This window comes from Pseudomonas sp. 10(2024) (genome assembly GCF_045164175.1).
GTDB lineage: Bacteria > Pseudomonadota > Gammaproteobacteria > Pseudomonadales > Pseudomonadaceae > Aquipseudomonas > Aquipseudomonas alloputida.
The window spans coordinates 4084836-4142506 of the sequence record NZ_CP174006.1; the positions used below are offsets into that span (position 1 = coordinate 4084836).

46 protein-coding genes (2 of these 46 cut by a window edge) are annotated in these 57671 nt (G+C 64.7%); 26 read left to right on the plus strand and 20 right to left on the minus strand.

Annotated elements, in window-relative coordinates; all coding sequences use genetic code 11:
* The 7 genes from ACI7M0_RS18520 to ACI7M0_RS18550 form a co-directional block, all read left to right on the plus strand.
* On the plus strand, positions 1-769 hold the 3' portion of the coding sequence (locus tag ACI7M0_RS18520) for an AraC family transcriptional regulator (protein ID WP_129933853.1). 56 nt of this gene lie to the left of the window's left edge; only the last 769 of its 825 coding nucleotides appear in the window; its start codon lies off the left edge, out of view; the stop codon is at positions 767-769.
* A gap of 108 nt (positions 770-877) precedes the next feature.
* Positions 878-1264, plus strand: coding sequence for a cupin domain-containing protein (locus ACI7M0_RS18525; RefSeq protein WP_010953073.1), 387 nt, complete (start codon positions 878-880; stop codon positions 1262-1264).
* Between the two features lie 169 nt (positions 1265-1433).
* Positions 1434-2144 (plus strand): helix-turn-helix transcriptional regulator, encoded by a 711-nt coding sequence (locus ACI7M0_RS18530; RefSeq protein WP_129933854.1) that lies wholly within the window; start codon positions 1434-1436, stop codon positions 2142-2144.
* A gap of 103 nt (positions 2145-2247) precedes the next feature.
* Positions 2248-3666 carry an efflux transporter outer membrane subunit gene (locus ACI7M0_RS18535; RefSeq protein ID WP_129933855.1) on the plus strand — a complete coding sequence of 473 codons (1419 nt, stop codon included), beginning with the start codon at positions 2248-2250 and terminating at the stop codon, positions 3664-3666.
* 201 nt (positions 3667-3867) lie between these two features.
* Positions 3868-5013 carry an HlyD family secretion protein gene (locus tag ACI7M0_RS18540; protein ID WP_129933856.1) on the plus strand — a complete coding sequence of 382 codons (1146 nt, stop codon included), beginning with the start codon at positions 3868-3870 and terminating at the stop codon, positions 5011-5013.
* The gene (locus ACI7M0_RS18545) at positions 5003-6517 is read left to right on the plus strand and encodes a DHA2 family efflux MFS transporter permease subunit (RefSeq protein WP_014591831.1); all 1515 of its coding nucleotides are present in this window, start codon (positions 5003-5005) and stop codon (positions 6515-6517) included. Before ACI7M0_RS18540 ends, ACI7M0_RS18545 begins: the two co-directional genes overlap by 11 nt.
* A gap of 81 nt (positions 6518-6598) precedes the next feature.
* Positions 6599-7336 (plus strand): GntR family transcriptional regulator, encoded by a 738-nt coding sequence (locus ACI7M0_RS18550; protein WP_129933857.1) that lies wholly within the window; start codon positions 6599-6601, stop codon positions 7334-7336.
* 53 nt (positions 7337-7389) lie between these two features.
* Here ACI7M0_RS18550 and ACI7M0_RS18555 read toward each other — a convergent pair whose 3' ends face one another.
* Positions 7390-10473: a MexW/MexI family multidrug efflux RND transporter permease subunit gene (locus ACI7M0_RS18555; protein WP_129933858.1), complete on the minus strand. Its 3084-nt coding sequence runs from the start codon at positions 10471-10473 to the stop codon at positions 7390-7392.
* Positions 10470-11567 (minus strand): efflux RND transporter periplasmic adaptor subunit, encoded by a 1098-nt coding sequence (locus ACI7M0_RS18560; RefSeq protein WP_104887275.1) that lies wholly within the window; start codon positions 11565-11567, stop codon positions 10470-10472. The genes ACI7M0_RS18555 and ACI7M0_RS18560 overlap by 4 nt, the downstream gene beginning before the upstream one ends.
* Before the next feature lie 84 nt (positions 11568-11651).
* Between ACI7M0_RS18560 and soxR the strand changes: the two genes are divergently transcribed.
* Positions 11652-12107 (plus strand): redox-sensitive transcriptional activator SoxR, encoded by a 456-nt coding sequence (soxR, locus tag ACI7M0_RS18565; RefSeq protein ID WP_003247276.1) that lies wholly within the window; start codon positions 11652-11654, stop codon positions 12105-12107.
* A gap of 146 nt (positions 12108-12253) precedes the next feature.
* Positions 12254-12502, plus strand: a complete 249-nt coding sequence (locus ACI7M0_RS18570) for a CsbD family protein (protein ID WP_003247275.1) — start codon at positions 12254-12256, stop codon at positions 12500-12502.
* A gap of 52 nt (positions 12503-12554) precedes the next feature.
* On the opposite strand, the gene ACI7M0_RS18575 is transcribed toward ACI7M0_RS18570, so the two are convergent.
* The 4 genes from ACI7M0_RS18575 to ACI7M0_RS18590 form a co-directional block, all read right to left on the minus strand.
* Complete coding sequence (locus tag ACI7M0_RS18575) at positions 12555-13808, minus strand: OprD family porin (protein ID WP_020193320.1); 1254 nt, start codon at positions 13806-13808, stop codon at positions 12555-12557.
* A 63-nt stretch (positions 13809-13871) separates the two neighbouring features.
* Positions 13872-15176, minus strand: a complete 1305-nt coding sequence (locus tag ACI7M0_RS18580) for a CitMHS family transporter (protein ID WP_104887274.1) — start codon at positions 15174-15176, stop codon at positions 13872-13874.
* 114 nt (positions 15177-15290) lie between these two features.
* On the minus strand, positions 15291-16598 hold the full coding sequence (locus ACI7M0_RS18585) for a dicarboxylate/amino acid:cation symporter (RefSeq protein ID WP_129933075.1): 1308 nt from the start codon (positions 16596-16598) through the stop codon (positions 15291-15293).
* A gap of 71 nt (positions 16599-16669) precedes the next feature.
* Positions 16670-17749, minus strand: coding sequence for a 4-oxalomesaconate tautomerase (locus ACI7M0_RS18590; RefSeq protein WP_020191614.1), 1080 nt, complete (start codon positions 17747-17749; stop codon positions 16670-16672).
* Between the two features lie 146 nt (positions 17750-17895).
* Between ACI7M0_RS18590 and ACI7M0_RS18595 the strand changes: the two genes are divergently transcribed.
* Positions 17896-18789 (plus strand): LysR family transcriptional regulator, encoded by an 894-nt coding sequence (locus ACI7M0_RS18595; RefSeq protein ID WP_003247268.1) that lies wholly within the window; start codon positions 17896-17898, stop codon positions 18787-18789.
* A 19-nt stretch (positions 18790-18808) separates the two neighbouring features.
* Here ACI7M0_RS18595 and ACI7M0_RS18600 read toward each other — a convergent pair whose 3' ends face one another.
* Positions 18809-19105 carry a DUF3144 domain-containing protein gene (locus ACI7M0_RS18600; protein ID WP_004577437.1) on the minus strand — a complete coding sequence of 99 codons (297 nt, stop codon included), beginning with the start codon at positions 19103-19105 and terminating at the stop codon, positions 18809-18811.
* A gap of 396 nt (positions 19106-19501) precedes the next feature.
* Between ACI7M0_RS18600 and mtlD the strand changes: the two genes are divergently transcribed.
* Complete coding sequence (mtlD, locus tag ACI7M0_RS18605) at positions 19502-21625, plus strand: bifunctional mannitol-1-phosphate dehydrogenase/phosphatase (protein WP_129933077.1); 2124 nt, start codon at positions 19502-19504, stop codon at positions 21623-21625.
* Between the two features lie 79 nt (positions 21626-21704).
* Here the strand turns inward: mtlD and ACI7M0_RS18610 are convergent, their stop codons facing one another.
* Genes ACI7M0_RS18610 through ACI7M0_RS18630 form a run of 5 tightly spaced genes read right to left on the minus strand, consistent with a single transcriptional unit; the run spans position 21705 to position 27545 of the window.
* Positions 21705-22889: an acetyl-CoA C-acyltransferase gene (locus tag ACI7M0_RS18610; RefSeq protein ID WP_129933079.1), complete on the minus strand. Its 1185-nt coding sequence runs from the start codon at positions 22887-22889 to the stop codon at positions 21705-21707.
* Positions 22886-23338, minus strand: a complete 453-nt coding sequence (locus ACI7M0_RS18615; RefSeq protein WP_020192318.1) for a thioesterase family protein — start codon at positions 23336-23338, stop codon at positions 22886-22888. The genes ACI7M0_RS18610 and ACI7M0_RS18615 overlap by 4 nt, the downstream gene beginning before the upstream one ends.
* Entirely contained in the window at positions 23338-24501 is a 1164-nt protein-coding gene (locus ACI7M0_RS18620; protein ID WP_129933081.1) for an iron-containing alcohol dehydrogenase, read from the minus strand. The genes ACI7M0_RS18615 and ACI7M0_RS18620 overlap by 1 nt, the downstream gene beginning before the upstream one ends.
* Positions 24502-24534: 33 nt before the next feature.
* Positions 24535-26310, minus strand: coding sequence for an acyl-CoA dehydrogenase C-terminal domain-containing protein (locus ACI7M0_RS18625; protein WP_129933083.1), 1776 nt, complete (start codon positions 26308-26310; stop codon positions 24535-24537).
* Positions 26307-27545 carry a 3-hydroxyacyl-CoA dehydrogenase gene (locus ACI7M0_RS18630; RefSeq protein WP_129933085.1) on the minus strand — a complete coding sequence of 413 codons (1239 nt, stop codon included), beginning with the start codon at positions 27543-27545 and terminating at the stop codon, positions 26307-26309. The genes ACI7M0_RS18625 and ACI7M0_RS18630 overlap by 4 nt, the downstream gene beginning before the upstream one ends.
* A gap of 84 nt (positions 27546-27629) precedes the next feature.
* On the opposite strand from ACI7M0_RS18630, the gene ACI7M0_RS18635 reads away from it, so the two are divergent.
* Together ACI7M0_RS18635 and ACI7M0_RS18640 are read left to right on the plus strand one after the other, a co-directional pair.
* Positions 27630-28553, plus strand: coding sequence for a LysR family transcriptional regulator (locus tag ACI7M0_RS18635; protein WP_129933087.1), 924 nt, complete (start codon positions 27630-27632; stop codon positions 28551-28553).
* A 101-nt stretch (positions 28554-28654) separates the two neighbouring features.
* Positions 28655-30616: an alkyl/aryl-sulfatase gene (locus ACI7M0_RS18640; RefSeq protein WP_129933089.1), complete on the plus strand. Its 1962-nt coding sequence runs from the start codon at positions 28655-28657 to the stop codon at positions 30614-30616.
* A 28-nt stretch (positions 30617-30644) separates the two neighbouring features.
* On the opposite strand, the gene ACI7M0_RS18645 is transcribed toward ACI7M0_RS18640, so the two are convergent.
* The 4 genes from ACI7M0_RS18645 to ACI7M0_RS18660 are packed head-to-tail and all read right to left on the minus strand — an operon-like array spanning position 30645 to position 34503.
* Complete coding sequence (locus ACI7M0_RS18645) at positions 30645-30938, minus strand: DUF202 domain-containing protein (RefSeq protein ID WP_129933091.1); 294 nt, start codon at positions 30936-30938, stop codon at positions 30645-30647.
* Entirely contained in the window at positions 30931-31317 is a 387-nt protein-coding gene (locus ACI7M0_RS18650; RefSeq protein WP_020191763.1) for a YidH family protein, read from the minus strand. Before ACI7M0_RS18650 ends, ACI7M0_RS18645 begins: the two co-directional genes overlap by 8 nt.
* A complete protein-coding gene (locus ACI7M0_RS18655) occupies positions 31317-32627 on the minus strand; it encodes a DUF1329 domain-containing protein (RefSeq protein ID WP_129933108.1) in 1311 nt (436 codons plus the stop codon). The genes ACI7M0_RS18650 and ACI7M0_RS18655 overlap by 1 nt, the downstream gene beginning before the upstream one ends.
* Positions 32628-32649: 22 nt before the next feature.
* Positions 32650-34503, minus strand: coding sequence for a DUF1302 domain-containing protein (locus ACI7M0_RS18660; protein ID WP_129933093.1), 1854 nt, complete (start codon positions 34501-34503; stop codon positions 32650-32652).
* Between the two features lie 215 nt (positions 34504-34718).
* Here ACI7M0_RS18660 and ACI7M0_RS18665 point away from each other — a divergent pair, with 215 nt between their 5' ends.
* Positions 34719-35663 (plus strand): LysR family transcriptional regulator, encoded by a 945-nt coding sequence (locus ACI7M0_RS18665; RefSeq protein WP_003247253.1) that lies wholly within the window; start codon positions 34719-34721, stop codon positions 35661-35663.
* Positions 35664-35675: 12 nt separating this feature from the next.
* Here the strand turns inward: ACI7M0_RS18665 and ACI7M0_RS18670 are convergent, their stop codons facing one another.
* The 3 genes from ACI7M0_RS18670 to ACI7M0_RS18680 all read right to left on the minus strand — a co-directional run bounded on the left by ACI7M0_RS18670 (position 35676) and on the right by ACI7M0_RS18680 (position 39762).
* A complete protein-coding gene (locus tag ACI7M0_RS18670; RefSeq protein ID WP_129933110.1) occupies positions 35676-36929 on the minus strand; it encodes an MFS transporter in 1254 nt (417 codons plus the stop codon).
* A gap of 104 nt (positions 36930-37033) precedes the next feature.
* Entirely contained in the window at positions 37034-38200 is a 1167-nt protein-coding gene (locus tag ACI7M0_RS18675) for an acyl-CoA dehydrogenase family protein (protein WP_129933095.1), read from the minus strand.
* Between the two features lie 14 nt (positions 38201-38214).
* Positions 38215-39762 carry an AMP-binding protein gene (locus ACI7M0_RS18680; protein WP_033725201.1) on the minus strand — a complete coding sequence of 516 codons (1548 nt, stop codon included), beginning with the start codon at positions 39760-39762 and terminating at the stop codon, positions 38215-38217.
* Between the two features lie 245 nt (positions 39763-40007).
* On the opposite strand from ACI7M0_RS18680, the gene ACI7M0_RS18685 reads away from it, so the two are divergent.
* The 4 genes from ACI7M0_RS18685 (at position 40008) to ACI7M0_RS18700 (ending at position 44363) form a co-directional block, all read left to right on the plus strand.
* Entirely contained in the window at positions 40008-40790 is a 783-nt protein-coding gene (locus ACI7M0_RS18685; RefSeq protein ID WP_129933097.1) for an aldolase, read from the plus strand.
* A gap of 44 nt (positions 40791-40834) precedes the next feature.
* Positions 40835-41722 (plus strand): dihydrodipicolinate synthase family protein, encoded by an 888-nt coding sequence (locus ACI7M0_RS18690; protein ID WP_129933099.1) that lies wholly within the window; start codon positions 40835-40837, stop codon positions 41720-41722.
* 149 nt (positions 41723-41871) lie between these two features.
* On the plus strand, positions 41872-43086 hold the full coding sequence (locus ACI7M0_RS18695) for a benzoate/H(+) symporter BenE family transporter (RefSeq protein ID WP_012053227.1): 1215 nt from the start codon (positions 41872-41874) through the stop codon (positions 43084-43086).
* Positions 43087-43145: 59 nt separating this feature from the next.
* On the plus strand, positions 43146-44363 hold the full coding sequence (locus ACI7M0_RS18700; protein ID WP_129933101.1) for an MFS transporter: 1218 nt from the start codon (positions 43146-43148) through the stop codon (positions 44361-44363).
* 35 nt (positions 44364-44398) lie between these two features.
* On the opposite strand, the gene ACI7M0_RS18705 is transcribed toward ACI7M0_RS18700, so the two are convergent.
* Positions 44399-45709: a DUF2235 domain-containing protein gene (locus tag ACI7M0_RS18705; protein WP_129933102.1), complete on the minus strand. Its 1311-nt coding sequence runs from the start codon at positions 45707-45709 to the stop codon at positions 44399-44401.
* 228 nt (positions 45710-45937) lie between these two features.
* On the opposite strand from ACI7M0_RS18705, the gene ACI7M0_RS18710 reads away from it, so the two are divergent.
* From ACI7M0_RS18710 to ACI7M0_RS18745, 8 genes are all read left to right on the plus strand, one after another.
* Positions 45938-46897, plus strand: a complete 960-nt coding sequence (locus ACI7M0_RS18710; RefSeq protein WP_003247242.1) for a MoxR family ATPase — start codon at positions 45938-45940, stop codon at positions 46895-46897.
* 4 nt (positions 46898-46901) lie between these two features.
* Positions 46902-47846 (plus strand): DUF58 domain-containing protein, encoded by a 945-nt coding sequence (locus ACI7M0_RS18715; RefSeq protein WP_020193144.1) that lies wholly within the window; start codon positions 46902-46904, stop codon positions 47844-47846.
* Positions 47843-48337, plus strand: coding sequence for a DUF4381 domain-containing protein (locus ACI7M0_RS18720; protein WP_010953039.1), 495 nt, complete (start codon positions 47843-47845; stop codon positions 48335-48337). The genes ACI7M0_RS18715 and ACI7M0_RS18720 overlap by 4 nt, the downstream gene beginning before the upstream one ends.
* The gene (locus ACI7M0_RS18725) at positions 48330-49406 is read left to right on the plus strand and encodes a VWA domain-containing protein (RefSeq protein WP_129933104.1); all 1077 of its coding nucleotides are present in this window, start codon (positions 48330-48332) and stop codon (positions 49404-49406) included. The genes ACI7M0_RS18720 and ACI7M0_RS18725 overlap by 8 nt, the downstream gene beginning before the upstream one ends.
* Positions 49403-51121 carry a tetratricopeptide repeat protein gene (locus tag ACI7M0_RS18730; protein WP_104962255.1) on the plus strand — a complete coding sequence of 573 codons (1719 nt, stop codon included), beginning with the start codon at positions 49403-49405 and terminating at the stop codon, positions 51119-51121. Before ACI7M0_RS18725 ends, ACI7M0_RS18730 begins: the two co-directional genes overlap by 4 nt.
* Complete coding sequence (locus tag ACI7M0_RS18735) at positions 51118-52749, plus strand: BatD family protein (RefSeq protein WP_129971890.1); 1632 nt, start codon at positions 51118-51120, stop codon at positions 52747-52749. Before ACI7M0_RS18730 ends, ACI7M0_RS18735 begins: the two co-directional genes overlap by 4 nt.
* 161 nt (positions 52750-52910) lie before the next feature.
* Complete coding sequence (locus ACI7M0_RS18740; RefSeq protein WP_012053234.1) at positions 52911-54149, plus strand: exonuclease SbcCD subunit D C-terminal domain-containing protein; 1239 nt, start codon at positions 52911-52913, stop codon at positions 54147-54149.
* Positions 54146-57671, plus strand: the 5' portion of a protein-coding gene (locus ACI7M0_RS18745; protein WP_129933418.1) for an AAA family ATPase. The gene runs 119 nt beyond the window's last position; 3526 of the gene's 3645 nt are visible here — the first part of the coding sequence; it begins with the start codon at positions 54146-54148; its stop codon lies off the right edge, out of view. The genes ACI7M0_RS18740 and ACI7M0_RS18745 overlap by 4 nt, the downstream gene beginning before the upstream one ends.

Here is a 57671-nt window from a genome sequence, read left to right on the forward strand (position 1 = left end):
ACCGGGCGGTATCGAGCGTATCGAAGCCTGGTTCGGTAGCCACGGCTACGACCCGCATCGCCACGATACCTATTCGATCGGCCGTACGCTGGCCGGCGTGCAAAGCTTCCACTACAAAGGTTCGCTGCGCCACGGCATACCGGGCAACACGCTGGTGCTGCACCCGGACGAACTGCATGACGGCATGGCCGGCACCGACGCAGGCTTTCGCTACCGCATGGCCTACGTCGACCCGGCACTGATCCAGAACGTGCTGGGTGGTCAGCCTTTGCCCTTCATCGCTGGCGGGCTGTCCAGCGACCCGCGTCTGTACCACGCCAGCGAAGCGTTCGTACAGGCAGTGGACCACGCGCTGGAACCATTGGAAGAACAGGACGCCCTGTATGACCTGGCGATCGCCTTGCGGGCCGTCGGCGGCAAGCCGCGCGGGCGCAAGCACCTGGATTACCAGGCAGCCGAACGCGCCCGAGCCTTCATCATGGAACACCTGCATGTGGGCATAACACTGGACATGCTGGAACAGGCCAGTGGCCGCGAACGCTGGAGCCTGTCGCGGGACTTTCGCACGCTGTACGGCACCAGCCCCTATCGCTTTGTCACCCTGCGCCGCCTCGACTGCTTGCGCCGAATGATCCTGGACGGCTTCACCTTGGTCGACGCCGCCCTTGCCGCAGGCTTTCATGACCAGAGCCACATGACCCGGCACTTCAGCCGCTGCTACGGCGTACCGCCCTTACGCTGGCTGGAGCGTTTGCGAGCGTCACGCTGAGTTACCGCAGGCGCCCGCGCACCCCGTGAGAACAGGCTTGCAGGATCGTACAAGAACCGGACTCGCCCGGAGCGATAGGCTGACCACTCCACTTTCCGAGGAACTGTCATGCCTGAATCCCGTCACCCACATCCCTCCCTGCCAGTGAACCTGGTCCACAAGGCAGCGCTTATCGAACAGCAATGGAGCCCCAGGGTCGTTGCCGAGATGAACGATTACCAGTTCAAGGTCGTGCGCATCGAAGGCGAATTCATCTGGCACGCGCACCCGGAGACCGACGAAGCATTCCTGGTGCTGGAAGGCACCCTGCGTATCGACCTGCCGGATGGCTGCGTGCATGTGAACCCCGGGGAACTCTATGTTGTGCCCCGCGGCGTCGAGCACCGGACCGCTGCGCAAGGCGAAGCGAAACTGATGATGATCGAACCGCGGGGCATTCTGAATACCGGTCATGAAGGGGGGAATCGCACAGCAGAGAGCGATGTCTGGATTTAACAACACTCACCACTTTCAAGCTGTAGTCGCTGACTTCACAGCAATAATTAACCATAAAAAATCGCCTTACAGCCATTTCTAATCATGGCAATTCGCTCGTAGCCCACACTTCGCAACCCGGCACAGGGTCGCCTCGATATAATTGGATCCAATAACGAGGATGGCCTGCATGCAAGCACTGGAAAGGGACTACGGACACGGCGATGAAGTGGCCAGCCACTGCCACGCCGAAGACCAGCTGATCTACGCCGCCAGCGGCGTGATGCGGGTCAGCAGCGAAGGCGGCAGCTGGGTGATCCCCGGCGGGCATGCCTTGTGGATGCCCGCCGGGGTCAGCCATGCCATCCGCATGGAAGGCGTGGTCTGCATGCGCACCTTGCTGCTCGACGCCCACATCGAACGCTGCCAGGTCATCGTCGTGTCCGGCCTGCTGCGCGAACTGATCCTGGCGGCGTCACGGGTGCTGAACCTGCGCGACGGTGCGCATGCTCGGGCGCTGATCCTGTACGAACTCGCCGCCGCCCGGCGCATCGATGCCTTCGTCCCTACGCCGCAGCACGCACGCCTGCGTGCCTGGTGCGAGCGCTTCCTGCAGGACCCGGCCCAGGACCTGACCCTGGAGCAATGCGGCGCACAACTGAACATGAGTGCCCGCAGTGTGGCCAGGCTGTTCCAGCGCGAGGTGGGCATGTCGTATGGCCAATGGCGCGCCCGTGCACGGGTGATGCTCAGCCAGCAGTGCCTGGCCGATGGCAAGCCGATCCTGAACGTTGCGCTGGAGCACGGCTACCAGAGCGCCAGCGCCTTTACTGCCATGTTCAAGCGCATCCTCGGCTATGCGCCGAGTGATTGGCAAGCCGGTACCGCGCGCGAGTACTGAGCCTCAGGTTGTCCCGCTTGCGCGCAGGGTTGTCCCGCTTGCGACAGCGACGCCCATGCAACCCTCGTTAACCTCGTGTCACGACCCTTGAGCGACAATCGTGATGCCCTTACTGCACTCATTTCCCGGCCCTGCCCGGCTTGCAACAGCCCTCGGCATGCTTGCTGCACTCGCAGCGTGCGGCCACCAACCCACACCTGCCGAACCCGCTGTAGCGCTGCAGGCAGACCCGCTGGTGAACATGCCGGCCGGCGTCAGCAAACAGCCCCTGCCCGAACGCTGGTGGGCACTGTATCAAGACCCCCAACTCAATCGCTGGGTACAGCAAGCCCTGGCGCATAACCAAGGCCTGGCGCAGGCCGAGGCCAACGTGCAGGCCATGCTGGCCGGCATCGGCGAGTTCGACGCCAGGCGCTGGCCGTCTACCGACATGGGCGTTGCCGCTACCTATGGCAGGCGCGCCGATGACCAGACGCTGGCCGAGGCGACCGACAGCAACGCGCCGTCGCAATGGCAATTCAACCCGGGCATCGAACTGGCCTATCAGGTGGATATCTGGGGCCAGGTACGCGCCGCCATCCAACGTGCCCGGGTGCAAGCCGAAGCCAGCGCTGCGGCGCTAGACCTGGTACGCCTGCAGGTGGTCGCCCAGACCACCCGCGCCTACATCGACCAGTGCACCTACGCGGCGCGCCTGGAGGCAGCGAAGCAGGCCTTGCAAACCCTCGACCACAGCGTGCAACTCAGCCAGCGTCAGCGCCAGGCCGGTGTGGCCACTGCCCTCGACAGCGAGCGCCTGCTGGGCTTGCGGGAACAGGTGCGTGCGCAACTGCCGATGCTCTCAGCCCGGCGGCAGATGGCGCTTTACGAACTGAGCATGCTCAGTGGCCAGGCCTCGGTGGCCGAGGCCACGACCTGCGTAGCCATCCCCACGCTGTCGGTGCCGCTGCCGGCTGGCGATGGCTGGCATTTGCTCGAACGCCGGCCAGATGTGCGCCAGGCCGAACGGGAACTGCAGGCGGCCACCCTGGAGACCGACATCGTGCGGGCCGACCTTTACCCAAAGGTCAGCTTCGGCGCTTCGTTGACGTCTTCGGACCATCACCTTGCCAACCTCGGCGACAGCCGCGCGGTGATGTTCGGCATTGGCCCGCTGATCCGCTGGGAGTTTCCCAACCTGAAAGCCAACCGCGCACGGGTGAGCAAGGCCGAGGCATTGCAGCGGGCGCAGGTCGCCCGTTACCGCGGCGTAGCGCTGAGCGCGCTGAAAGACGTGCGCCAGGCACTGGCCCGCTACGACGGCGAGCGACAACGGTTGCAGGCGCTGGACGCAGCCCTGGCGCACAGCCAGCACAGCTTTGCCCTGGCCCAGGGTAACTACCGTGCCGGCACCGTAGACGGGCTGGCCCTGCTCGACAGCGAGCGCGAAATGATCAGCCTGCGGGCCAACCACACAGAAGCCCGAGGGCGCCTGGCGCAAGCGCAGGTAAACCTGTTCCGCGCGCTGGGCGGGCGGTGGTAGCAAGAAGCAAGACCAACAGCGAGCACCGCCCACTGTAGGAGCGGGTTTACCCGCGAAGAATACACCGCGGTGGATGGCACGGGCTTCGCCCGTGTTCGCGGGCAAGCCCGCTCCCACACGCGCCAGCTTTTAGAAATTGAGCAAGACAGTGGCTCCCACAACCGACAGCCAGCAGGCCCAATTCGAGATTGGAAACCAACCATGAATGTTGCCGTAGACAAACCCTCACCCGCCGAAACTGAACAGCGGCCGAGCGCTAAAACCCGTCGCCGCCTGGCAGTCATCGCCAGCGGCAGCCTGGCCGCAATCACCCTGCTGGCCTTCACCAGCTACTGGTTCGGCACCGGCCGCTATCTGGAAACCACCGACGATGCCTACGTCCGCGCCGACTGGGTGGCGCTGAGCCCACGCGTGGCGGGCTACGTAGCCAAGGTCGAGGTGGCTGACGACCAGCCGGTGAAAGCCGGCGATGTGCTGGTGCGCCTGCAAAACCGCGACTACCGCGCCCGCCTCGACCAGGCCCGGGCTGGTGTGACCGAGGCACAGGCGGCACTGGCCGCCGCCCAGGCCAGCCAACAGGTAGCGACCGAGCGCATCGACCAGCAACAGCAAGCCATTCTGCAGGCCGAGGCCGTCGTGCGCAGCGCCACCGCCGAACAGCGTCGCAGTGAACTGGATGTCCAACGCTACCGTGGCCTGGTGCGTGACGACGCAGCGACCGTGCAGCGCCTGGAAACCGCCAGTGCCCATGCCAGCCAGGCACAAGCCGCGCTGCAAGGTGCCCAGGCCGCGCTGCGCCAGCAACGCTCACAACTGGCCATGGCCAAGGCCCGGTCAGCCCAGGCCGAGGCCGAACTGCAACAACGGGCAGCGGCCCTGGCACGCGCCCAGGCCCACCAGCAGCTCGCCGAGCAGGACGAACAGGACACCGTGATCCGCGCGCCGATCACTGGCGTGGTCGGCCAGCGCCGCGTGCGCACCGGCCAGTACGTGGTGCCGGGCCAGCCGCTGTTGGCTGTGGTGCCCCTGCAGCAAGCCTATGTGGTGGCCAACTACAAGGAAACCCAACTGGCCCGCATGCGCCCCGGGCAACCGGTAGAAATACGGGTCGACAGCTTCGCCAGCCAGCCACTGCATGGCCATGTGGCCAGTTTTTCGCCAGCCTCGGGCAATGTCTTCGCCTTGCTGCCGTCGGACAACGCCACCGGCAACTTCACCAAGATCGTCCAGCGTTTCCCGGTGCGCATTTTGCTCGACAAACCGCTGGATGGCCCGCAGGTACTGCCCGGCATGTCGGTGGTCAGTACAGTCGACACACGCCCCGCAGAGGTCGCCGATGCGCACTGAGCAAACGGTCTCGCTGCGTGCCTGGGTAGCGGTGCTTGGCGGCCTGTTCGGCTGCTTCATGGCGGGCATGAACGTGCATGTCACCAGCGCCGCACTGCCGGAAATCCGCGGCTCGCTGGGTGCCAGCTTCGAGGAAGGCTCATGGATCTCCACCGCCTACCTGGTGGCGGAAATCGTGATGATTCCGCTGACGGCCTGGTTGGTGGACGTGTTCTCGCTGCGCCGGGTCATGTGGACCGGCTCGCTCATCTTTCTGATCGCCTCGGTGGCCTGCTCATGGGCGCCCAACCTGGAGGCGATGATCGTAATCCGGGTGATCCAGGGGGCTGCGGGCGCGGTGCTGATTCCCCTGTCGTTCCAGCTGATCATCACCGAACTGCCGGCCAGCAAGATGGCCATGGGCATGGCGCTGTTCAGCCTGGCCAACAGCGTGGCGCAGGCCGCCGGGCCGTCGATTGGCGGCTGGCTGACCGATGCCTATTCGTGGCGCTGGATCTTCTATCTGCAACTTTTCCCCGGCATTGCGCTGCTGTTGGCCATCGCCTGGTCGATCGAGGCCAAGCCGATGAAGCTCGAACTGTTACGCAAAGGTGATTGGCTGGGTATCGCGGCCATGGTGATCGGCCTGGGCGGCTTGCAGATCGTGCTGGAAGAAGGCGGCCGGCTGGACTGGTTCGGCTCGCCGCTCATCGTCGGCATGAGCGTGGTCGCCGCCATTGCGTTGGTGGTGTTCGTGGTGACCCAGCTGTTCGGCCAGCGCGCGTTCATCAATCTGCGCTTGCTGGGGCACTACAACTTCGGCGTTGCCAGCGTGGCGATGTTCATCTTTGGCGCTGCCACGTTCGGCCTGGTGTTCCTGGTGCCCAACTACCTCTCGCAGTTGCAGGGGTTCAGCGCGCACGACGTGGGCGTGGCGCTGATCGCCTATGGCGTGGTGCAGTTGCTGCTGGCGCCGTTGATGCCCCGGCTGATGGGCTGGACCAGTGCCAAGTTCATGGTCGCCAGCGGCTTTTTGATCATGGCGCTGGGCTGCTGGCTGGGGGCCAGCCTGAGCGCCGACAGTGCCGACAACGTGATCATCCCGTCCACGGTGGTGCGTGGTATTGGCCAGCCTTTCATCATGGTTGCGTTATCGGTGCTGGCGGTGGCCGGGCTGGACAAGCGTGAAGCCGGCTCAGCCTCGGCGGTGTTTTCGATGTTGCGCAACCTGGGTGGCGCCATCGGCACGGCCGGGTTGACGCAACTGGTGGCGACCCGTGAACGCTTTCACAGTGAGCGCATTCACGAGCAGGTGACGCTGTTCGAGCCAAGCGTGCAGGCGCGCATCAACCAGACGGTGCAAAGCTGGCTGCCGCATCAGCAGCAAATGCTGGAAGCGTTGGCGGCGACCATTCGGCGAGAGGCTTACCTGATGGCCTACAGTGATGCGTTCTACCTGGCGTGCCTGGCATTGGTCGGGTGTGCCCTGGCAGCGCTGCTGCTGCGGGCCAGGCAGCAGCATTGACCTCTGTGGGCGGCCGGAGCGTTCGGCATTCGGCCGCTGTTACACTGTCAACCGATGAAACTGGCGAGCCCGAGCAAAGGTATGAACCCAACGCGCTACTCCACCGTGGCAAAGGACTTGATGCAAGCGATTGCCAGCGGCCGCTACCCGGTGGGCAGCCTGCTGCCGACCGAGTTCGAGCTGTGCGACCTTTACAATGTGAGCCGGCACACGGTGCGTGCCGCTATCGACCAGTTGCTCACCCAAGGGCTGGTGTCGCGGCGCAAGCGCGTGGGCACCCGGGTGGAGGCCAGCAGCCCACGCGGCGGCTATTCGCAGTCGTTGGCCAGCGTGGCTGAGCTGGCGCACCTGGCAGACACACAGCAGCGGGAAATTCAGGGCGTGCGCCACTTTGTCGCCGACCTGAGCGAGGCGGCGAGGCTGGGGCTGGTGCCGGGGGAGCATTACTTCTGCGTGTCGAGCATCCGCGTCGACCGGCAGCACGATGGCGCGCCGCTGTGCTGGACCGACGTGTATGCACAGCGCGACTACACCGCGGTCATCGAGCTGGCCCGCGAGCACCCTGACCAGCTGATTGCCGGCTTGATCGAACAGCACTATGGCCGGGCAATCGCAGTGGTCGACCAGCAGGTGCGCGCGGTGTTGCTGACAGCGGAAATGGCCCGGGTGCTGAAGGCCGAGGCGGGCTCGCCGGGGCTGAAGATCATCCGCCACTACCGCGAGGAAAATGGTGATTTGATGGCGGTTTCCGAGACCGTGCACCCGGATGACCGCTTTACCTTAGTCACCCAGATGCGCCGCGACCGCTCCCCCGCCTGAACCCGCTCGTGCAGGGATGGTGCAACTTTCAGCCAATGAACAGGCCGTTGCCCCTAAAGCGCCCCCAGTTGCCTTTCAGCTTCGACCAACTGCCTCGCCCGCGCCGTGCTCACCCGGTGATCGCGTGCCAGCCAGGCGTAGATCGTCGGTAGCACGAACAAGGTGAACAAGGTCCCCACCAGCATCCCGCACACAATCACCACTCCCAACCCGAAACGGCTGTTGGCGCCGGCGCCGCTGGCGAACAGCAGCGGCAGCACGCCAAACGTCATCGCCGCCGTGGTCATCAGCACTGGCCGCAAGCGTATTTGCGCCGCACGAACAATGGCGGCGGCACGATCGAGGTTGTCGCGCACCTGAATCTCGTTGGCGAACGCCACCATCAGGATGCCATGCTTGCTGATCAGGCCGATCAGCGTCACCAGGCCAATCTGCGTGTAGATGTTCAGCGTGGCCCAGCCCAGCGCCAGCGGCAGCAGCGCACCGCAGATCGACAGCGGCACGGTCACCAGAATGATCAGGGGGTCGACCAGGCTTTCGTACTGCGCCGCCAGCACCAGGTAGATCACCACCAGGGCGGCGAGAAATGCCCACATCAAGGCAAAGCCCTCCTGCACATACTGGCGCGATTCCGATTGCCAGTCGTGGCTGAAGCCCGGTGGCAGCTCGGCGGTGAGCTGTTCCAGAAATGCCACGGCGTTGCCCATCGATACACCCGGGGCCGGGATCGCCTGCAGGGTACTGGCGTTCTGCTGATCGAACTGCAACAGGCGGTTGGGTGCCACTTCGATATCCAGGCGCACCAACGTGGCCAGCGGCACCAGGCTGCCATCCTCGGCGCGCACATACTGGCGGCTCAGCGCCGCAGGCGTCAGGCGTTGGTCCTGGATACTCTGCGGGATCACGTCATAAGAACGCCCGAACAGGGCGAAGCGGTTGAGGTACTGCTCGCCCACCAGTACGCCCAGCGACTCACCAATGGCCTGCATGCTGATACCCAGGCTCGCCGCCTTGGCCCGGTCCACGCGTACCTTGACCACCGGGTTGTTGTAGTCGAGGTCGCTGTCCACCACGGCGAACAGGCCGCTGTCGCGGGCGCGTTGCTTGAGCACTTCCATGGTCTGGAACAGCTCGGGGTAATCCTGGGCGCTGCGCAGCACCATCTGCACCGGCAGGCCACCGCTGGAGCCCGGCAGCGACGCGACCTGGAAGGCGAAGATGCTGCTGCCCTCGATATCCGCAACGGCCTGCTGCAACTGCGCCTGCACCTGTGCGGCGGAACGCTCGCGCGCCTGCCAGGCGCTGAGGTTGATGCCACCGAAACTGGCGGCCGGGCCGTCGGTGCCGTTGATGATCCAGGTGTCGGTGGTTTCGGCAATGGACTTCATCACCTGGTCGAGCTTCAGCGCAAAGCGTTCTGCGTATTCGAGGCTGGCATGCTGCGGCGACTTGATGGCGGTCAGCACCGCCGCCTGGTCCTCGGGCGGCGCCAGCTCGCGCTGTGGCAGCAGGTACAGCCAGGGCAGGCTCAGGCACACCAGCAACGCCACGCCGCCACTGATCCAGCGGTGTGCCAGTGTGTAGGCCAGCACCCGTCCATAGGCCCCGCTCAGCGTACCAAACAACCGATCGGCGAGAGTGGCCATTGCCCCATGCTGCTGACCGGCTTGCAGCAACAGCGAGCTCATCACCGGCGACAAGGTCAGCGCCACAATGCCGGACACGATCACCGCCCCCGCCAGGGTCAAGGCAAACTCACGGAACAGCGTGCCGGTCAGTCCGCCCATCAAGCCAATGGGCGCATACACCGCCGCCAGGGTCAGGGTCATGGCGATCACCGGCCCGGCAATTTCCCGCGCCCCGGCCAATGCTGCCGCGACCGGCGACTTGCCCTCCTCGATATGCCGGTGCACGTTTTCCACCACCACAATGGCATCGTCCACCACCAGGCCGATGGCCAGCACCATCGCCAGCAAGGTCAGCAGGTTGAGGCTGAAACCGAACATCAACATCAGGCCCGCGGCCCCCAGCATCGACAGCGGAATGGCCACCACCGCGATCAGCACGCTGCGCAGCGAACCCAGGCACAGCCAGATCACCAACACCACGATCAGCATCGCCTCCACCAAGGTGCGCAGCACTTCATGGATCGACGCATCGATGAAGCGTGCGGTTTCATAGGCCAGCGCCACTTTCACGCCAGGCGGCAAGGTCTGCTGGATCTGTGGCAGCAGTTGGCGAATTCCCTCGACGATCACCAGAGGGTTGCCGCTGGGCGTGGGGAACAGCCCCAGGTGCACGGCAGGTTTGCCGTCCATGGTGGCGCTGGTCTGCGTGGCCGCCGCACTCAGCTCGACGGTGCCGATATCGCGCAGGCGCACCAGGTCGGTGCCATCGTTGCGGATGATCAGCTCACGGAAGTCTTCGACCCTGGTCAGGTCGGTGTCCACCTGGATATCGGCCAGCACGTACTGCCCGCGCACCTGGCCCGGCGTTGCCTGGTAGTTGTTGGCACGTACCGCCTGCGCCACGTCCGCCGCCGTCACCCCGCGCCCGGCCATCTGCTCACTGTCCAACCACAGGCGCATGGCCAGGCGCTGGCCGCCGAACGACTGCACCTTGGCCACGCCGTCGATACCGGAGAACTGCGGTTCCACCACCCGCGACAGGTAATCGCTCAGTTCCGGTATCGACAGGCTGTCGCTGGCAAACCCCACATAGGCCACGGCAGTGGAGTCGCCTGCCGACAGCTCCACCACCGGGTCGTAGGCTTTTTCCGGCAGGCGATAGCGCACCTGGTTGACCTTGGCCATGGTTTCGGCCAGCGCCTGGGTCGAATCGCGGTTGAGCACCATGCGCAAGGTGATCAGGCTGCGCCCCTGCTGCGACGACGAGGACAGGTAGTCGATGCCCTCGACCGACGACACCGCCTGGGTGATCGGCTGCGTCACGAAACCCTGCATCAACTCGGCGGAGGCACCGGGGTACTCGGTGCTGATGGTAATGGTCGAGCTTTCCAGCAACGGGTACTGGCGGATCGGCAACTTGCCCATGGCAAACAGCCCCATCAGGATGATCAGGCTGCTGACCACCAGCGCCAGCACCGGGCGGCGCACGAAGACGTCGGTAAACTTCACGACTGCCGCCCTCCCTGGCTGGCCTGCAGGCTGTCCTGCGCCACTGGCTCGACCGGCATGCCATCACTCAGTTTCAGCTGGCCGGAAACCACCACACGGTCACCGGGCGTCAGGCCGGAGGTGATTTCCACCCGCCCCTGCCAGCGCTCACCGGTGGTTACCTGCACCCGGCTCACCCGGGTGCCATGCTGCGGGTCCTGGGTCGCGACAAACACCGTCTGCCCATAGGCGGTGTAGGTGATCGCGGTTTCCGGCACGGCCAGCACGGTCGAAGGCTGCGCAGCATCCAGCCGCACGCCGGCGTACATACCCGGCTGCAACTGCCCTTGCGGGTTCGGCAAGGCCGCCTGTACCTGCACAAGGCGTGCTTTGCTGACCACCGGGTCGACCGCCACCACCCGGGCCTGGAAGTCTTGCCCACGCACCGCGTCCACCGTCAGTGCCAGCACCTGCCCGGCGTGCACTTCGGGGGCGGCCTGCTCGCCCAAGGCGAAGTTCACATGCAACTGGCTGATGTCGGCCAGGCTGACGATGGTCTCGCCAGCGCCCAGGTACTGGCCCTGATGCACACGGCGGATGCCGAGCTTGCCGGCGAACGGAGCACGAATGGCCTTCTGCGCGATCAGCGCCTCGACATGCTGCAGCTCACCACGGGCCACGTCCACGGCAGTGGCGGCGTTGTCCAGCAGCTCTTGCGACACGGCATTCATCGCGCGCAGTTTGCGGCTGCGCTGCAGCACCACGTCAGCGTTACGCAACCTGGCCTGCAACTGCACGCGCAGGGCCTGCTCGGGCGCGTCGTTGAGCTGCACCAGCAACTGCCCGGCTGCTACTGTCTGCCCCGATTCGAAGGCGATGCGGGTAATACGCCCTGCCATCTCGGCCGCCACCTGCACCTGGTTGACCGCCTCCAACTCCCCCGAAGCAAAGCGCTGCCGCGCCAGTTGCACCTGCTCGGCCGTGGCCAGCGCCACCTTGGTCGCCGGCCACACCGCCGCAGCGGGCGGCGCCGAGCCGCTTCCCACCAGCGCATAGGCAGCGGCCAGCGCACCGGCAACAGCGCCGGCCCAGGCCAGTAACGTCCGTTTGTTCATGCACAGCTCCGATCACAGGGAAAGCGGTTGCAGGGAAGATCGGGCAGGACTATAAGAGCTCAACTTTACTTGAGGTCAACAGGCATGGCAGCGGACAACACACGGATGCTCACAGTGGGTGAGGTGGCCAAGCGCAGCGGCGTGGCGGTATCTGCGCTGCACTTCTACGAAACCAAGGGGCTGATCGCCAGCGTCCGCACGGCAGGCAACCAGCGCCGCTATCCCTCGCTGGTGCTGCGTACCCTGGCGATCATCAAGGTAGCCCAGCGCACGGGAATTCCGCTTGAGGAAATCAAACAGGCCTTCAGCCGTTATGCCCCCAACAGCAAGCTCACGGCCGCACAATGGAGCGAGATGTCCACGGCCTGGCGCGAAGACCTGAATGCCCGCATTCGCACACTGGAAGCACTGCGCGACAGCCTCGACAACTGCATTGGCTGCGGTTGCCTGTCGCTGGAGGACTGCCCGCTGCGCAACCCCGAGGATGTGCTGGGCAAGGAAGGGACCGGGGCGCGGATCCTCGAAAAGAAGGCGCGCTAACCTCGCGCGCTCATGCCAGGTGCGACCCTTTGCCGGCGCGCATGACCTGCAGGTGACAAACAGTCGCTTTGAACCATTGCGACGATTCACCGCCCTAACCCTGTGCTGTTAACCCAAAGCCGCTCACAGGAAGGAACTAAGCCATCATGAAACGCGAACAGATCGAAGGTGTAGCAGAGGACCTGGCTGGCAAGGCGCAAAGCGCCGTAGGTCGCCTGGTCGAAGACCCGGCGCTGGAAGCCGAAGGCGATGCGCGTCAGGCCGCAGGCCAGGTGACCAAGACCTACGGCGACACCCTGGACACGGTGTCCTCGTTCGTCAAGGAAAAGCCCTTCGCCGCACTGGCCATCACCGCCGCCGTCACACTGGTGGTCTCTCGCCTGCTGCGCCGCTGAACCACGGCGCCTCAGGCGGTTCAGGGCCGGATATCTTGTCCGGCCTGCGCCATCACCAGATGGCGATATCGTAGGTCAGGTAAAGGCGATTGCTGTCTCGGCCGCGGGCGAAATCTGATCGATACACGTAGTTTCGCAGCTTTACGCCCAGCCCTTTCAGCGGTCCGCCCTGCACCACGTAGGCAATCTCGGCGTCACGCTCCCATTCTTTGATGCCCTCGCTACCTGAACGGCCATTGTCGCCACTCAGGTAGCGCGTCATGAAGGTCAGCCCCGGTACCCCGGCGGCAGCGAAGTTGTAGGCATAGCTGGCCATCCAGGTCTTCTCTTCTTCCTCGATGAACTTGCCGATGCCGACGTTGCTGAACGAATAGACCGTTGCCCCACTGATATACGGCAGCCCCGCTTCACCGTCGAGCACCTGGTAACCTGCGCCGACGGTATGCCCGGAGTGGGCGTACGACAGTTGGCCGCTGAACATGTCGTTGTCGATGCCACCGCCATACGCCGTACCGCTGTCGCGGCTTTTGAAGTAACGCAGGTCGGTGGTCAGCACACCGCCGCCCAGCGGCAGATCGTGCACCAGCCCGGCGAAGTCCTGGCGGTAGAAATGCTCGAGCTCGCCATGGAAATAACTCAGGCGCAGTTGCTTGCTGACGGCGTAGTCAGCACCGGCGAAGCTGAAGTCGCCAGACGCTGGGCCGCCATACCCGTCCAGGTACAACCCGGTGCTATCGGATGAGTCGCGCTGTTTGAAGCGATCCAGGTGGCCGGCGGTAAGGGTGAGGTTGTCGATGTCGGTGCTGGTCAGCTGGGTTCCCTGGTAAGTCTGCGGCAGCAGGCGTGCATCGTTGTACACCAGTACCGGCGTCTTGGGCAGCAAGGTGCCATGCTTGACCACGGTGCTGCCCAGGCGGGCCTTGGCCGTGATACCGGCGCTGGCGAATTCGTCGGCCGCGCGGCCATCGTCATGCACTGGCAGCAACCCGGTGCCGCTGCGCCCACGGCCGGAGTCGAGCTTGAAGCCGACCAGGCCCAAGGCGTCGAGACCCAGGCCGAGGGTGCCTTGGGTGAACCCGGACTGGTAATCGAGCAGAAAGCCTTGAGCCCATTCCACCCGCTCGCTTTTGGCAGTGGCGGCGGCGCGGGCGCTCATACCCTGCTCGTCACGGAAATTCTCGTTGAAGTACACGTTGCGCAACTGCAGCTTGAGCTTGCTGTCTTCGATGAAACCGGCGGCACCGGCCACAGGCAGCCAGCCGCACAGCAGGCCACAAGTGGCCCCACGGAAAAGAAATCGGGACATGATGGTTACTCTGTTGTTGTTCTTGGGTGAGTCAGCGGGGCGCCGAGCGGCGCCCTGGGTGCTTCAAACCATGAAGGACAAGGCGCCCGTCAGCAGTGCCAGCGCAGTGATCACCAGAGAGGTGAGCACGGCCCACTTGAAGGTGGCTTTCTGGAAATCACCGATATCGCGGTCGACCATGCCCACCAGCAGCAGGGTCGAGGCCACCAGCGGGCTCATGAGGTGAACCGGCTGGCCAAGCACCGAGGCGCGGGCGATTTCCACCGGGTCGATGCCGTACGCGGCCGCGGCATTGGCCAGGATCGGCACAACGCCGAAGTAGTACGCATCGTTGGACAGCACGAAGGTCAGCGGCATGCTGGTCAGCGCCACCACCAGCGGGAACCAGTGGCTCCACGCTTCCGGGATCCAGTCCACCAGCGTCTGGGCCAATGCATCGACCATCTTGGTACCCGAGAAAATACCGGCAAAGATGCCCGCGGCGAACACCAGCAGCACCACGGTCATGGCGTTGCCCGAATGGGCGAGAATGCGCTCTTTCTGCAGGTCCAGCTGCGGGTAGTTGATCATCAGTGCGGCGACGAAACCGATCATGAACAGGATGGCCGCGTGCATCAGCCCCAGCACCAGCGCGGTCATCACGGCGATCACCAGCACCAGGTTCACATAGGCAAGGCGCGGGCGCTTGTGCGGATTGTCGCCGAGGATTTCCTTGATGTAGCAGTTGCCGCCACCGGACTCCAGGGCAATATTGCCGATACGCCGGCGCTCGGCACGGCCCAGCAGGTAGGCGGTGAACACGACCCATGCCGCCCCACCGATGACGGTGGGCAACATCGGAATGAAGTATTCGGTCGCATCCAGGCCGAGCGCTGCAATGGCACGGGTGGCGGGACCACCCCACGGGCTCATGCCGCTCATGATGCTCAATGACAGCATCGATACGGTCGCCAGGATCATCGGGTTCATGCCGATGCGCTTGTACAGCGGCAGCATGGCGGCGCAGGTAATCATGTAGGTCGTGGTGCCGTCACCGTCCAGCGCCACCAGCAGCGATAGCAAGGCGGTGCCGATGGCGATCTTTATCGGGTCGCCATTCACCCGCTTGAGAATCTTGCGGATCAGCGGGTCGAACAGGCCGGCGTCGATCATCAGGCCGAAAAACAGGATGGCGAACAGCAGCAGCGCGGCAGACGGTGCGACCATTTTCAGCCCATCGAGCATCATCTTGCCCAGGTCTGGCGCGAAACCGCCAACAAGGGCGAAAACAATCGGCACGATGGTCAGCGCGACGATCGGGGACAGGCGTTTACTCATGATCAGGTAGGTGAAGGTCACCACCATGATCAGGCCCAGAAGTGCGAGCATGGTTTGTTCTCTTGTTTTTATTGTCTACGTGGCCACCTGCAGCGCAGACGGCCCCCTGACCCCCACCCGGCAACGCCTGGTGGGGGCCTGCAAAAAGCTTGAGGGTGTCGAGGCTCAGCCGTGGCGGCGCGGTTCGGCGACCCAGTCGGCTGTTTCAGCGACGGGGCTGACCACCGGCTCGCCATTCAGGCGGCTGTGCAGCGTCTGGCGGTCACAGGCGTTTTCCGACAGCGAAACCACCACCGTCGCCACTGCGTTGCTGGCAAGACTCGTCAGCGCACGGGCTTCCGACATGAAGCGGTCGACCCCGATCAACAGGGCCAGGCCGGCCAGGGGAATGTCGTGGATCACGGTAAGGGTCGAGGCCAAGGCCACGAAACCGCTGCCGGTGACGCCTGCCGCGCCCTTGGAGGACAGCAGCATGATCGCCAGCATGGTGACTACCTGGCCCAGGCTCAGGTCGATGTTGCAGGCCTGCGCGATGAACACGGCTGCCAACGACAGATAGATGGCAGTACCGTCCAGGTTGAACGAGTAGCCAGTGGGCAGCACCAGGCCAACTACGCCTTTCTTGCACCCAAGCTTCTCGAGTTTCTCGAGCATGCGCGGCAGCACCGGCTCGGTTGAGGAAGTACCCAGCACCACGAGGAACTCTTCGCGGAAATAGCGCAGCAACTTCCACAGGCTGAAGCCATGGGCGCGGCAGATGCCACCGAGCACCACCAGCACGAAGAAGGCGCAGGCGATGTACAACGTCCCCACCAGCTTGGCCAGCGCACCAAGGGACGTAATCCCGTACTGGCCCACGGTGAATGCCAGTGCGCCGAAAGCGCCGACCGGGGCAAAGCGCATCAGGTAGCCGAAGATGCGAAACACCATGGTCGAGGCCGACTCCAGCACGTCCAGTACCGGCTTGCCCTTTTCGCCCATCGACGAGAGGGCGAAACCGCTGAGTACGGCGATGAACAGGACCGGCAAGACCTCACCCTTGTTGAAGGCACCGATGAAGGTGTCCGGGATGATGTGCATGAAGAAGTCCACCACGCTCAGCTTGGCAGCCGACGCGGTGTACTGGCTCAGGCCCGCCGTGCTCAAGGTGGCAGGATCGATGTTCATGCCGGCACCTGGCTTGAACAGATAGACCGCCGCCAGTCCGATCACCAGGCTGACCACCGTCAGACCCAGGAACAGCAGCAGGGTCTTGCTCATCAAGCGGCCCAGGGAACGCTTGTCGGTCATGCCGGCGATGCCGGTGACGATGGTGCAGAACACCACCGGCGCGATCATCATCTTGATCAGCTTGATGAACGCATCACCCAGCGGCTTGAGGGCCACGGCCTGTTGCGCCCAGAAGTGTCCGACCACCACGCCCAGCAGGACGGCGCAGAGAATCTGGAAATACAGCGATTTGGCGAGTCTCATGGCATCACCCATTGTTGAAATTGTGCGGATGCGCTTGTTACGAATGTGCAGGTCTGGATCGGTGCCTGGAACTACCCGGCCAACCTGCGGAATGTAGGGGCGTAGACGAACCCTGAGAAGAGCCGCCGGGCGGTTCGCACCACCGAAGCCTGGATGGTCTGGCCATCGGCACCGCTGCGCGTCAGCGCAACATCGATGCCGCCACTTGGGTGCTCCAGGCGGACCTCGGCCAGTTGCTGCGCGCCTTCGCCCAACAGGTCGGCAATCACGGTGCCAGGGCTGACGCAGGCAGTCGCCAGCCCCACGGCTCCAGTGATCGCCAAGGCACGATGGCAGTTGTGTGGCATGAAATAGCGAACCTGCAGCGTGCCGTCGTAGCGCGGCTTGGACACCAGCACTGGCTTGGGGATGACCATGCCACTGACATCGCCCAGGCCCATGGCCTTTCCGGCCTTCAGCCGCAACGCTTCCAGGCGTTCGAGCAGCGCGCTGTTGGCGTCTAGCTGAGCAGGGGTTTCCGAGCCGCTGACCCCCAGCTGGCTGGCCTCTACCACCATCATCGGCATGGCCATGTCGATGCAGGTCACCGGCACGCCATCAATTACATCCTGGGCCTTGCCCGTGGGGAACAGCTTGCCGGTCTTGCTGCCAACCGCGTCGAGGAAGGTCAGGTGCACCGGGGCGGCAGTGCCCGGTACCCCATCGATCGCCGTGCGGCCTTCGTAGCGCACGATACCGCCGGGCGTTTCGACCAGCGAATTGACGAAGGTGCCGGTGTTGAGGTTGCGAATGCGCACCAAGGTCTTGCCTTCCTGGCCTTTTACCAACCCCTGTTCGATGGCGAACGGCCCAACCGCACACAGCATGTTGCCGCAGTTGGGGGCCGTATCGACCCGGCGCTGTGCGACCATCACCTGCACGAACAGGTAGTCGACGTCGGCGTCGGCATGCAATGACGGGCTGATGATCGCCACCTTGCTGGTCTGCGGGCTGCCGCCACCGATGCCGTCGATTTCCAGCTCATGGCCAGAGCCCATCAGGTTGATCAGCAATTCGTCGCGCTCGACCACATTGGCAGGCAGGTCCCAGGCGTGGAAGAACGGCCCTTTGGAGGTACCGCCGCGCATGAGTACGCAAGGAATTCGTTGCATGATTTCGCACTCTTGTTGATCAATGGACATCATTGATGCTGTGAGCAAAAGAGTGACAGGGATGGATAAATCAATCCAATGCAAATATCGTAGCTATTATTGCGATTCAAACATCAATATAGCGCCAGGCCAGTCGAAGGTTTCTTATGGAATATGAGCTGCAAGACATCAGATCTTTCGTGAAAATCGCCGAACTGGGCAGTTTTCATGAGGCCGCAGAAGCGCTTCACCTGTCCCAGCCGGCCCTGAGCCGGCGGATCAAGAAACTGGAGGAAGGCCTGGGCACCTCGCTACTGGAACGCACCACTCGCCGGGTCAGCCTGACCAGCGTGGGCCGCGACTTCCTGCCCAAGGCCAGGCGCCTGCTGGATGATTTTGAAGACTCGATCCTCAGCATCCGCGAGCTGGCCGAGCGCCAGACCGGTCAGGTTACCCTCGCCTGCATTCCTACTGCGGCGTTCTACTTCCTGCCGTCGGTGATCCGCGATTACAACGAGCAATACCCGAAAATCCGCATTCGCCTGCTGGACCTTAGCGCCAACGACGGGCTAGAAGCCGTACTGCGCGGCGAGGCCGACTTCGGCATCAACATGATGAGTGGCCAGCACCCGGACATCGAGTTTGTCTCGCTGGTGCAGGAGCACTTTGTACTGGCCTGCCGGCGTGACCACCCACTGGCGAATCGCGCCTCCGTTACCTGGACAGAGCTGGCTGATTACCGCCTGATCGGCGTCGGCCGCCTGAGTGGCAACCGCATGCTGCTGGACCATGCGTTGTCCGGGCTCAACCTGCGGCCCAAGTGGTTCTACGAAGTGCAACACCTGTCCACGTCACTGGGCATGGTCGAGGCCGGGCTGGGTGTGTCGGCCATGCCCAGCCTGGCCATGCCCAATGCCGACCACCCCACGCTGGTGAGCGTGCCGTTGATCGAGCCGCAAGTCACCCGCACGCTAGGGCTGGTGTACCGGCGCGGCGCATCACTGTCGCCGGCTGCGGAGAAATTCGTTTCGATCCTGCTGCAGAAATGGCCAAATCGCTGAGGGAAGCGGCGCACCTGGCTTAGTCGTTCTTGCCCAGCATGTACCGGTCAAAATGCTCGATATGCTCATCGAGGTTGTCCTCGAGCATCATCCGGTACTGATCACAGAAGTACTTCAAAATCTCTTCCCGTGCCGCTCCCAGCTCCGCGCCGCTCTTGAAGCTGCGGGCGCTCATCCAGGCGCTGAAGCGCGCGGCACCGAAGGTCAGCGAGGCGCTTACCTTGCCCAGGTCCTCGAACTTTTCGATCTGCTGGTTCGCCAGTTCGATGTGCGCATCGGCACGATCGTAAAAGGCCTGGTCGGTAGCTTGGGTCATTGGGGTTCACCTTGTTGCGCAATGCGAGCGGGAGGCCAAGCCTTGCATGTCGCGGCGCATACGTGCAAGGCTGAAAAAGGATCACCCATGACGAAAAGGAAGCAAAGCACCTCATGCCTGGAATCACACGTATCCATCGCTATTTGCGCCCACTGCCTGCGAAACCGACTGCAGCCAGTGGGCGTGACCTCAAGGCCAAACGCGCCACCCGCCTCGCCGCAACGGTTGCCAACCTCCTCTGCACACCCCGCTCCGCCCCGCCTTACCTCTGTGTCACCCCTGAGCGTCCCCCTGTCGAACGTGTGCCCCCGACCTGACTGCCCCCACTGCAGCTCACACACCGTACTCGCCTGTTACAGGCGGGATGCCTGACGCAACGACAAGGGGCAACAGCCAATGCTTTTCTTTCACGGTAAACAGATTTTCAGCGCCATCTTCGATATGGATGGCACCCTCTTCGACACCGAGCGCCTGCGCTTCAGGACACTCAAGCAAGCCTCTCTGGAAATCTTCGGCAAAGCGCTGAGCGAGCAGACCCTGATTGGCTCGCTGGGCCTGAGCGCAAAAAAGGCCGAAGCCCTCGCCAAGGCGCATAACGGCGAAGACTTCCCGTACGCACAAATCCGCCAACGCGCGGATGAACTTGAGCTGGAGTACGTGCGCAATCACGGCGTACCAATCAAGGCCGGCCTGCTGGAGGTGCTGGAGCGCTTGCGCAAATCAGGCCTGACCATGGCGGTGGCCACCTCCAGCCGCCGTGCCATCGCCGAGGAATACCTGATCAACGCCAACGTGCTGAAGTACTTCGACATCACCGTTTGTGGCGATGAAGTCAGCCAAGGCAAACCCCACCCCGAGATTTTCCTGAAAGCCGCCCGCGCGCTCAATTGCGAGCCAGGCCAGTGCTTCATGGTCGAGGACTCGGAAAACGGCATGCTGTCAGCGATGCGCGCCGAAGGGCAGGCGATCCTGATCGAGGACATCAAGCCGCCTGCGCCGGAAATCAAGGCAGGCGCGCTCAAAGCCTACCGCAGCATGCATGAATTTCTCGCCGACCTGAGCGAGTGCGTACCCGACCTGGGCATGCCTGCATTGAGCGAGCCGTTCCCGGCCTCGATGAACCAGTTCAGCGTGGGCATTCATGGTTTCGGCGCCATCGGCGGCGGTTACCTGACGCAGGTATTTTCCCATTGGGACGGCTACACCCGACCGCGTGAAATCATTGCCGCAACCCGCTCGCGCATGCTGCGCGAAAGCGTCAGCGCCTTCGGCCGCTACAGCGTGCGCTACGGTGCCACGTCGTTCGACCAGACCATCGACAACGTGCGCATGATCGACATGGATGACGACGACGCCGTCATCGGCATGTACACCACTGCCGAAATCATCGGCCTGAGCCTGCCCGAGCAGGCCATCAGAAGCCAGGCCAGGGTGATCGCCCAAGGCCTGCTGCAACGCTTCGAGCGCCGAGGCCGGGAGCTGACCCTGCTGATCGTGCTGAACAAGGTTGGCGGTGCGGCGTTCGTGCGGCGTCATGTGCAAGCCGAGTTGTCGCTACTGTGCCCGCCTGCGATCAGCGAGCAGGTTATGCAAAAGACCCATTTCGCCGAAACGGTGGTCAGCCGCATCGTGTCCAAACTGGGCAATGACGCGCTGGTGCGGCAACTGCGCATCAAGTCGCAGATGTTCCAGAACAGCCTGGAAGACGAGCCTGCAAACACCCGCAAACCTTCAGCGCCGCTACCGGAGTACGAACGGCTGATCGGCCACTTCAGGCCTTTTGCACAGCCCAGCAGCGCCATGAGCCAGCTGCATCTGGTGCTGTTCAACAGCGAAGCTGACATGCCGCTTTACGCCGAACGCGGCAGCGATCTGCTCGAACGCCTGCGCCAGGTGAAGACAGTGCCAGACATCGCCCAGATCCAGATCATCAAGAACCGCCTGTGGAACGGCCCGCACGCCATCGTTGCCTGGTACGCCAGCCTGCTGGGCCATGCCTGGGTCGGCCAGGGCATGGGCGATGCGCGGGTGAGTGAACTGGCCGAGCGCCTGATTCGCCAAGAGGTCGCGCCCGCACTGGTGGCCGAATACCCACAGATGGCCGAGGTGGTCAGCCGCTTTGCCGAGGCATTTCTAGAGCGCTGCAAAACCTCGTTCAAAGACCCCTGCGCCCGGGTAGGCCGCGACCCCTTGCGCAAGCTGCAACGCAACGAACGCATCCTCAGCAGCATCGACCTTGCTCGCAAGCACGGTATTGCAACCCCGGCCCTGGCGTTTGGCGCGGGCCTCGCCATTCACCACGCCCTGAACTGCAGCGACAGCAAAGACCTGGAAAGCCAGGCAATCAGGCAGGTTTACCTCGACAACCAGGAAAGCGTCGAAGCAGTGCTCACCCATGCCAAAAAACCGTTCCCCGGGTTGTGCCGCGTCAAGGACGCGGAACTGATCACTGCCATCCGTGAAGGCTTCCGCCAATTGCCACAGCCGGCTTCGCGCCACGCGGTTGCTGTAGGCTCATAACCAGCCCTGGCCGGGACACTGTGGGCGCGAGTTGCGCCTGCGTCCCGGTCAGCGCCATGGGCTGGCCTTGGGTACCGGCCTAGAGCACTTCGAACAGGCCCGCTGCGCCCATGCCGCCGCCCACGCACATCGTCACGACCACGTACTTCACCTTACGTCGCTTGCCCTCCAGCAAGGCATGGCCGACCATCCGCGCGCCGCTCATGCCGTAGGGGTGGCCGATAGCAATGGCGCCACCATTGACGTTCAGTTTCGCCGGGTCGATCTGCAATTGCTGGGCGCAATACAGCACCTGGCAGGCAAACGCCTCGTTCAGCTCCCATAGCCCGATATCGTCTACCGTCAGGCCCTGCTGGCGCAGTAGCCTGGGCACCGCCAATACCGGGCCGATGCCCATTTCCTCGGGGGCAAGGCCAGCCACGGCGATACCGCGGTAAAGCCCCAGGGCTGTGATGCCCGAGCGCGCCGCCAGCGCCCCCTCCATCAGCACGCAGGCACTGGCGCCATCGGACAGCTGACTGGCATTGCCGGCCGTGACACAACCGCCTTCGACCACGGGCTTGAGCCCCTGCAGATCGGCCAGGGTCGTCGCCGGCCGGTTCCCTTCGTCCTGGGTCAAGCGCACCTCTTCATGGCTGACGACACCTGTCAGCTTGTCCACCACCTTCTTGCGTGCGATCACCGGCACGATTTCAGCGGCGAACAGCCCTGCCGCCTGCGCCGCCGCCGTGCGCTGCTGAGACTGCAGGGCGTAGACATCCTGTGCTTCGCGGCTTATGCCATAACGCCGGGCCACCCGTTCGGCCGTTTGCAGCATCGGCATGTAGGCGTGCTCGCTCATGCGCAACACTGCGGGGTCATAAGCCTCACTGGCCAGCTGGTTGTGCACCTGCTGCACCAGGCTGATCTGCTCCTGACCTGCGCCAATGGTCACCTGCATGCCATCAACCATGATCTGCTTCGCCGCCGTGGCAATGGCCATCAGGCCTGAAGCGCACTGGCGGTCGACGGTTTGTCCGCTGACCGATTGGGGCAGGCCGGCGGCCAGCGCAGACAGCCGACCCGGGTTGATCGCGGCAGTGCCGCTCTGCATGGCAGTCCCCAGCACCAGGTCATCGACCTGCGCCGGTTCGATACCGGCCCGCTCTACCGCGGCGCGGATAGCGACAGCCGTCATGCTGGGGGTTTTCAGGTCGTTGAAGGCACCACGCATGGCTTTGCCGATAGGTGTGCGAGCAGTGGCGACGATCACGGCGTCTTTCATGATGGCTGTTCCTCAGGGGATAGGGGCTGCAGTTCGCTCAACACGCGCCGCAGGCAGTCAGGTACCGGCACCGGGCGCCGCCCTTCGCGGTCGACGAATACATGGACGAAGCGGCCGGTGGCGCAGGCCAATGGCTGACCGGCAAGGAACACGGCCAACTGATAGTGCACCGAGGTGTTGCCCAACCGGCCCACCGCAAGGCCCACTTCGATGTCATGCGGGAAGGCCACCGGCGCCTGGTAGTCGCAGGCGGAGCTGACCACCAGCGCGATCACCCTCCCCTGGTCGATATCCAACCCGCCCTCTCGCACCAGCAGGCGGTTCACGGCGCTGTCGAAAAAGCTGTAATAGACCACATTGTTCACGTGGCCATAGACATCGTTGTCGTGCCATCGGGTGGTTATAGGCGTGAAGTGCCGATAGTGTTCACGTTGCCGGAGGTAGCTCATCAGTAGGCTGCCTCATAGATGGCCAGCGCATCGGCCTGGGTGACTTCACGCGGGTTATTGACCAAAAGGCGTTGCTGTTGCATCGCGTCTTCGGCCAGCTGGCCAAGCCGATGACCCGGTACATCAGCGTCGCGCAGGCGGTCAGGTAACCCGCAGCGGCTACTCAGCGCAGCCAGCTCGGCCACGAATTGTTCTGCCTGCTGGCGCTGATCGCCCGGCTGCAAACGGGCCCCCAGCAGCGGCACGGCCAGCTCGGCGTAGTCCACTGCCGCCACCGGCAGGTTGAAGCGCAGCACATGCGGCAACACCAGCGCGTTGGCCAGGCCATGGGGAATATGAAAATGCCCACCCAGCGGATAGGCCAGGGCATGCACCGCCGCCACCGGTGCATTGGCAAAGGCCTGGCCGGCCAGGCATGCCCCCAGCAGCATGGCCTGGCGGGCCTGCAGGTTGCCGCCATTGTGCACAGCCTGGTCAAGGTTATCCGCCAGCAGCCGCAGCGCCTCACGGGCCAGCAGGCTGGATAGCGGGTTACGTTTGAGGCGGCTGGTGTAGGCTTCGATGGCATGCACCATGGCGTCGATACCGGTAGCAGCAGTCACCGCCGATGGCAAGCCGAGGGTGCAGACGGCGTCGAGCACTGCCAGGTCTGGCAACAGCAGCGGCGAAACAATGCCCATCTTGGTGGTGGCACCGGTGGTGACGATGGCGATCGGCGTCACTTCCGAACCGGTACCTGCCGTGGTGGGCACCTGGATCAACGGCAGCCGGCGGCCCTTGGCCCTGTCGATGCCGTACAGCTCGGCGATGGGCTGCGAACAATCGCGGTGGGCCAGCAGCGCAACCAGCTTGGCCACATCCATCGAGCTGCCGCCGCCGAACCCCACCACCAGATCGGCGCCGATATGCCGGGCGCGCTGGGCGGCCGCCAGCACGCATGCCTCGCTGGGGTCGGCCGTAACCTCACTGAAGATCGCCACACCGACCTTGGCTGCCGTGAACCCCGGCAGCAGGTCATCGAGCATGCCAAGGCGGGCGATACCCGGGTCACTGACGATCAAAACACGCTTGGCACCGCGTTCACGGCACAGACCTGCAAGGCGCTGCACCGCGCCGGGTTCGCAGAGGATCTGCGCAGTGGTGGCAAAGCTGAAAGGCTGCATCGCACTCTCCTTGTTCGTGTGGTTTGCCGTGCGCTAGAACGCGAAATCGCTCGCCGGTAGCGCCATCAGGCAATCCGCGCCACCCAGCAGGGCCTCGCGGTGAGCAGTGGCGCGGGGCAGGATCCGCCGCCAGTAGAACGTCGCGGCGTCAAGCTTGGCCCTGTAGAAGGCTGTTTCCGCGCTGCCGGCGGCAAGCGTCGCTTCAGCGCACACCGCCGCTTGCAACCACATCGCCGCCAACAGCACGTAGGCCGAGTAGGCAAGAAAATCAACCGACACTGCCCCTGACTCCTGGGGGTCGCGTTGACAGGCCTCGACCACATGGGCGGCCAAGACGCGCCATTCCTCCAAACGTTGCCCCACGGCCGTCGCCATGGCCTGCAGGCCGCCGAGCGCATTGGCAGCCCTGACGTGCAGCGCCATTTCGTCGATCAGCAGATTGAGCTCGGCCCCGCCGTCCCCCAGGACCTTGCGGCGTATCAGGTCAAGGGCCTGTATGCCGTTGGTGCCTTCATAAAGCTGGGTGATGCGGCTATCGCGCATCAACTGCTCCATGCCCCACTCGCGGATGTAGCCATGACCGCCATACACCTGCACCCCAAGACTGGCGACTTCCTGACCGACGTCGGTGAAAAACGCCTTGACGATAGGAATCAGCAACGCCGCCCGCCGAGCTGCCGCCTGGCGCGCCGGTGCACTTATCGCACCGTGCTCCAGATCCAGTTGCCGAGCGGTGTAGATGCCCAGCATGCGACAACCTTCGGTAAGGGTCTTCTGGGTCAGCAGCATGCGCCGCACGTCTGGATGGACGATAATCGGATCGGCAGGTTTTTCCGCAGCCACCGGCCCGGCAAGCGAGCGCGACTGCAGACGCTCCCGGGCGTAGGCCAGCCCTCCCTGAAAAGCGGCCTCGGCAATACCAAGCCCCTGCAGGCCGACCTGGAAGCGGGCATCGTTCATCATGGTGAACATGCAGGCCAGGCCCTGGTTGGCCTCCCCCACCAGCCAGCCCTGGGCACCGTCGAAGTTCATCACGCAGGTCGAGGCCCCCTTGATGCCCATCTTGTGCTCCAGCGCCCCGCAGCCCAGCGCATTGCGCTCGCCACCGGGCAGCAGCTTGGGCACCAGGAACAGGCTGATGCCCCTGACACCGGCCGGCGCATCAGGCAGGCGCGCGAGTACCAGATGAACAATGTTGTCGGTCAGGTCCTGCTCGCCACCACTGATGAATATCTTGCTGCCGGTAATGCGGTAGCTGCCGTCCGCTTCCGGCTGGGCGCGGGTGCGCAGCAAAGCCAGGTCGGTGCCGGCCTGCGGCTCGGTCAGGCACATGGTGCCGGCCCACTCGCCACTGACCATCCGGCCCAGGTAGGCCTGCTTGAGTGGCTCGCTGCCATGGCGATGCAACGCCAGGACCGCGCCCTCGGTCAGGCCGGAGTAGATGCGGAACGACAACGACGCCGCCATCAGCATTTCATGGAAGCTGGCCGATGCCATCTGCGGCAGCCCCTGCCCACCATAGGCCTGCGGCCCGGTCATGCTGGCCCAGCCATGTTCGACGTATTGCCGATAGGCGTCCCGCATGCCGTCTGGGGTGGTGACCTCACCGCCCACCCACTGACAGCCCTGTTCGTCACTGTTGCGATTGAGCGGTGCGATGATCTGGCCAGTGAAACGTGCGGCCTCCTCAAGGATGCCGTCGAGAGTGTCGCGGTCCAGTTCGATACCTAGTTGCTGGCAATGTCCGCTCAGGTCGAACAGTTCATGCAGCACGAAACGCATGTCGCGAAGGGGCGCCTGGTAGTTCATGCCTGAACCTCCCCACGCGGTTCGAAACGCTTGCCACCGGCCACGAGTGAGTAGAGCAGCCCTGCCGGGCGCCAATGCTCGCCAAGCACGCCCTGCAGATATTCCAGCCGGGCCAGGATGAACGGCGCCCCCTGTTCGTCAGCCCAGCGCATGGGCCCGCCAGTGGCAGCCGGGAAGCCATAGCCGTGGAGCCAGACCTGGTCGATGTCGCCGCTGCTGGCGGCGATACCTTCCTGGAGAACCTTCGCCCCTTCGTTGACCAGTGCCAGCAGGCAGCGCTCGAGGATTTCCTCGGCACTGATGCCCCGGCGTCGATAGCCAAGCTGCTGGGACACCTGCAGCACCAGGGCGTCGACCTGCGGGTCATGCTCGGCCTGTCGGCTGCCGGGCGCATAGCGGTAATAGCCTTGCCCGGTTTTCTGCCCGAGGCGGCCGAGTTCGCACAGCGCGTTATCGACCTGCACCAGCGGGTCGTGCATGCCTTGCCCGGCCAACTGCCGGGCGCGCCACTCCAGGTCGATGCCCACCACGTCGTACATGCGGAACGGCCCCATGGCGAAGCCGAACTGCTGCAGTACCGCATCCACCTGATGTGGCAAAGCCCCTTCAAGCAGCAACTTGCGCGCTTCGCCCACATAGTTGCGCAACATGCGATTGCCAATGAACCCTGGGCAGTTGCCTGCCACTATCGCCACCTTGCCCATGCGCTGGCCCAGCGCGCGGGCGGCGTCGAGCACCTTCTGATCGGTGTGCGTCCCACGCACGATTTCGAGCAGCTTCATGACATGCGCGGGGCTGAAGAAATGCAGCCCCAGGACCTGGGACGGCCGCTGGGTGACGGCGGCAATCGCGTCGATGTCCAGCGCCGAGGTGTTGCTGGCCAGGATCGCCCGTGGCTTGAGGTGTGCATCCAGTGCACGGAAGATTTCCTGCTTGAGCGCCAGGTTTTCATACACCGCTTCAATCACCAGGTCGGCCTCCGCCAACGCCGGATAGCCGTCCACTACCTGCACACGCGCCAGGCAGGCGTCGGCCTGGGCCTGGGTGATGCGCTGCTTGTCCACCTGCTGGGCCCAGGCTTGGCTGACCATGCCCAGCCCGGCTTCGAGCGCTGCCGCGTTGCAGTCCAGCCACAGCACCGACAGCCCGGCGTTGGCCAGGCTGATGACGATGCCGCGGCCCATGGTGCCTGCACCTATCACAGCCACCTGATTGATCGGGAAGGGAGTATTCACGCGCAACGCTCCTGCTTTCTTGTAGGTATGAGGACTGTGATCACCCTAAGCAGGCCGAAGGTATTTTTGAAATTTCCATTTCGTATGCCATATATTTCCGGCATGAATATTTCGAACTTCGACCTGAACCTGCTGCGCGTCTTCGATATGTTGCTGCGTGAACAGAACGTATCCCGGGCAGCCGAGCGTCTGGCCCTGACCCAGCCGACCGTGAGCAATGCCCTGGCGCGCCTGCGTGACCAGCTGGGCGACCCGCTGCTGGTCCGCGTGGGCCGGCGCATGCGTCCGACGCCACGGGCCTTGGCACTGGAGGGGCCGATACGTGCGGCGTTACAGCAGATCGAGCAGACGCTGGGCACCGGCGATGGTTTCGAGCCTCAGCGCAGCCATCGCCAGCTGCGCATCGCCCTCACCGATTTCGTCGAACAGCTGTGCATGCCGCCACTCCTGGCGCGGCTGGAACTACTGGCCCCCAACGTGCGCATCGACGTGGTGCACCTGGCCCCCAACCTGCCGGCCGAGGCGCTGGACCGGGGCGACCTCGACCTGGTACTGGGCCGTTTCGATGAGGTGCCGGCGCGCTTCACCCGCCACCCCTGGCGCCGTGAAACCCTGCAGATCGCGCTGCGCCAGCAGCACCCGCACCTGGCGCCAGGCCAGGCACTGGACCTCGACGCATTCCTGGGCTTGCGGCACATCTGGGTGCACGGCGGCCAGACCCGGGGCATGGTCGACCAGTGGCTGGCCGAGCAAGGCCTGACCCGGCAAATCGCCTATACCACGCCCAACTACCTGCAGGCCGCCCATCTGGCCGCAGCCACCGACATGTGTGTGGTGCTGCCGCGGCAACTGGCCCAGCAGTTTGCGCACCTGCTGCCTTTGGCAGTGCACGAACTGCCTTTTGCCCTGGAGCCTTTCGAACTGGAACTGGTTCACCTGAGCCACCGTCAGCACGACCCCGCCCTGGCCTGGCTGGTCGAACAGATCCTCACTCTCCCCCCCGCCTGAAGCCATCAGGAAACGCGATAGCGGCCATGCCGCTCTGGTATTGGCTGGTGTGCAAGCCCCTCCCCTAGAGTGTTCTGCCCCAAGAACAACAAGGACATCCCATGCGTTTTTCACTGTCGATGCTGGCGCTTGCCCTGCTGGCCCCCCTTCCGAGCCTGGCCGCAACAGCGGCCAAGGATGCCACCCCGGCCACCCTGGCCAGCAACCAGCAGTGGCTGCAACGGTTACCCTTCGAGGATCGCGTCGATTACGAAACAGCCCGGCGTGGGCTGGTCGAGCGGTTCGACGGGCCAGTCGCGACAGCCGATGGCAAGACCGTGTGGAACCTGGCCCAGTATGCTTTTCTGGAACCGGCGCAGTCCCCTGCCACGGTAAACCCGAGCTTGTGGCGCATCGCTCAGTTGAACAACATCGCCGGGCTGTTCAAGGTCACCGAGGGCATCTACCAGCTTCGCGGTCTGGACCTGGCCAACATGACCATCGTCGAAGGGAAGGACGGGCTGATTGTGCTTGACCCGCTGCTTGCCGTGGAGACTGCCAAGGCGGGCCTCGAACTGTACTTCAAGCACCGCCCGCGCAAGCCGGTGACCACGGTGATCTATACCCACCCGCACGTCGACCATTTCGGCGGCGTGCGCGGGGTGATCAACGAGGCGGACGTCAAGGCTGGCAAAGTACAGGTCATCGCGCCCGAGGGGTTCTTCGAACATGCCATCGGTGAAAACGTGCTGGCCGGACCGGCCATGAAACGCCGCGCCCAGTACATGTACGGCGCGCCCCTGCCCCGTGGGCCGCGAGGCCAGGTGGATGCCGGACTGGGCAAGGGCGTCCCGGCCAATGCCACCATCAGCCTCATCGCGCCGACGCTCGAAATCAGCCAACCGCTGCAACGCATGACCCTGAGCGGCGTGGAGGTGGAGTTCCAACTGACCCCGGGCACCGAGGCGCCGGCGGAAATGAACATCTATTTCCCGGCGTTCAAGGCACTGTGCATGGCCGAGAACGCCACCCACGTGCAGCACAACGTCCTGACGCTGCGCGGGGCACTGGTGCGCGATCCGAAAGTGTGGGCCCATTACCTGGACCAGTCGCTGGTGCGCTATGGCGACCAGGCCGAGGTGGTGTTCGCCCAGCATCACTGGCCCACTTGGGGCAAAGCGGCCATCCGCGACTACCTGGCTGACCAGCGTGATATGTACGCCTTCCTCGACAGCCAGACCTTGCGCCTGATCAATCAAGGCCAGACACCCATGGAAATTGCCCAGACCCTGGCCAATCTGCCGCCGCGCCTGGCAAGCAAATGGTACAGCCGCGACTACTACGGTTCGCTCAGCCATAACGTCAGGGCCGTCTATCAACGCTACATGGGCTTCTACGACGGCAACCCGGCCAACCTCGACCCATTGCCACCGCAAGCGGCCGGCAAGCGTTACGTGGCGGCCATGGGGGGTGCCGATCAGGTGCTGACCCAGGCCCGCCAGGCCTTCGCCGAGGGCGACTATCGCTGGGTGGCGCAATTGGTCAACCATCTGGTATTCGCCGAGCCGGACAACACCGAGGCCCGCGAATTGCAGGCCGACGCGCTCGAGCAGCTGGGTTACCAGAGTGAGAACACCACCTGGCGCAATGCCTACCTCAGTGGCGCGCAGGAATTGCGCTCAGGCGTGGCCGCCGGTGCGGGTAGTGGCGGCAATGCCGATGACATGGTGCGGGCCCTGACACCCAGCCTGTTTTTCGACTACCTGGGCGTGCGGGTGAATGCCTACAAGGCTGCCGATAGCGACCTGACCATCAACTGGCGGTTTTCCGACCTGGACGAAGACTACGCCCTCACCCTGCGCAACGGCGTCCTCACCCACCGCGACCTGGCGCGCCACGCCAAGGCCGATGTAGAGGTCATCATGCGCAAACAGACACTGGACAGCATTGCCTTGAAGCAGACAGGCTTTCTCAAGGAAGCCACAGCAGGGGCAATCGAAATCAAAGGCGAGCGGGTGAAGTTCCTGCAATTCATGGGGGGGCTGGAAGAGGCTGATTCGCGCTTCAATATCGTCACGCCCTGAGCGGCAGCGGGCGGCGCCGGCACTGTGCTCAGCCGCCCTTCGCCAACCGGCACAAGCCTGCCAGTGCCATCAGCCACACCACGCAGCCCAGTGCCAGCACTCCCCAGGGCGCAGGCTGACCGCGTTCGGCCTGCAACATCGCCAGGCCCCGCTCGTAACGCCGCCGCTGGCGGGTCAGCAGCGCCAGCGCGGCCACGCCCGCCAATGTCAGCACGTACACATCGCCCTGACGACAGGCCAACCCCGCCACCACCACCAGCGCCAGCACAGTGCGCCGCCAGGCCAACTCGGTGCGTTCTGCCTGCAGGCCCGGATCACCCATGCCAGCGTGGCCACAGGACCAGACCTGCCAGCAGTACGGCGACCAGGCAGCCCAGCGCCAACAAGGGCACCAGTGCCGGCAACGGCAACGGACGTCGCTGACGCAATGCCCGCTCTACCCGCAGCCAGCGCAGGCAGGCGCCAGCGCTCAGCAATGCACTCAGCAGCATCAGGCCAGCGACCAGCCACAGCCGCAGGGGTGTCTCGAGGACGTGGCCGGCGAAGGTTTCGATGGCGATTGCGCCACCCAGCAGCGCCAGCGCGGTCCGGACCCAGGCCAGGAAGGTACGTTCGTTGGCCAGCGTGAAGCGCGGATCAGGCGCTTCACCCTGCCCCAACAGCCGCCGCGACCAGTCAGGCCGTGGTTCAGGCACGCCCATCAGCGCACACCAAAGCTGCGCAGGGCGCCGGGCGAGAAGTACGAAAGGCTGGTACGCACATTGAAGGCAAAGGGCCGACGCTGCTCGTTGATCAAGCCCGATGCATGGTAGCGGCCGCTCTTGAGGTCGTAGGTGACCTCCATGGCGTTGACCGCCACCTGGCCGCCGGGGTGAAAGAAACCATGGGCCTGTGAGGTGCGCCACAGCTCGCCACGCGCGTCGTAGCTGTCTGTTTCGAGAATGGCCCAGGTGTCTTCATCCAGGTAGAACCGGCGCTTGGCGTAGATATGCTGCGCCCCGGGCTTCAACGTCGCCTCCACGACCCATACCCGGTGCAGTTCGTAGCGGGTCGGTGCCGGGTCGATGTGGCCTGGCTTGATCAGGTCGGCATAGCGCAGCTCGGGCGATGCCAAGCGGTAACTGTTGTAGGGCACGTGCAGTGTCTGCTTGCCCAGCAGCTTCCAGTCATACCGGTCCGGCGCGCCATTGAACATGTCGCGGCTGTCGGCGGTCCGCAGGCCGGCGGTGCCTGGGCCGGTGGTGTCATAGGCGATGTTCGGCGCCCGCCGTACCCGCCGCTGGCTGGCACTGTACACCCAGGACAAGCGCGGCTCGGCGACCTGGTCCAGTGTCTCGTGCACCACCATCGCATCACCGGCAAGCCGCGAGGGCGCCGTCATGCGGTAGGTGAAGTAATAAAGTACATTGCCCTCCCCCAGGCGGGCCAAACCTTCGGGCCGGGCCACTTCCTGACGCGCGCTCATCAGCACGAAGCGGCCATTCTTCAGCGGCGTGACGCTGTCGGAGCTCAGGCTGTAACTCACGTTGCGATGCCGGGTCAGGTGGTTCCAGATCACCTCCAGGCCGTTGGTTGGCTGCGGAAAGGCGATGACGCCAGTGAAACCGCGCACACCGTTGCCCTGGTCATCCAGCTGCGCCTGCTCGGCATTGCGGGCGGCCGATGCCGCGACCGCGTCGGGTACCGCAACACTGCGGTGGGTGGGATACACCGGCAAGCTCAGGCTGGCTGGGAAGCGTTTGAGCAAGGCCACCTGGCCGTCGGTAAGCTGACCTCGGTACTGCCGGTAGTTGGCGGCCGTGATTCGGTACAGAGGCTGCTCATCGGCAAACGGGTCCAGCGGCGTGCCGTTGTCGCCCAGGCGTTGCTGGGCCGCGCTCAACCCACCTTGCCAGGCCGGGATGCGCCCGTCGGAGCTGGCAGCACGCTCGGCCCCCACCGGGGTCAGGTTGTCGGGCAGGCCGGCTGCCGCCAGCGCGCCGCTGGCCCAGAACAGGCCGATCATCACCATGCGCATTTTCATTGTCATGCCCTCAGAAAGTGACGCCCAGGCTCAGCGAGATGAAGTCCCGGTCGCCGCGGGTGCCATAGTCGCCGTCGATAAAGTCGGTGTACGACACACTCAGGCTGTAGGTGCTGGCGAGCGTCGCATCCAACCCGACACTGATGGCCCTGGAGCCTTCGCTGAACGCCGACCCCTCCACCGGGCCGGTGCCATGCACGTCATGTGCCCAGGACAGGTTCGGCCGCAGGTCGAAGCCGGCAATCACGTTGGGGTAGGCCCAGGTGGCGCGCAGCCGGTAGCCCCAGGAAAACGGGGTCATGAAGCCTTCGTCGTTGCAATGCTCAGGGGTTTTGGAAATGGCCACGCACACGCTGTTGTCCGCCAGTTCGCCGCTGTTGAACGTGCCCGAGCGCCCGTAACGGGGGCCATAGGCGCCCTCCAGACCGCCGACGTAGGTGGCGCCCGCCTCGCCTATCAACAGCAGCTGGTTGGCCCCCATCACCTGGCTGAAAGCGTGAACAGCGGTTACCTGCAACTGGGTCATCTCTTTACGGCGGTAGCCGTCGAACAACGTACTGGCGCTGTCTGGCCGCAGGCCGTCACCCAGCAAGGGCGAGCGGCCATCGACGTTCAACAGCGACTGGATGATGTCGGTACCGTTGAGCTGCATGGGCATGTTCGGCCGGTAGCTCAGCTCCCCCTGCAGCGCCGTGCCGGTGCGCAGGGTGGTGGAGAACGAAAGGCCGTAGAGGCGAATGTCCTCGGGGTATTGCACCCGGTACTGCGAGGTACCCAGGCGTAGCGCGCCGACCAGCGACTGGCCTGCGCTGGAACCCAGAAAAGCGGCACAGTCTGCAAGCCCGATAGCGAGGTTGGCGCACAACTGCGGGGCGAAACGGCGGTTGTCGAAATACGGGCTGCTGACCGTACCCAGGTAAGGCGTGCGGCTGTGGTAGTTCGCCGCGTAAGCGCCAAACTCGGTGTCCAGCGCCGCCACGTACCAGCGCAGCGAAACGCCCCACTGCCCGCTGTTGCGGGCATCCTGGTCGCTGCCGCGAGGTATGCGCACGCCTTCGCTGGTGAGGTTCACACCGAACGGCGCAAGCCCCGCCACGGCTGTGGGGTTGCCGAGCAGTTTGGCGCCCACGTCGAGGCCATCGCACCCATCGGGCAAAAAGTCGTTGTTCGAAAAGAACGTGGCACAGTTGTCGAGCTGGGTCTGTTCCCAGTCCAGCTGATAGAAACCATCGACCGACAGCGCTTCGGTGAGGTTCTGGGTGAAGTAGAACAGGTTCACCGGCACCAGCGCGTCCTTCACTTCCGAGCCGGGGCGGCGCAAGGCCGCCAGGTTAAAGGGGTTGATGACGTTCAGTCCGCCCTGGATGAAGGTGCTCTCACCCCAGTTGACCACCTGCTTGCCCAGCCTGAGCGAACCCGGTTGGCCGTCGATGTCGTACAGGTAGTAACCGAAGGCATCCAGCAGCTGACTGCCTGCGGTCTTGGCCGAGCGCTTGCGGTTGTTGTCCTCGACCTGCTTGAAGCGCTGATCGTGATCACGCAGGGCCGTGTCGTACCAGTAGGTACCGCGAAGGAACACCCCCAGGTTGTCGTGCTTGAGCTCCAGGTCATGGGTGCCTTTGAACACCGCTGAAAACACATCGCCGGAGGCAAAGTTCAGGCGGCCGTCATCGCTGTTGGCGCTGTTGTGCAGGGCCGGGTCAGGGTTGGCAGTCGCAATGCTGGTACCAAAGGAAAGCGCCGAGTCGAATTGCCCCTCAAGTTCACCCCAGTGAAACTGAGCGGCACCGGCAGATGCAGAAAAAAGTACTGATGAGGCAAGTACCGACAACGGTCCCGAGCGACCGGAAATACGAGATGCCATCACTCTTAACCTCTTATTGTGTTTATTAGAGAGTGAATTGCGAGTTAATGCTTAAGTACGGCGCAAAGGCCTGCAGGCAAGGCCTTGGGTAATTATTCGAACGTTTCTGTTATCCTCGTTTTGCTGCTTACCGATACTAAGTAGGCCACCGGGGCTGAAACAAATAGCGTCTCCCGATGGTTGCCATATCACTTCGGCATAGCCTGAGAATCACGATGACTTTGAAACAGCTGCGTTATTTGATCGCCATTGTCGAAGCCGGCAGTTTTTCCAATGCCGCACGCCAGGCGTTCATCGCCCAACCGGCCTTGAGCCGACAGATAGGCCTGCTGGAGAGCGAACTGGAAATGCAACTGCTGGCGCGCCAGCATGACGGTATCGAACTGACCGATGCCGGGCGGCAGTTGTACGAAGTGGCACGATCGGTCGTGCAGCAGCTCGATTCGGTGAAAGACGAGCTGAAATCCAGCCGCGGCAACCCCAAAGGGCACGTGGCCATCTCGATTCCCGCCACTGCGTCGGCACTGTTGTTGCCGGCCATCATTACCCAGGCCCAGGCACGCTTCCCGGGGATCAAGCTCACCGTATGGGATGGCCTGAGCCGCGAAGGTGGCCAGGCGATCGAGCTGGGCAAGGTGGATTTCGGCGTGGTGCCCAACGCCGAAGAGCTTGTCCATGTGGTCGCCGAGCCCGTGTTTTCCGAAGACCTGTACTGGGTCGGCCTGCCTGGGCACGGTCCTGACGAGTCGCCCATCACCTTGGCTGAGGCCGCAGCGAGCCGCCTGGTAATGCCACCCCGTAGCCTGCACTTGCGCAGGCGCATCGAGCAGGCTGCCATGGAAACCGGTGTGACACTGGACTCAAGCTACGAACAGCAGTCGGCCCCCGGTATCACCAGCCTGGTCCGTGCTGGCCTGGCGGCCACCATCAGCAACTGGCCGCCGCTGCTGGATCTGGCCGCGCCTGCCAGCGCGCGGCTGATAGTGGAACCGCGCATCACCCGCACCATCGCCTTGGCCCACTCGCAGCACAAGCCGCTGTCGTTCGCCGCCGCCTGCATGCGCGACCTGGTGCGCGCACTGCTGGTGGATGCGGTGCGCAGCGAGCGCTGGAAAGGCACCTTGATCGAGCGCGAGGCCCTGGCGGAGCAGAGCCTCTGAGCGCTGTGAACATCACGCCTGGGCTGGCGCAGCCGTGCCCACCTGCACCAGACGTTGCCGGGTTTTCTGCGGGTCCATCCAGGCCAGCCCGATCAGCCCGGCAATCACCAGCACCGCGCCGCACACCAGAAAACCCTGGCCAAACCCTGCCGTGTGCCCGGCCCCGGCGCCCTGCACCAGCAAACCGGTGACCACCGGTGCCGACAGCCCGGCCAACGAGGCGATACCGTTGCCGATCGCCAGAATGCCGCCGCGCTGCCCGCTGGGCGTGAACTCCGCCAGCATGGCAGGCCCCACGGAGTACATCACCAGCGCCAGCCCGCCGCTGAAGGTGAGGCTGACGATCCGCTCGACGTTGCTCAGACCGGGCAGAAACAACGCCGCTGACAGCAGCCCGCTGGCGATCAGGCACACTGAAACGAACGCACCGCGCGACCAGCGTGTGGCAACCCCGGCACGCATCATTCGCTGTGACAGCCAGGCCATGAACAGGCTCAACGGCGTGGTAACCACCACGAACAGAACGAACACCTGGCCGGTCATGATCGGGTCGATACCCAGCCCGGTTTCCAGGTAGCTCGGTACCCAGGTCAGGGTCAATGCCAGGGACCAGTTGGCGGCGAAGTGGCACAAGTAGTTGCCCAATACCGTGCGGTCACCGAGCAGCCGACGATAGGGAACAGGGGCCTGCCCTTCTTCAAGCTGGCCCGGGCGAATGCGGTCGAGGTTGCCCTCGCTGCCCAGCCGCCACCACAGCACGCACCACACCGCGCCGATCACCGCCAGCACAATGAAGTTCATGCGCCAGCCGTAGTGCACACTGATCCATGGGATCATGGCACCGGCTACCAGCAGCCCCAGCGCACTGCCGGTATGCAACAGCGCCACGGGAAGGTTGCGACGGTCGTTGGGAAACCACTTGTACAAGGCATGTGTAGCCACCGGTGAGGCCGGCCCTTCGCCAATACCCAGCAGCACCCGGCAGGCGACGATCGCCCACAGCGAGCTGACGAACAACATGGGCAACTGGATAAGCGCCCAGAACGCGCCCATCCCCAGCAGCAGGGTGCGGGTTGGCCGGCGATTGGCCATGAAGCCGCCTATCACCGCCGAGATGGCGAAGAACCAGTGCAGTGCGCCCCCTACCAGGCCGAACTCGGCAGGGGACAAGCCCAGCTCCCTGGACATCGGCACCGCCACCAGGCCGATGACCACCTTGTCCAGGAAGTTCACCAGCATCAACAGCGCCAGCAGTACCGCAATCATCCAGGCCGTGCCTGCACGTGCGGGGGTGTCAGTATGAGTCATGATGATCTCTCGTTCTTGTTATTGTCTGGAGAGCCCGGCCGCCACGGGCCGGGCATACCGCGTCATTGCTCAGGCATGAGCACGCCCTTGGCGATGGTGTTGCGCTGGATCTCGCTGGTTCCGGTGAGAATGCGCATCATACGTGTCGCACGGAATATCCACTCCACCGGGTTGCCACGCAGCAGCCCGGCACCGCCGTGTATCTGCACGGCGCGATCGGCGATGCGGAAGGCCGTCTCCGAAACGAACAGCTTGCACATCGGGGCCTGGGTGCGGATATTGCCGCCGGCGTCATTCACCGCTGCCGTGGCGTAGACCATGCTGCGTGCAGCATGCAGCTCGGTGGCCATGTCGGCGATCATGTGGTTGATCGACTGGAACATGGCGATAGGCTGGCCGAACTGCTTGCGCGTGCGGGCATAGTCGATCGAGAGGCTCAGAGCCAGGCCGGCCAGCCCCAGCAAGGTGGGGCAATGCAGCAGGCGGTTGAGGGTGATGCGCCCCATCGCCAGCTTGAAACCCTGCCCTTGCTCACCGATGCGGTTGGCCGCCGGCACCCGTACGTCCTCAAGGATGATGTCGCCATGCGCACCACCGCCGGACATGACCGAATAATCGCTTTCAACCCTTACCCCCGGTGCGCTCAGGTCGACGAAGAACGCCGAAATCCCCTGGGCACCGCGCCCGGGATCCGTCACCGCGAGCAGCACGGCGATGTCGGCATAGGGCGCCCCTGAAATGTAGCGCTTGGCGCCATTGAGCACATAGTGTTCACCTTCCCGCCGTGCGGAGGTCTTGATCGCCGTTGCATCAGAGCCGGCTTCGCTTTCAGTCAGGGCGAAGCACACGGCCTTTTCGGCACGGCACACCGGCTGCAGGAACGCCTCGATCTGGGTCGGGCTCGCCACCTTGAACAGATGGCCGATACGGGGCGGCCCGGAAAGCTCGCCGAGAATATGCGGCGCCAGCATCGAGCCGGTGAGCACCGTGGCTTCCTTGACCGCACACAGGTCTGACACGCTCAACCCGGCGCCACCTATCGCCTCGGGCAGCATGATGTTGTAGAAGCCCTGCTCGCACGAGCGCTGCCATACCTGCTGCAGCACCGCCCGCGGGTGCGGCTCTGCCCAACTGAGACCGGCTTGCTGTTCCAGGGGCAGGATTTCGTTGCGAACGAAGCCACTGATGGCCTCGATGATCTGCTGGGCCTTTTCGCTTGGCTGATACATGGTCGTTCCTCGTGTCAGATACGGCGTTCGCTGTTTTGCCAGTAGGCGTCACGGATCAACCGGCGCACCACCTTGCCGTTGGGGTTTTTCGGCAGCTCGCTGACGAAGTCCACGGCACGTGGTTTCTTGAAACCGGCCAGGGCCTGGGCGCAATGTTCGATGACGTCCTGCTCCTGCAGGGCCATGCCCGGCTTGAGCACGATCACCGCCCGCACCGCTTCGCCCCACTGCTCGTCGGGCACCCCCACCACCGCCGCCTCGAACACCTGCGGCATGCTGTAGAGCACCTGCTCGACCTCGCTGGGGTAAATGTTGAAGCCACCGGAAATGATCATTTCTTTCTTGCGGTCGACGATGAACACATACCCCTGCTCATCCACCGTGGCCAGGTCGCCAGTCAGGTAGTAGCCGTCGCGCATCACCTCGGCGGTGAGGTGGGGGGCGCGCCAGTAGCCCTGCATGATGTCCGGGCCCTTGACTACGATTTCGCCCACCTCTCCCGGCTGGACGTCCTGGAAATGGTCGTTCACCACGCGCAGGTCGGTTTCGAAGTAGCAACGCCCGCACGAGGCCAGGCGCCGGTAGTCGCCGCCCTCGCACAGATGGTCCTGTTCGGTCAGGACGGTTACCAGCGAGCAGGTCTCGCCAGCACCGTAACCCTGGGCCAGGATCGGCCCGAATACCTCGATGGCCCGTTTCACCAGCGCTGGTGCCATCGGCGCGGCACCGTACATGACCAGGCGCAAGCTGCTCAGGTCGTAGCGCTCGACATCAGGGAAGTTGACCAGGCGATTGATCATGGCAGGCACCAGGAACAAGCGGGTCACGCCTTCGCGCTGAATGGTCTCGAGCAACAGCTGGTCATCGTAGCGCTCCAGCAGCAGGTTGCAGGCACCGACCGCCAGCAGCGGCATCAGCTGCATGCCGCTGGCATGGGTGATAGGGCCGACGTGAGCCATGACGTCGCCCGGGGCGGCGCGACGGGTCGGGCTGGCGAGGCTCTTGCGGATTAGCGCCTTGCGGTTGCCCACGCTGAGCATCGCAGCCTTGAGCACACCAGAGCTGCCAGAGGTGTAATGCAAAACGGCAAGGGCATCGTCAGGCAGGTCGCAGCTGATTGGCTGGCTACTGCCTTGGGCCAGCAGTGCGGCATAGGTGATGTCACCGCCCCGCTCACCCAAGGTCACGATCAAGCGTAACGCAGGTACCTCCTGCCTGCGGGCCAGCAACGCCTGGGCGAGTTGCGCATCGGCGATCAGCGCGACACTGCAGGCGTCGTTGAGCACCTGAATCACTTCATCCGGTGCCAGGCGCGCATTGACCGGTACCTTGACCAGGCCGGCCTTGTAGAAAGCCACCTCTGCTTCCACCAGTTCGGCGCGGTTGGGCGCCAGGATGGCGACATGCTCGCCCGTGGCGATGCCCTGTGCCAGCAAGGCCGAGGCCAGCTGGTTGGCCCGCTGTTCGAGCTGAGCGAAGGTCAGCCGGGTGTGGCGGTCGATCACCGCCAGACGTTCAGGCCAGTATCTGGCACTTCGACTGGATAGGGTTCCAAGGTTCACGTTGTTGTTCTCGTCGACGGTTAAGACCCGATCGATGCTAAACAGCGTGAAGCCGGGGCAAGTAATACCAGTTGCGTATGCACGCCATAACAGATTGCGCTGGCACTGATGGGTTGACGCCCTGAGGCAAGGATGACACATCGCTTGCATATGACACTTTGTGTCATTATGATCAACGCCGTGTCCTGGCGTCGCCTCCACGCCGATCAGCCATCCCTAGTCTCAACCCCCTGCAGGTACCGCCCATGACGACCACCATGCACACCCCCAAGGACCAGCTTGTCAAACTCGCCCAGCAACAGATGCTGACGGCGCTGACCGACAACACCTACACCGTGCGACAAAAGCTCGCCCTCACCTGCCGGATCCTGTTCGACGGCGGCCACGACTCTGGCCTGGCCGGGCAGATCACTGCGCGTGCGCAGGAACCTGGCACCTACTACACCCAACAACTGGGGCTTGGCTTCGACGAAATCGCCGCTTCCAACCTGCTGGTGGTGGACGAAGACCTGACGGTGCTGCAAGGCCATGGCATGGCCAACCCGGCCAACCGCTTCCACAGCTGGCTGTACCGCGCCCGCCCCGACGTCAACTGCATCATCCACACCCACCCGCTGCACAGCGCCGCCTTGTCGATGCTCGAAGTTCCGCTGGCCATCTCGCACATGGACCTGTGCCCCCTGTTCGACGACTGTGCATTCCTCCAGGAATGGCCCGGTGTACCGGTGGGCAACGAAGAAGGCGAAATCATCGCGAACGCGATTGGCGACAAGCGCGCAATCCTGCTTTCCCATCATGGCCTGCTGATCGCTGGGCGTTCGATCGAGGAAGCCTGCGTGCTCGCCCTGCTGTTCGAGCGCGCAGCAAAGATGCAACTGCTGGCCATGGGCGCCGGTGACATCCGCCCGATCCCCGAAGCACTGGGCAAAGAAGCCCACGACTGGATTTCCACCCCCAAACGTCACGGTGCTGCCTTCAGCTACTACGCGCGCCGTGCCTTGCGTGCCCATGGCGACTGCCTGGGCTGATCGAAGCTGTACTCTTTCCTCAACAACGGCAAAGGTGCCTGGTCATGTCTACACCTGTAATTCGCGGCGTTATCGGCTACACCATCACTCCCTTCACGGCAGACGGCACACTCGACCTGGATGCCTTGGGCACGTCCATCGATAGCCTGATCGCAGACGGCGTGCACGCCATCGCGCCGCTGGGCAGCACCGGCGAAGGGGCTTACCTGTCCGATAGCGAATGGGAAACCGTGGTGCGCTTCAGCCAGGCACGCATTGCCGGGCGCGTACCCAGCGTGGTCAGCGTCTCCGACCTGACCACCGCCCGCACCGTGCAGCGTGCCCGCCTGGCACAGGCCTGCGGTGCTACGGCAGTGATGGTGCTGCCCATCTCTTACTGGAAGCTCACCGAAGCCGAAGTGGTCGCCCACTACAAGGCGGTCGGCGCCGCCATCGACATTCCGATCATGCTCTACAACAACCCGGGCACCAGCGGCACCGACCTGTCGGTGGAGCTGATCCTGCGTATCCTCGGCGAAGTGCCCAATGTGACCATGGTCAAGGAAAGCACCGGTGACATCCAGCGCATGCACCGCCTGTTCACGGCTACAGATGGGCAGGTGGCGTTCTACAACGGTTGCAACCCGCTGACCCTGGAAGCCTTGGTGGCCGGCGCCACGGGCTGGTGTACCGCCGCGCCCAACCTGATCCCGGCACTCAACCTGGCGCTGTGGGACGCCATACAACAAGGCGCTCTGGCCGAAGCCCGTGCGTTGTTCTACCGCCAGTACGAGCTGCTGGAGTACATCACCCGCCGTGGCCTGCCGACCACCATCAAGGCCGGCCTGAAAATGCTCGGCCAGGATGTCGGCGCCCCACGCCTGCCCCTGCAGCCGCTGGATGCGCAAGGCAGCAACCACCTGAAAAGCCTGCTGGTGGCGCTGACCAACTGACGCCCAAACCTGCCCGGCAGCCTGTCGCTGTCGGGCAGTCTTTTTCTTCACGAGCAGCCTTGGGCTGCGAAAGGGCCAATGACGCTGCAGTCGGATTACCCCTTCGCCGCACAAAACTGCTCCTCATCTGACCATTACCAGAGGCAACCATGGACGCGCCTGCTCAAAGCTCTGCAACCCCGCTCAGGCTGACAGACATCCTTCACCCGGTGATTGCCGGACTCGTCTCGGTGATCGTCAACTACGGCGGCACGTTCATCCTGGTGTTCCAGGCGGCCAAAGTGGCCGGGCTGAGCCCGGAGCTGACGTCATCGTGGGTCTGGGCGGTGTCGATCGGCGTCGGCCTCAGCGGCCTGGCATTGTCCTGGTACAGCCGCGAGCCGGTCATCACAGCCTGGTCCACGCCAGCCGCCGCGTTCCTGGTCACCGCCCTGGCCAGCGTGCCCTACAGCGAGGCCATAGGTGCCTACCTGCTGTCGGCCGCCGGCTTCGTGGTGCTGGGGCTGAGCGGGTGCTTCGAGCGGCTGGTGCGCGTCGTGCCCGGCGGCATTGCCGCCGGCCTGCTGGCCGGCATCCTGCTGCAGTTCGGCATCGGTGCCTTTGCCAGCCTGTCGGTCGACCCCACCCTCGCCGGGCTGCTGATTGCAGCTTATGTGGCCTTCAAACGCTTCACCGCCCGTTACGCCGTGGTCGCCATACTGTTGCTGGGCCTGGGGTACCTGTTGCTGCAGGGGCAAGTGGGCCTGACGACGTTGCGGCTGGAATTCGCCTCACCGGTTTTCACCGCGCCCACCTTCTCCCTCAACGCGGCCCTTAGCGTGGCCCTGCCATTGTTCCTGATCACCCTCACCGGCCAGTACATGCCCGGCATGCTGGTGCTGCGCAACGATGGCTTCAAGACCAGCGCCAACCCTATTGTCGCCGTCACCGGCATCGGCTCGTTGCTGATGGCGCCCTTCGGTTCACACGCGTTCAACATCGCCGCCATCACCGCGGCCATCTGCACCGGCAAGGAAGCCCATGAAAACCCGGACAAGCGCTGGGTGGCGGGTATCGCTGCCGGTGTCTGCTACATCCTCGTCGGGGTGTTCGGGGTCACGCTGGCGAGTGTCTTCATGGCCCTGCCGGGCACCTTTATCACCACCCTGGCGGGCCTTGCCCTGCTGGGCACCATCGGCGCCAGCCTGGCCAGCGCCCTGGCCGATGCCCGTTCACGCGAGTCAGCACTGATCACCTTCCTGGCGGCGGCGGCCAACATCAGCCTGTTGGGTATTGGCGGGGCTTTCTGGGGCCTGGTCATTGGTCTGCTGGCCCACGTTGTCCTGAACGGTCGCCTGCCCGGTTTGCGCGGCGCCTCCCGCTAAGCGAGCTTTCCACCACCTTGCCGTGCGCCAGGGGCGCACGCTGTTCAACAGGTATCGACATGCCCCACGCTGGCCCCAAGCTGCTGACCCAAATTGCTGCCGTGCACTTCGTCAGCCATGTGCACATCATGCTGATCCCGGCGCTACTGCCCGTGCTGCCCGGCCTGCTCGGCGTAGGCTTCGTAGAGCTGGGCGTAGCCCTGGCGGTGTTCAACATCGTCTCCGCGCTGGTACAGGCCCCGCTGGGTTATGCCGTCGACCACTATGGTGCACGTAAAGTGCTCAAGGCCGGGCTGTTGCTGGGCAGCCTCAGCTTCGTGCTGCTGGCGGCCAGCCCCGGGTATGCGGTATTGCTGGTGGCGATGGCCATGGCTGGCCTGGCCAATGGTGTGTACCACCCGGCCGACTATGCGCTGCTGGCCAACGGCATCGAGCCCGCACGCCTGGGGCGGTCGTTCTCTATTCATACCTTTGCCGGTTTCCTCGGTTCGGCCGTTACCCCAGCCGTATTTCTCGGCATCGCCGCAGCGTTCGGCACGCGGGCAGCCCTGGCGGCGGGCGCGGTATTCGGGGTAGCCGCGCTGCTGCTGATTTCGATACCCGGCAGTGGCGTGTACCGGGTCGCCAGGCCTGCCAACCCACAAGGCGCAGGCCCGGCCGCAGCAACAGGCCGGGTACGCTTGTTCACCCCCATGATCGGCGTGCTGACGGTGCTGTTCATCCTGCTCAACCTGAGCACCAGTGCCATCGAGAAGTTCTCCGTAGCCGCCCTGGTCCAGGGCCAAGGCCTGACACTGGCCTGGGCCAACGCCGCGCTCACCGCTTTCCTGCTGAGCAGCGCAGCCGGCGTGCTATGCGGGGGCGCTTTGGCCGACCGTACCCGGCGCCATGGCCTGGTGGCGGCACTGGCCTTCGCGCTGGCGGCTGCGCTGACTGCACTGGTGGCGCTGGGGCTGCTGCAGGGCTGGGCATTGGTGGCCGTACTGGGTGCCATCGGTTTGCTCACCGGGGTCATCGCCCCATCACGGGACATGCTGGTCAAGGCGGCGGCGCCACCCGGGGCCGAGGGCAAAACCTTCGGCCTGGTGTCGACCGGGTTCAACGTCGGCGGTGCCATCGGGCCGGTGGCGTTCGGCTGGATGCTCGATCAGCGCCTGCCCAACGGGATTTTCGTCGCATCGGTGGTGTTCATGCTGCTGACGGTGCTGCTGACCCTGGCACAGGAGATGTATTCAGCCAGAAGGCGCGCGACTGAACAGCTGGCGCGCGCCCTGTAGGCCCGGTGCAGCATTGCCAGGCCAGGATCAGTCATTCATTGCGCCGGGTTGGCATGCACCACGCGCCCGCCTGCCCCCGGCCGATTGACGAACAGCACATCCAGCACACTGTTGCGCAAGCCCTTAAGTGCGTTCCAGTTCGCTGACGCATGCACGTATCTGTCGCGCAACAGCCGCTGTTCTTCCTCGCTCAACCCCACCTGGCCAGTTTCCCCCAAAGCAAAGGCATGCAGTTTTCGGCTGATGCCCGACAACTCATCCGGCAGCCGATGCTCTGCCTGCGCGCCCAACGGCGCAAACGGCACACCCGCGCGCACCGCCAACGTCCGCATCACGCTCAAGTACACCCGGGACAAGTGCCCCGCCACTTGCCGCTCCCGGTACACCGCCGCATAGACCTGCTTTTGCGCCTCGTCCCGATGCCCACCGGCAATCGGCTCCTCCCAGGTCATCACGCGCGGTCTGGGTTCGCCCATATCGTCAAACGCCGAAGCCAGCAAGGCACTCACCTTGGCATGTACGCGGCACTGCTCGACACGCGTGCCTAAAGGCACGCACTGGGACTGCGGCTTGCACAGCAACACCTGCTCCAGAAGGGTCTCCGGGTAACCACCCCCAATATTCGAGTGCACGCCCGGCAGCACGATGTCGTGGCCACTGCGCACCAGCGGGAAGTTATGCCGCCGCTCGTCCTCGGCCACCAGCTGCACCACGTGCCGGGCAATATCCGCACCCAGGCCCAGGCGCAGGCCACCGTGGCGGCCGTCTGCAGGGTCGAAGTCACCCTGTAAGGGCGCGATGATCGCCGCCACGGTGTCGAACAGGCCGATAAAGTTGATCGAGGTTTTGCACGCCAACGACAACAGCCCGCCCGCGCCCTCGTGCAGCAGGTTGGCCAGATGCCGCACCGCTGCCGCGCCGCGGCTGAAACCAAAGAGATCAAACTCGACCCCTTCCAGCGTCGCCTGCGGATGCGCCTGGCGCCATGCCCGCAGTTGCTCGGCCATGCCCTGCAACGCCTCGGCAACCCGCGCCTCGGCCCCTGTGCGCCCATGCCCGGTGGCCGAGGCGTAGACATGGTCGGCTTCACCCGCCAGCGTGCCCACGCCTTCCACATAGCGCTTCAAGAACGCCTGCGGCCCGTCGGCACAGGCCGCATCAGCCGGATACAACGCATGCAACAGGGCCACATTGCTCAAGGCGTTGCCATAGCTGCCGCCCTTGTCACCCTGCTCACCCTCCGCCGTGGCATTGTGCAGGTTGTTTCCGGTGCCATCGAAGAACACGCCAAAACGCAGGGTGACCGGCGTAAGGTTTGCCGTGCTGGCGCTGCTCATTTTCATCATCGTGCCTCCTGCTTGTCCGAAAAGCACAAGCAGGCGCCAGCACGCCGTCACGGACCATCAGGCAAAGGCCAGCCATGCGTGGGACATTTCTTTGCCCGCAGGCCCGTCTGCAACGATAAATTTACCCGCCGCCATTGGTGGTCGCCCCCCCGGATAGATTAAAGTATCCCCCCTTGCCAAGGCTGCTGCCTCACGCCGCCTCAGGCCCCCTACCAGGAACCGTCGCCGATGGAACACCGTGAAGCGCTGATCGCGCTGCGCACTTTTCTTTCTACCCAGATCCTAGGCCAGGAAAAACTGGTCGAACGGCTGTTGATCGTGCTGCTGGCCGACGGCCACATGCTGGTCGAAGGGGCACCGGGCCTAGCCAAGACCAAAGCCATCAAAGAACTCGCAGAAGGCATCGAAGCGCAGTTCCATCGCATCCAGTTCACCCCCGACCTGCTCCCGGCCGACATCACCGGCACGGAGATTTACCGCCCGGAAACCGGCAGCTTCGTGTTCCAGCAGGGGCCTATCTTCCATAACCTGGTGCTGGCCGACGAAATCAACCGCGCACCGGCCAAGGTGCAGTCGGCGCTGCTCGAAGCCATGGCCGAGCGCCAGGTCAGCGTGGGCCGCAGCACCTATGACCTGTCGCCGCTGTTTCTGGTCATGGCCACGCAGAACCCGATCGAGCAGGAAGGCACCTACCCGCTGCCCGAAGCCCAGCTCGACCGTTTCCTGATGCATGTAAAAATCGGCTTCCCCGACGCCGCCGTAGAGCGGCGTATCCTGGCGCAGGCCCGGGGTGAAGCCCTGGGCGGCGAGACCAAGCCTGAGCGCCGGGTCAGCCAGCAGGCCATCTTCGCCGCGCGCAAGGAAATCCTTGGCCTGTACATGGCCGACGCAGTGGAGGAATACCTGGTGCAGCTGGTCATGGCCACCCGCACCCCGGCCAAGTTCGACACCGAGCTGGCCGACTGGATCGCCTACGGCGCCAGCCCGCGTGGTTCCATCTCGCTGGACCGCTGCGCGCGTGCCCATGCCTGGCTGGCCGGGCGCGACTTCGTCAGCCCCGAAGACATCCAGGCCGTGCTGTTCGACGTTCTGCGCCACCGCATCATTCTCTCGTTCGAGGCCGAGGCGGCAGGGATCGACCAGGACCGCGTGGTCCAGCGCATCCTCGACGTCGTCGCCGTTGCCTGAACCCATGCCCACTGCGCAGCTGGCCGAACACGGCATCCGCATTGGCCTTGCCGAGCTGATCGACATGCGCCACCGCGTGCGCGAAATCCAGCTGTTTTCCAAGCCCGGCCAGCGCAGCCCACTCGTGGGCCTGCACCATTCCAAGCTGCGTGGGCGCGGCGTGGACTTCGACCAGGTGCGCGTTTACCAGGCCGGCGATGATGTGCGCAACATCGACTGGCGTGTCACTGCGCGTACCCAGGAGCCGCACACCAAGCTGTTCCACGAAGAACGCGAGCGGCCGATCTTCATCCTCGTCGAACAAAGCCAACGGCTTTTCTTCGGCTCAGGGCTGATGTTCAAGTCCGTGCTGGCGGCCCAGGCTGCGGCGCTGTTCGGCTGGGCAGCGCTGGGCCACAACGACCGCATCGGCGGCCTGGTGTTCGGCGACAACGAACACCACGAAATCAAGCCCCGACGCAGCAAACAGAGCCTGCTGCAACTGCTCAACCGCTTGGCAAAGGTCAACCAGTCACTGCACACCGAAGCCATACCCGGGGCCGACAGCCTCGGCCTGGCCCTGCGCCGCGCCCGCGAAGTGCTGCGCCCCGGCAGCCTGGCCATCGTGATCTGCGATGAACGCTCGCTCAGCGCCCAGGTGGAACAGCACCTGGCCATGCTCTCACGGCATTGCGACCTGCTGTTGCTGCCGGTATCCGACCCGCTCGACCACGCGTTGCCCGCCGCCGGCCTGCTGCGCTTCGCCCAGCGCAGTGCCCAGCTGGAGCTCGATACCCTCGACGCCAACCTGCGCCAGGCCTACCGCCAGCAGGCCGAAGCCCGCATCGAGCGCTGGGAGCTGATGGCGCAAAAGCTGAGGGTGGTGCTGATGCCTCTGAGCACGCAAAGTGAAATGGTCGAACAACTGCGCGAGTACCTGAACGCCCAGCGGCCACGGAGCGCGTCATGAACCCGCTCGACCAGTTGCACCCACTGATCGCCCCGGCACCGGTCAGCCTGTGGCCACCCGCACCGGGTTGGTGGCTGCTGCTGGCCGTCCTGCCACTCCTGGGCTGGGGCCTGTGGCGGCTGCGCCGCTGGCGCCCGGGCAAACGCCGCATCGTGCGCGCCGAACAACCCCTGGACCCGGTGCGCCTGGAGGCCTTGGCCGAGCTGGCCCGCCTGCCACGGCCGTATGACGGCGCCCCGGCCGGCGCCTGGCTGCAACAGATCAACGCCCTGCTCAAACGCCTGTGCCGCAACCACTACCCAGGCGCCAACAGCCACACCCTCAACGGCCGCGAGTGGCTGGCCTTTCTGGATAACCGCTGCCCGGCCGCCGGCCTGACCCGCTGGATGGTACTGGTAGAAGGCGCCTATAAACCCGAGTGCAAGCTCGACGACAAGGCCATCGCCGGGCTCAGCCAAGCCGTCGAAATCTGGATCCGCAAGCATGTTTGAACTGGCCTGGCCGTGGGTCTTCGCCCTGTTGCCGCTGCCATGGCTGGCGCGCCTGCTGCTGCCCGCTGCCGACAGTGGTGAACCGGTGCTCAAGGTGGGTTTCCTCAACGAGCTGGAAGGCCTGGCCGGGCGCCGCGCAAGGCTCAACCTGCCCACCTGGCGCCAGCAGGCACCGTTCGTCGTCATCTGGCTGTTGCTGCTGTGCGCCGCCGCTCGCCCGCAATGGCTGGGCGAACCCGTGCCGATTGCCGCCAGCGGCCGCGACCTGCTGGTGGCGGTGGACGTGTCCGGGTCGATGGACTTCCCCGACATGCAGTGGCAGAACGAGGACATCAGCCGCCTCGACCTGGTCAAGGCGCTGATGGGCGACTTCCTGCAAAACCGTGAAGGCGACCGCGTGGGCCTGATCCTGTTCGGCAGCCAGGCCTACCTGCAGGCGCCGCTCACCTTTGACCGGCGCACCGTGCGCACCTTCCTCATCGAGGCGCAGATCGGCATCGCAGGCAAGAACACCGCCATCGGCGACACCATTGGCCTGGCGGTCAAACGCCTGCGCGAACGCCCGGCACAAAGCCGGGTGCTGGTGCTGATCACGGACGGTGCCAACAACGGCGGGCAGATTCACCCGCTGACAGCCGCCCGCCTGGCGGCCCAGGAAGGCGTGCGCATCTACACCATCGGTATCGGCGCCAACCCCGAAGCCAGTGGCACCCCAGGCCTGCTCGGCCTCAACCCGAGCCTGGACCTGGACGAAGCCGCGCTCAAGGAAATTGCCGACATCACCCACGGCGCCTATTTCCGCGCCCATGACGGCGCCGAACTGGACGCTATCGGCGATACCCTCGACCAACTGGAACCAGTGGCCCAGCAACCGACCCAGGCACGCACAGCCCAGGCCCTGTACGCCTGGCCCCTGGCGCTGGCGCTGCTGCTCAGCGTACTGCTGGTGGTGGCCGTGCAGTGGCCCGACAACCTGTTGCAGCGCCTGCTGCGCAAGCCGCGCTTCCTGCAGCCGCACCCGGAATGGCGCCAGCGCTTGAAGCGCCTGCGTTTAAGGAGGCGGCGATGATCGACTTGTGGCCCCAATGGCTGCGCCCGCTCTGGCTGCTGGCGGTTCCCGTGCTCGGCTGGCTGCTGTACAAGCTGTGGCACCGGCGCAAGCGCGCCGGGCGCTGGCAGATGATTCTGCCGCCTGCCTTCCACGGTGTGCTGCTGGGTGGCGGCAGCGGCAGCACCAGCAAACTGCCGTGGGTGGCGCTGGGCCTTGCCTGGTTACTGGTGATCCTGGCGCTGCTCGGGCCCAGCTGGCAGCGGCTGGAAGAAAGCCGTCAGCGCCCGGCCGACCCCCTGGTGATCCTGCTCGAACTGACCCCGCAAATGCTCGCCGAGGACAGCCCGCCCAACCGCCTGGAACAGGCCCGGCGCAAGATCCTCGACCTGCTTGAACACCGCCGCGACAGCCAGACGGCGCTGGTGGTGTATGCCGGCTCCGCGCACACCCTGGTGCCGCTGTCCGACGACCTGGCCACCACCCGCAATTTGCTCGAGGCCATCGACCCGTCGATCATGCCAAAACCCGGCCAGCGTGCCGACCTGGCCGTGCAAAAAGGCCTGGCGCTCCTGGCCCAGAGCGGCCTCGGCCAAGGCCGACTGCTGCTGGTAGGCTCGGCACTCAGCGCCGCCGAGCGCCAGGGCATCACCCAGGCCCTCGGCCGCCAGGGCCCAAGCCTGCTGATGCTGGGCATCGGCAGCCGCGAAGGCGCCCCGGTGCGCCAGGCCAATGGCGAATACCTTAAAGACGACCAGGGCGGCATCCTCTTGCCTCGCCTGGACAGCGCCAGCCTGAAGGGTTTTATCAGCGGCACGGGCGGGCGCTACCGGCACGCCCGCATCGACGACCTCGACCTGCGTGGCCTGGGCCTGTTCGACAACCCGCGGAGCGGGCGCAATGACGGCCAGACCCTGCAACTGGACAGCTGGGCCGACCAAGGTTACTGGCTGCTGATTCCGTTGTTGCTGCTGGCCGCCTGCGCCGGCCGGCGCGGCTGGCTGTTCTGCCTGCCGCTGCTGCTGGCCTTGCCGCAGCCTGGCCAGGCTTTCGAGCTCAACGACCTGTGGCTGCGTCCCGACCAGCAAGGCCAGATGCTGCTGGAGCAAAACCGCCCGGCCAGCGCTGCGCGTCACTTCCAGAACCCGCAATGGCGCGGCATGGCCCTGTACCAGGCCGGCGACTATGCCGGTGCCGCCGAGGCATTTTCCCAAGGCGACACTGCAGCAGCCCACTACAATCGAGGCAATGCCCTGGCCCTCAGTGGCGAGCTGGAAGCCGCCCTGGATGCCTACGAGCAAGCCCTGGAGCGTCAGCCCGACCTGCAGGCCGCGCTGGACAACCAGGCGCTGGTGCAGCAACTGCTGCAGCAACGTGAAGCCAAGGCCGAGGAACAACCGCCCGGCAACGATGCCCAAGACACGCCCGGCAGCGAAACCGAAGGCAACAGCAGCTCGGCCAGCAGCCCAGCCCAAGGCACACCCGGCGACGACCAACAGGCCAGCCCCGAACAACCCGGCGAAAGCAGCAGCAACAGCCAGGCCGCCCCCGGCAACCAGGCCGGGGGCGACGACAGTGTCATCCAGCCGCCACAGCGCCCGGTGTCGACCAGCCTCGACGGCGAACAGCGCCAAGCCCTGGAGCAATGGCTGCGGGAAATCCCCGACAACCCGGCAGAGCTGCTGCGACGCAAATTCTGGTATGAACAGCAATTGCATCAGGAAAAATCACAATGAGTCGCTTCGGCGTCTTTCTCCTCACCCTGCTGTGGGCCCTGCTGGCCCAGGCCGAACCGCTGCTGCAGGCCAGCGTCGACCGCACCCGCCTGGAAGCTGGCGAAAGCCTGGAACTGACCCTGGAAAGCCAGGACGTCACCCAGTTCGGCAAGCCCGACCTGCGCGCCCTGGAAGATGACTTCGAAGTGCGCGGCACGCGACAGCTGAACAGCCTGCACACCCTGGACGGCGAAACCCGCGCCAGCACCCGCTGGATCATTACCCTACTGCCACGGCGCAGCGGTACCCTGCGCATCCCCGAGCTGCGGCTAGGCCAGTCGCACAGCCAGGCCATCGAACTGCAAGTGCTGCAGGCCGATGCCAACCGCCAGGACAACGCTCAGGTATTCATCGAAGCCACCCTCGACAGCCACGACGTCTATGTCCAGGCCCAAGCCGTGCTGACCCTGCGCATCTACCACTCGGTAGCGCTGTACGACGACAGCAGCCTCAGCCCCCTGCAACTGGAGAACGCCAAGGTCGAGCCGTTGGGCGAGTCGCGCACGTATGAAAAGGAAATCAACGGCGTGCGTCATGGCGTGATCGAAACCCGCTATGCGGTGTATGCCCAGCAAAGTGGCACCCTCGACATCCCGTCGCTGACGTTCACCGCCACGGCAGCTGCCAGCAGCGACGAAGCAGCGCAGGCCAATGGCACGGCCCGCGCCGGCCACCAGGTGCAGGTCAGCTCGCTGCCCTTGCGCATCACGGTACGGCCCATTCCGGCAGCCTGGCCGGCTGGCTTGCCGTGGTTGCCAGCCAGCAGCCTGACCCTGGAAGAGCACTGGAGCCCGGACCCCGGCAGCCAGCAGGTACAGATTGGCGACTCGCTGACGCGCAACATCACCTTGCGTGCCGAAGGCTTGTCCAGCACCCAACTGCCGCCGCTGCCGGCTACGGAGATCATCGGCCTGCGCCGCTACCCTGACCAGCCGCTGCTGCGCAACGAAATCAGCGAACGGGGCATGACCGCCAACCGCGAAGAGCGCGAGGCCCTGGTGCCGACCCACAGCGGAACGCTGGCCTTGCCGGCGCTGGAAGTGGCCTGGTGGAACACCCGCGAAGACCACCTGGAACACAGCAGCCTGCCGGCGCGCACGCTGAACGTGCTGGACAACCCGGCACTGAGCGCCGACACCCCGGTGGGCGACAACAGCAGCGCCAGCACCCTGCTGTGGCCCTGGCAGCTGTCCACACTGGTGTTTGCCCTGACCACCGTGCTGGGCTTTGCCCTGTGGTGGCGCGCCCGTTCGCGGCCAGCGGTGCTGCGCACGGCGCAGAACGGGCCAAGCCCACGCACCTTGCTGGACGACCTCAAGCGCGCATGCCAGGCCAACGACCCCCAGGCTACGCGCCAGGCACTGGATGCCTGGGCCCGGCAGCAACCGGAAACCCTGGCCGAGATGGCGGCGCGCTTCGTGCCGTTGTCGGATGCGCTGGATGGGTTGAACGGGGCGCTGTATAGCGAGAGCGGGCAGTATTGGCAGGGGGAGGATTTGTGGCGGGCGATTGGTACCATTCCGCCAGCTGAGCAGGTGTTGCTGCCGACGGGCGAGAGCGGCAGCTTGCCGCCGCTCTATCCCAAGTAGGCCAGCAGGTGTTCGCCATAAGGTTTTCAGCGCCTGTCCCAGGCGCTGAAATTCTTGTGACGAACACCTGCCCCCAATCCCTCGCCCTGCACCCCGAATCCCGCTTGGGTTACCATACCGCCCTTTCCCCGCTTGCCCGACTCGACACCAACAGGTCATCCATGCGTCTGTTTCATACCTCCGACTGGCACCTGGGCCAAAGCCTGCACGGCCAGGAACGCGACTTCGAACACGCCTGCTTCCTCGACTGGCTGCTCGGCCAGCTGCGCCTGCGCCAGCCGGATGCGCTGCTGATTGCGGGCGACATCTTCGACACCGTCAACCCGCCCGTCAAAGCCCAGGAACGCCTCTACGACTTCATCGTCCAGGCCCACGAGCAACAACCCAAGCTGGACATCGTGATGATCGCCGGCAACCACGACTCCGGTTCGCGCATCGAGCTGCCGGCCGCACTCATGCGCCGCCTGCGCACCCATGCGTTGGGCCGTGTGCACTGGCTGGACGAGGGCCAGCTGGATGCCGAACGCCTGTTGATTCCGCTGACCAACGGCCGTGGTAAGGTGGCCGCCTGGTGCCTGGCCCTGCCGTTCCTGCGCCCGGCCGAAGTGACCGGCCCGCAGCTGGGTGACGACTACCTGCAAGGCATCACCCAGGTGCACCAGCAACTGATCGCCGCCGCACTGAAGAAACGCAAGAAAGACCAGGCGCTGATCGCCATCAGCCACGCGCACATGGCCGGTGGCGCGGTGTCGGAAGACTCCGAACGCAGCCTGATCATCGGCAACGCCGAGGCGCTGCCGGCCAAGCTGTTCGACAAGGCTATCAGCTACGTCGCCCTGGGCCATCTGCACAAGCCGCAGAAGGTCAACCGCGAAGAGCGCATCCGCTACAGCGGCTCGCCAATCCCGCTGTCGTTCGCCGAAATCAACTACCCGCACCAGGTCCTGGAAGTGGAGTTGGACGGCAACGGCCTGGTCAGCGTCGAGCCACGCCCCGTACCACGCGCCGTGGCCCTGCAACGGGTGGGCCCGGCACCGCTGGGTGAGCTGTTGCAGCAACTGGCCGACCTGCCAGTGATCGACCTGCTTGAAGACCCCAACCGCCAGCCCTGGCTGGAGGTGCGGGTGATGCTCGACGAGCCGCAACCCGACCTGCGCCAGCAGATTGAAACCGCGCTTGAAGGCAAGGCGGTACGGCTGATCCGCATCAGCGCCGAGTACGCCGGTCGCAACAACGCCGAAGACGACGACCTGGCCTTTGTCGAACTGGCCCAGATGACCCCGCAAGACCTGTTCAGCCGCGCCTGGGAGCAAGCCTACGGCAACCCCGCCGACGAGCAGGCGCTGGCCGACTTCGCCCTGCTGTTGCAGGACGTGCAGCAGGAAGAGGAACAGCCATGAAGATTCTCGCCATCCGCCTGAAGAACCTGGCATCGCTGGCCGGCCCGATCGACATCGATTTCACCGCAGAACCCTTGGCCAGCGCTGGCCTGTTCGCCATCACCGGGCCTACCGGTGCCGGCAAGAGCACCCTGCTTGACGCCCTGTGCCTGGCGCTGTTCGGCACCGTGCCACGCCTCAATGCCATTGGCCGTGAGGCCAAGGTGCCGGATGCCGACGGCGACATCCCCACCTCCGACCCGCGCAACCTGCTGCGCCGTGGCACCGGCAGCGGTTTTGCCGAGGTCGATTTCGTCGGCATCGATGGCCGCCGCTACCGCGCCCGCTGGGAAGCCAACCGCGCCCGCGACAAGGCCAACGGCAAACTGCAACACAGCCGTCAGAGCTTCTACGACCTCGACAGCGAGCAAGTGCTCGGCAGTGGCAAGAACGAATACAAGCAACTGGTCGAAGCCCGCCTGGGCCTGAACTTCGAGCAGTTCACCCGTGCGGTGATGCTGGCCCAGAGCGAGTTCGGCGCGTTCCTCAAGGCCGACGACAAAGACCGCAGCGAGTTGCTGGAAAAGCTCACCAACACCGCGATCTACACCCGTCTGGGCCAGCGTGCCTTCAGCAAGGCGCGCGAAGCCGGCGAGGCACACAACGCCCTGAAAGAACGCGCCAGCCATCTGCTGCCGATGGCTGCCGAGGCACGTGCCGAGCTCGACCAGCGCCTGGAGCAGGCGCAACAGCACTTCAAGGCCGACCAGGCCGGCGAGCGCCAGCTGGAGCAGCAACGCAACTGGCTGAATGAACAACACCAGCTACAGGCCCAACACACCGAAGCCAGCACCGCGCTGCAGGCCGCCGAACTGGAATGGCAACAGCTGGCCGAACCACGCCTGGACCTGGCACGCCTGGAGCGCCTGGCCCCACAGCGTCACCAGTTCCACCGCCGACAGGCCCTGAGCGCACAGCTGGCGCCAGTGGCCGCGAAAATTACCGAACAGCAACAGCAGCAAGCAGAACTGCAGGTGCGCACCCGCGAACTCGAACAGGCGCTGGACACTGCGCGCCAAGCGCTTGCCGACCGCCAGGCCGAGCACGGCGAGAACGCGCCGCGCCTGCGCCAGGCCTTTGCCGCTCAGGATACGCTGGCACGCCTGGACCAGGAGCTGGCCGCCCAGCGCAGCATCAACCAGCAGGCGCAACAGCAGGTCGCTGACGGCCAGCAGCAACTGCAGCAGCTGGAAGACAACCAGCAGCGCAGCGTGCAACAACTGGCGCTGATCGACACCGCGCTTGCCGACAGCCAGCACCTGGCGGGCCTGGCCAATGCCTGGCACGCCTACCTGCCGCAACTGAAGCAGGTGATGCTGATCGGTGGCCGGCTGACCAAGGGCCGAGAAGAGCTACCCGGCTTGCAGGCCCAGGCCAGCCAGGCCAATGCGCGCTTGCAGGCCGAGCGCGACGCCTACGACCTGTTGTTCCGTGAAGCCAAGGCCGAACCCCAGGCCCTGGCCGAGCAGATCGACCTGCTCGGCGGCATGTTGCAGGACAACCGCAAACAGCAGCGCGCCGTAGAGGAAATGTCACGCCTGCACGGCCGTGAACAGGAGCTGCGCCAGCAGCTGGATGCCCTGCGCGAACGGCAGCAGCAGACCATGCTGCAACGCCAGCAACTGATTACCGAAGGCACCGCCGCCAAGGCCGAGCTGGAGGCCGCCGAACAGGCGTTGACGCTCACCCGTCAACTGCTGGAACGCCAACGCCTGGCACGCAACACCAGCGTCGAAGAACTGCGTAACCAACTGCGTGACGGCGAACCCTGCCCGGTCTGTGGCAGCGCCGAACACCCGTTCCATCAGCCAGAAGCGTTGCTGCAGAGCCTTGGCCGCCATGACCAGGCCGAAGAGCACGCCGCGCAGAAGCAGGTCGAAACGCTCAACAGCAAGCTGGTGGAGCTGCGTACCCAGCTGGGTGTGGTCAATGCCCAGCTCAAGGACTTCCAGCAACAGCAGCAGCAACTGGGCGAACAGTTGCAACCGCTGGTGGCTCAGGTACAGGCACACAGCCTGTGGCCAGCCCTCGCCCCGCAGGACGACAAGGCCCGTAGCGCCTGGCTCGACAGCCAGCTGCGTCGCCTGGATGAAGAAATCAGCCAGGACGAGAAACGCCAGAGCGCCCTGCTCGCCCTGCAACGGGACGCGGCCCGCCTCAACCAGCAATTGCAGGCTGCCCACGACGCCCAACAACAGGCCCAGCGCCACCTGGAGCAACAGCACCAGGCCCTGGCCAACGACGAGCAGCTGTTGCAGCAAGGCCTGAACGACCTGGCCGGCGTACTACCAGAGGAAGCGCTCAAGGCCCTCAACGACGACCCGGCCAATGCCTTCCTCGCCCTCGACCAACAGATTGCCCAGCGCCTGCAGCAACTGGAACAGCGCAAGGACGAACAGGAAGAACAGCAAGCCCGGCAAGCCCAGCTGGACAAACTGCGCGATCAGCAACAGGCGCGCGTGCAAGGCCTGCAGCAGTTGCAACACAAGCTCGCTGCCCTCGACGAACAGCGCCAGCAGGCCCAGGCGTCGCTCGGCGAGCTGCTTGGCGAACATGCCAGTGCCGAAGCCTGGCAGCAGCATATGGAAGCCACGCTGGAACAAGCCCGCGCCCTCGATGCCGACACCGCCCAGCGCCTGCAAGATCTGCGCACCCAAGGCGTGCAACTGGCCAGCGAGCTCAAGGCCAATACCCAGCAACAACAGGCACTGGATGCCGAATGCCAACAGTTGCAGGCCCAGATCGCCCAGTGGCGCAGCGAGCATCCTGAACTGGACGATGCCGGCCTCGATCGCCTGCTGGCCATGGATGACGCGCAAGTCAATGAATTGCGCCAGCGTTTGCAAGGCGCGGAAAAAGCCATTGAGCAGGGCCGCGTGCTGCTGCTGGAGCGCGAACAGCGCCTGCAGCACCACGCTGCACAGATGACCGTGGACACCACGGTCCAGGCCCTGGAGCAAGCCTTGGCCGAACTGCGCGAACGCCTGGCAAACCACGAGCAGCAATGCGCTGAATTGCGTGCACAACAGGCCGACGACCAGCGCCGCCAGCAGGCCCACCAGGCGCTGGCGGCAGAAATCGAACAGGCCCACCAGCAGTGGCAACGCTGGGCCCGCCTCAATGCCCTGATCGGTTCGGCCTCCGGTGATGTGTTCCGCAAGATCGCCCAAGGCTACAACCTTGACCTGCTGCTGCACCACGCCAACGCCCAGCTACGTCAGCTGGCCCGTCGCTACCGCCTCAAGCGCGGCGGCAGCGCCCTTGGCCTGCTGGTGCTGGACACCGAGATGGGCGACGAGCTGCGTTCGGTGCACTCGCTGTCGGGCGGGGAAACCTTCCTGGTGTCGCTGGCCCTGGCCCTGGGCCTGGCGTCGATGGCGTCCAGCACCTTGCGTATCGAGTCGCTGTTCATCGACGAAGGTTTCGGCAGCCTCGACCCCGAGTCGCTGCAACTGGCAATGGACGCCCTCGACGGCTTGCAAG

What these genes read in the sequence shown, in the direction of transcription:
- ACI7M0_RS18525 (WP_010953073.1), top strand. Translation starts at nt 878, where the DNA reads ATGCCTGAATCCCGTCACCCACATCCCTCCCTGCCAGTGAACCTGGTC.
- ACI7M0_RS18530 (WP_129933854.1), top strand. Translation starts at nt 1,434, where the DNA reads ATGCAAGCACTGGAAAGGGACTACGGACACGGCGATGAAGTGGCCAGC.
- ACI7M0_RS18535 (WP_129933855.1), top strand. Translation starts at nt 2,248, where the DNA reads ATGCCCTTACTGCACTCATTTCCCGGCCCTGCCCGGCTTGCAACAGCC.
- ACI7M0_RS18540 (WP_129933856.1), top strand. Translation starts at nt 3,868, where the DNA reads ATGAATGTTGCCGTAGACAAACCCTCACCCGCCGAAACTGAACAGCGG.
- ACI7M0_RS18545 (WP_014591831.1), top strand. Translation starts at nt 5,003, where the DNA reads ATGCGCACTGAGCAAACGGTCTCGCTGCGTGCCTGGGTAGCGGTGCTT.
- ACI7M0_RS18550 (WP_129933857.1), top strand. Translation starts at nt 6,599, where the DNA reads ATGAACCCAACGCGCTACTCCACCGTGGCAAAGGACTTGATGCAAGCG.
- ACI7M0_RS18560 (WP_104887275.1), bottom strand. Translation starts at nt 11,567, where the DNA reads ATGAACAAACGGACGTTACTGGCCTGGGCCGGCGCTGTTGCCGGTGCG.
- soxR (WP_003247276.1), top strand. Translation starts at nt 11,652, where the DNA reads ATGGCAGCGGACAACACACGGATGCTCACAGTGGGTGAGGTGGCCAAG.
- ACI7M0_RS18570 (WP_003247275.1), top strand. Translation starts at nt 12,254, where the DNA reads ATGAAACGCGAACAGATCGAAGGTGTAGCAGAGGACCTGGCTGGCAAG.
- ACI7M0_RS18575 (WP_020193320.1), bottom strand. Translation starts at nt 13,808, where the DNA reads ATGTCCCGATTTCTTTTCCGTGGGGCCACTTGTGGCCTGCTGTGCGGC.
- ACI7M0_RS18580 (WP_104887274.1), bottom strand. Translation starts at nt 15,176, where the DNA reads ATGCTCGCACTTCTGGGCCTGATCATGGTGGTGACCTTCACCTACCTG.
- ACI7M0_RS18585 (WP_129933075.1), bottom strand. Translation starts at nt 16,598, where the DNA reads ATGAGACTCGCCAAATCGCTGTATTTCCAGATTCTCTGCGCCGTCCTG.
- ACI7M0_RS18590 (WP_020191614.1), bottom strand. Translation starts at nt 17,749, where the DNA reads ATGCAACGAATTCCTTGCGTACTCATGCGCGGCGGTACCTCCAAAGGG.
- ACI7M0_RS18595 (WP_003247268.1), top strand. Translation starts at nt 17,896, where the DNA reads ATGGAATATGAGCTGCAAGACATCAGATCTTTCGTGAAAATCGCCGAA.
- ACI7M0_RS18600 (WP_004577437.1), bottom strand. Translation starts at nt 19,105, where the DNA reads ATGACCCAAGCTACCGACCAGGCCTTTTACGATCGTGCCGATGCGCAC.
- mtlD (WP_129933077.1), top strand. Translation starts at nt 19,502, where the DNA reads ATGCTTTTCTTTCACGGTAAACAGATTTTCAGCGCCATCTTCGATATG.
- ACI7M0_RS18610 (WP_129933079.1), bottom strand. Translation starts at nt 22,889, where the DNA reads ATGAAAGACGCCGTGATCGTCGCCACTGCTCGCACACCTATCGGCAAA.
- ACI7M0_RS18615 (WP_020192318.1), bottom strand. Translation starts at nt 23,338, where the DNA reads ATGAGCTACCTCCGGCAACGTGAACACTATCGGCACTTCACGCCTATA.
- ACI7M0_RS18620 (WP_129933081.1), bottom strand. Translation starts at nt 24,501, where the DNA reads ATGCAGCCTTTCAGCTTTGCCACCACTGCGCAGATCCTCTGCGAACCC.
- ACI7M0_RS18625 (WP_129933083.1), bottom strand. Translation starts at nt 26,310, where the DNA reads ATGAACTACCAGGCGCCCCTTCGCGACATGCGTTTCGTGCTGCATGAA.
- ACI7M0_RS18635 (WP_129933087.1), top strand. Translation starts at nt 27,630, where the DNA reads ATGCCATATATTTCCGGCATGAATATTTCGAACTTCGACCTGAACCTG.
- ACI7M0_RS18640 (WP_129933089.1), top strand. Translation starts at nt 28,655, where the DNA reads ATGCGTTTTTCACTGTCGATGCTGGCGCTTGCCCTGCTGGCCCCCCTT.
- ACI7M0_RS18645 (WP_129933091.1), bottom strand. Translation starts at nt 30,938, where the DNA reads ATGGGTGATCCGGGCCTGCAGGCAGAACGCACCGAGTTGGCCTGGCGG.
- ACI7M0_RS18650 (WP_020191763.1), bottom strand. Translation starts at nt 31,317, where the DNA reads ATGGGCGTGCCTGAACCACGGCCTGACTGGTCGCGGCGGCTGTTGGGG.
- ACI7M0_RS18655 (WP_129933108.1), bottom strand. Translation starts at nt 32,627, where the DNA reads ATGGTGATGATCGGCCTGTTCTGGGCCAGCGGCGCGCTGGCGGCAGCC.
- ACI7M0_RS18660 (WP_129933093.1), bottom strand. Translation starts at nt 34,503, where the DNA reads ATGGCATCTCGTATTTCCGGTCGCTCGGGACCGTTGTCGGTACTTGCC.
- ACI7M0_RS18665 (WP_003247253.1), top strand. Translation starts at nt 34,719, where the DNA reads ATGACTTTGAAACAGCTGCGTTATTTGATCGCCATTGTCGAAGCCGGC.
- ACI7M0_RS18670 (WP_129933110.1), bottom strand. Translation starts at nt 36,929, where the DNA reads ATGATTGCGGTACTGCTGGCGCTGTTGATGCTGGTGAACTTCCTGGAC.
- ACI7M0_RS18675 (WP_129933095.1), bottom strand. Translation starts at nt 38,200, where the DNA reads ATGTATCAGCCAAGCGAAAAGGCCCAGCAGATCATCGAGGCCATCAGT.
- ACI7M0_RS18685 (WP_129933097.1), top strand. Translation starts at nt 40,008, where the DNA reads ATGACGACCACCATGCACACCCCCAAGGACCAGCTTGTCAAACTCGCC.
- ACI7M0_RS18690 (WP_129933099.1), top strand. Translation starts at nt 40,835, where the DNA reads ATGTCTACACCTGTAATTCGCGGCGTTATCGGCTACACCATCACTCCC.
- ACI7M0_RS18695 (WP_012053227.1), top strand. Translation starts at nt 41,872, where the DNA reads ATGGACGCGCCTGCTCAAAGCTCTGCAACCCCGCTCAGGCTGACAGAC.
- ACI7M0_RS18700 (WP_129933101.1), top strand. Translation starts at nt 43,146, where the DNA reads ATGCCCCACGCTGGCCCCAAGCTGCTGACCCAAATTGCTGCCGTGCAC.
- ACI7M0_RS18705 (WP_129933102.1), bottom strand. Translation starts at nt 45,709, where the DNA reads ATGATGAAAATGAGCAGCGCCAGCACGGCAAACCTTACGCCGGTCACC.
- ACI7M0_RS18710 (WP_003247242.1), top strand. Translation starts at nt 45,938, where the DNA reads ATGGAACACCGTGAAGCGCTGATCGCGCTGCGCACTTTTCTTTCTACC.
- ACI7M0_RS18715 (WP_020193144.1), top strand. Translation starts at nt 46,902, where the DNA reads ATGCCCACTGCGCAGCTGGCCGAACACGGCATCCGCATTGGCCTTGCC.
- ACI7M0_RS18720 (WP_010953039.1), top strand. Translation starts at nt 47,843, where the DNA reads ATGAACCCGCTCGACCAGTTGCACCCACTGATCGCCCCGGCACCGGTC.
- ACI7M0_RS18725 (WP_129933104.1), top strand. Translation starts at nt 48,330, where the DNA reads ATGTTTGAACTGGCCTGGCCGTGGGTCTTCGCCCTGTTGCCGCTGCCA.
- ACI7M0_RS18730 (WP_104962255.1), top strand. Translation starts at nt 49,403, where the DNA reads ATGATCGACTTGTGGCCCCAATGGCTGCGCCCGCTCTGGCTGCTGGCG.
- ACI7M0_RS18735 (WP_129971890.1), top strand. Translation starts at nt 51,118, where the DNA reads ATGAGTCGCTTCGGCGTCTTTCTCCTCACCCTGCTGTGGGCCCTGCTG.
- ACI7M0_RS18740 (WP_012053234.1), top strand. Translation starts at nt 52,911, where the DNA reads ATGCGTCTGTTTCATACCTCCGACTGGCACCTGGGCCAAAGCCTGCAC.